The following is a 57,671-nucleotide window of genomic DNA, read 5'->3' as shown; positions in this document are numbered from 1 at the left end:
AGTTGGAGAAGTGACAAATACAAATGAAGTAACAATTCATAATGAAGAAAATGAAGTATTACTTACAGCAAATGTAGATGAAATGAGAAAGGCTTGGAAAGGGGCAATCCCATGCTTGCTGAAATAAAGGGGTTAAATGAAGAATGTGGCGTTTTCGGAATTTGGGGGCATGAAAATGCAGCACAAGTTTCGTACTACGGATTGCATAGTTTACAGCACCGTGGACAAGAAGGCGCAGGCATCGTCGTAAATAATGGTGAGAAAATCGTCGGTCACAAGGGGTTAGGTTTAATATCGGAAGTATTTTCAAGAGGTGAGCTAGAAGGCTTAAACGGAAAATCAGCAATTGGACACGTACGATATGCGACAGCTGGCGGAAGTGAAGTTGCTAACGTTCAACCATTATTATTCCGTTTTTCTGATCATAGTATGGCATTAGCTCATAACGGAAATTTAATTAACGCAAAGATGCTTCGTCGTGAATTAGAGGCAGAGGGAAGTATTTTCCAAACAAGTTCAGATACAGAGGTACTTTTACATCTCATTAAACGTAGTACGAAAGATTCTTTAATTGAAAGTGTAAAAGAGGCTCTAAATAAAGTGAAAGGTGCATTTGCATATCTTTTACTAACTGGAAATGAAATGATCGTTGCGCTAGACCCGAATGGATTCCGTCCTCTTTCAATTGGAAAGATGGGAGATGCTTACGTTGTAGCATCAGAAACATGTGCTTTCGATGTAGTAGGTGCAACATACATTCGTGATGTAGAACCAGGTGAATTACTTATCATCAATGATGAAGGAATTCATGTAGATCGTTTTACAAATGAAGTAGATCATGCAATTTGTAGTATGGAGTACATTTACTTTGCACGTCCGGATTCTAATATTGCAGGTATTAATGTCCATGCAGCACGTAAAAACATGGGAAAACGTTTGGCGGCAGAAGCTCCTATTGAAGCTGATGTTGTTACTGGTGTACCAGACTCTAGTATTTCAGCGGCAATTGGTTATGCGGAGGCGACAGGAATTCCATATGAGTTAGGATTAATTAAAAATCGTTACGTTGGACGTACGTTTATTCAACCTTCTCAAGAACTGCGTGAGCAAGGGGTTAAGATGAAGCTTTCAGCAGTAAGAGGCGTAGTTGAAGGAAAACGAGTTGTGATGATTGACGATTCTATCGTAAGAGGAACGACGAGTAAACGAATTGTTCGTATGCTTCGCGAGGCTGGAGCGACAGAAGTCCATGTAAGAATTGCTTCACCACCTCTTAAGTATCCATGTTTCTATGGCATTGATATTCAAACAAGAAAAGAATTAATCGCAGCAAATAATTCAATAGAAGAAATCCGTCAAATCATCGGAGCAGATTCTTTAACGTTTTTAAGTGAAGATGGATTAGTAGATGCAATTGGACGTCCATATGAAGGGAAATACGGCGGTCTATGTATGGCGTACTTCAATGGAGATTATCCAACAGCTCTTTATGATTATGAGCAAGAGCTTTTAGAAAGTATGAAATAAGAAGAAAAAAGCTTCTACTTCTTTTGATGTAGAAGCTAGCTTCTTTCTTAAAATGGCCCGCCCTGAATAGGGAGAAATTAAAAGACGAGGTGTAGATAACGATGGCGAATGCATATAAGCAAGCAGGAGTAGATATTGAAGCTGGATATGAAGCGGTATCTCGCATGAAAAAACACGTACAAACAACAATGAGAAAAGAAGTACTAGGCGGTCTAGGCGGTTTTGGAGGTATGTTTGATTTATCAAAATTTGCATTAGAAGAACCTGTATTAGTATCTGGAACAGATGGCGTGGGAACAAAATTGATGCTCGCTTTTATGGCAGATAAACATGACACAATTGGTATTGATGCAGTAGCAATGTGTGTAAATGATATTGTTGTCCAAGGAGCAGAGCCGCTTTTCTTCCTTGATTATATTGCTTGTGGTAAAGCTGAACCTAGTAAAATTGAAAACATCGTCAAAGGTATATCAGAGGGCTGTCGCCAAGCTGGTTGTGCATTAATTGGTGGAGAAACAGCTGAAATGCCAGGAATGTATTCTACGGAAGAATACGATTTAGCTGGTTTTACAGTTGGAATTGTTGATAAAAAGAAAATTGTAACAGGTGAAAAAATTGAAGCTGGTCAAGTATTAATTGGCTTAGCATCTAGCGGTATTCATAGTAATGGTTATTCTTTAGTACGAAAAGTATTACTAGAAGATGGAGAACTATCTTTAGATCGCATTTACGGACGCTTAGAACTACCTCTTGGTGAAGAATTATTAAAACCAACGAAAATTTATGTCAAACCTATTTTAGAACTATTGAAGAAATATGAAGTATACGGTATGGCGCATATTACAGGTGGCGGATTCATTGAAAATATTCCACGTATGTTACCAGAAGGAATCGGTGCAGAAATTGAATTAGGATCTTGGAAAATTCAACCGATCTTCAGTTTACTTCAAGAAGTGGGAAAACTAGAAGAGAAAGAAATGTTCAATATTTTTAACATGGGTATTGGTATGGTAGTAGCGGTGAAGGAAGAAGAGGCAAAAGATATCGTTCGTCTTCTTGAAGAGCAAGGAGAAACAGCTCGTATTATTGGACGTACTGTACAAGGAACTGGCGTTACCTTCAATGGGGGCACGGCACTATGAGTAGATTAGCAGTTTTTGCTTCTGGAAGCGGCTCTAACTTTCAATCTCTCGTTAATGCGGTAGAAGAAAAAAGATTGGATGCAGAAATTAGTTTATTAGTATGTGATAAACCAGAAGCACGTGCTGTTGGACGGGCACATTATCATCATATTCCGTGTTTCGCCTTTTCAGCGAAAGCATATGAGTCAAAAGAAGCATTTGAAAAAGAAATATTAAAGAAGCTAGAAGAGTATGAGATTGATTATGTTATTTTAGCTGGATATATGCGTTTAATTGGGCCGACTTTATTAGGAGCGTACGGTGGGAAGATTATTAATATTCATCCGTCACTATTACCGAGTTTTCCTGGTAAAGATGCTGTCGGTCAAGCGTTAGAAGCAGGTGTGAAAGTAACTGGAGTAACAATTCATTATGTAGATGCAGGTATGGATACAGGTCCAATTATTGCGCAAGAAGCAGTAGTTGTTTCTGAAGGGGATACGAGAGAAAGCTTACAAAAGAAAATTCAACAAGTTGAACATAAATTATACGTAAATACAGTGAATCAAATTGTTCAGTCTGCGAAAGAAACAACTGTTAACTAACATACAACCAGGGGTGAAGGATAAATGAAAAAGCGTGCATTAGTAAGTGTTTCAGATAAAACAGGAGTAGTAGAATTTGTTAAAGGTTTACTAGAACAAGGGATTGAAGTTATTTCAACAGGTGGTACGAAAAAATTACTAGAAGAAAACGGCTTACAAGTAATCGGTATTTCTGAAGTAACTGGTTTCCCGGAAATTATGGATGGACGTGTAAAAACATTACACCCAAATATTCATGGTGGTCTATTAGCGGTTCGTGATAATGAAACGCATGTAGCGCAAATGAATGAGTTAGGTATGCAGCCAATTGATTTTGTTGTTGTTAACTTATACCCATTTAAAGAAACAATCGCTAAGCCTGATGTAACATTTGCTGATGCAATTGAAAATATTGATATCGGTGGTCCAACAATGATTCGCTCTGCTGCGAAAAATCATAAATTTGTATCGGTAATTGTAGATCCAGTAGATTACGATGTTGTATTAGCAGAACTGAAAGAGAACGGTGAAGTAAAAGAAGAAACAAAACGTAAATTAGCAGCGAAAGTATTCCGTCATACAGCGGCATATGATGCGTTAATCTCTAACTACTTAACAGAGCAAATGGGTGAAGAAAGCCCAGAAACATTAACAGTGACATTTGAGAAAAAACAAGATTTACGCTATGGAGAAAATCCACATCAAAAAGCAACCTTCTATAAAGCACCATTCGCTGTAACTTCTTCTGTTGCATACGCAGAACAATTACACGGTAAAGAATTATCTTACAACAATATTAATGATGCAGATGCAGCACTTAGTATTGTAAAAGAATTTACAGAGCCAGCAGTAGTAGCAGTAAAACATATGAATCCATGTGGTGTTGGAGTGGGTACTGATATTCATGAAGCATACACACGCGCTTATGAAGCAGATCCAGTATCAATCTTTGGTGGAATTATTGCAGCAAATCGTGAAATTGATAAAGCTACAGCAGAAAAGTTACACGAAATTTTCTTAGAAATCATTATTGCACCTTCTTTCTCAAAAGAAGCTTTAGAAGTATTGCAAAGTAAGAAAAACTTACGTCTACTAACTGTAAATATTGAAAAAGCGACAAGTGCAAGCAAAAAACTAACTTCTGTACAAGGTGGTCTTCTCGTTCAAGAGGAAGATACGTTATCATTAGATGAAAGTACAATTTCAATTCCGACAAAACGTGAACCATCAGAGCAAGAGTGGAAAGATTTAAAACTAGCTTGGAAAGTTGTAAAACATGTGAAATCAAACGCAATTGTTTTAGCGAATGATAACATGACAGTTGGTGTAGGCGCGGGACAGATGAACCGTGTAGGTTCTGCAAAAATCGCAATTACACAAGCTGGCGAAAAAGCACAAGGTAGCGCACTTGCATCTGATGCTTTCTTCCCAATGCCAGATACAGTAGAAGAAGCAGCAAAAGCAGGGATTACAGCAATCATTCAACCAGGCGGATCAATCCGTGACGAAGATTCTATCAAAGTTGCGGATAAGTATGGGATTACGATGGTGTTCACTGGCGTACGTCATTTCAAACACTAATAGAGGATATTTAAAAGGTCCGGTCAAGATAACTGTCGCATGTCGTCGTTGCTCTTGATCCTCCCTTTTAAACTTTTATTGATATGAAAACAAACTAGGAGCAGAGCTTCTAGTTTGTACTTATTTAAGTATTGGGGGATGAAATATGAATGTTTTAGTAATTGGCCGAGGTGGGCGTGAGCATGCTTTAGCTTGGAAGTTTGCGCAATCTGAAAAGGTGGAAAAGGTATATGTAGCACCTGGTAATGAAGGTATGCGCGATGTTGCAACACCAGTTGATATTGATGAAAATGATTTTGATGCATTAGTTTTATTTGCTAAAGAGAATAAGGTTGAATTAACTTTCGTTGGACCAGAAATTCCGCTTATGAATGGAATTGTTGATCGATTTAACGAAGAGGGACTTCGTGTGTTTGGCCCAAATAAGGCGGCTGCTGTTATTGAAGGTAGTAAGGCTTTTACGAAAGAATTGATGAAAAAATATGATATTCCAACTGCGGCATATGAAACTTTTACAAACTATGAAGAAGCAGTACAGTATATTCAAAAAGTTGGTGCGCCAATCGTTATTAAAGCTGACGGCCTAGCTGCTGGTAAAGGTGTAACGGTAGCAATGACGCTTGAAGAAGCATTACAAGCTGTGAAAGAGATGCTACAAGATGTGAAGTTCGGCGAAGCGAGCAAGAAGGTCGTTATTGAAGAGTTTTTAGATGGACAAGAATTTTCATTAATGGCATTTGTAAATGGAACAACTGTGCATCCGATGGTAATTGCGCAAGATCATAAACGAGCTTTTGATGGTGATAAAGGTCCAAATACAGGCGGAATGGGTGCGTATTCTCCAGTACCACAAATTTCGGAATCAGCAGTTCAAGAGGCGATAAAAACAGTATTACATCCAACTGCTAAAGCGATGATTGCAGAAAATCGATCGTTTACAGGGATTTTATATGCGGGACTTATTTTAACAAATGATGGCCCAAAGGTAATTGAATTTAATGCACGCTTTGGTGACCCTGAAACGGAAGTAGTATTACCTCGCTTAGAAAATGATTTAGTTGATGTATGTAACGCTGTATTAAATGAAAGTGAATTAACGTTACAGTGGTCAGAGGAAGCGGTAATTGGTGTTGTACTTGCTTCGAAAGGGTATCCGGAAGCATATAAAAAAGGTGACATTATTAAAGGATTAGATGCACTGAACGATGTAATTGTTTTCCATTCAGGTACAGCGATGAAGCATGGTGACTTTGTAACAAATGGTGGCCGTGTACTATTTGTTGCTTGTAAGGCGGACAGTTTACAAGCGGCGAAAGATAAGGTGTATAAAGAAATCGGTAAAATTGAGAGTGATGGTCTATTTTACCGAAGTGATATAGGATATCGTGCAATTGGTCATGAGATGACGAGAAGCTAGTAATATTAAATGTTTTAGCGGTAAGAAAAGCGGAGAATGAGGTAGTTCATTCTCCGCTTTTCTTATTATTTTATTTAGGAACTTTTATAAGATCAATAATGTCAGGGCATTGTAATTGATAAGTTATTGCTGTTGATGAAACTTTCTTTGAAATTTTTCGGCAACTACTATTGGAATATTTAATTTTTTTGTTTTCTGTATTTCGGTCGCTTGTTTTTGAGTAATCAACATCATAATACAAAGATGTTGTCTCTCTTCCTTTTTTTACTGTTAAATCTATGATGAGAGGCTCATCTTTTTCGTTAAATCGAGTGATGCGAATGGAGTGACTCTTATTTGAATTATATTTTTTAATGAAGATATCTAATTTTTCGATATTGTAAACTGTGTCATTCTTTTGAATGACATCACCATATTTTTCGGCGGTTTCAAAACTATATTCTTTATTGGATGTATCAATTGTTGGTCGTTTATTTGAGCAAGCGACAAGATTGAATGAGAGTAGTGCAATAAATAATAAACTCTTTTTTTTATAGTAATGTTTTATAGGCAAAGCGAACCACCTCTATTAATAATGTTATATTTGTATTTTAAAATATAATTACAAAGAAAACATCATCATTGTATTAAAAAATCCCACTGATTTCTCAGCGGGATTTTTTATGCATCTTTATCTTTTTTCAATTTTCCTTTTTGCTTTGCCATTTCTCGAAGTAAATACTCGATGTGTGCATTGACGCTACGAAACTCATCATTCGCCCATTTTTCGATGACTGCATGTAATTCAGGATCAATACGTAATGGAAAGCTTTTCTTTTTAGCCATAATGATTTACAACCCTTTAGTATAGGCTTCCTGTATTAATAACTGGTTGCGCACCTTTATCTGAAACGATGGCAACTAATAAGTTGTTCACCATATTTGCTTTACGCTCGTCATCTAATTCAAGTACGCCTTCCTCATCTAACATATGGATTGAATCTTTCGCCATCTTCACAGCACCTTCAACAATCTCTTTTCTAGCAGCTAATACTGCTTTTGCTTGTTGACGTTGTAGCATTGCATGGGCAATTTCTGTTGCGTAAGCTAAATGTGTTAAACGAGTTTCTAATACTTCTACGCCAGCGATTTCAAGGCGCGCTTCTAACTCACGTTTTAATTCTTCAGAGATTTCTTCAGTATTTCCGCGTAACGTGATGCAAGTTTCATCTTGGAAATTGTCATAAGGATATTTTGTTGCGACGTGGCGGATTGCTGTTTCACTTTGAATTTCTACAAATCGATCGTAATGTTCAACACCGAACATTGCTTTTGCAGAATCAACTACTTTATATACGATAACGGCTGCAATTTCAATTGGATTTCCCTCAATATCGTTTACTTTTAACTTCTTACTATTAAAGTTTTCAACACGTAACGATACAGTTTGACGGAATGCGAATGGAATTGTTAAAAATAAACCGTTTTGACGAATTGTTCCTAAATAATTACCGAAAAACGTAATAACTTTTGCTTGGTTTGGTTGAACAATACCAATACCTGTAGCAAGAACGGCGGCTAAAATAATAGTTAATGCCGCTCCTATGAAAATTTCTTGTACAAGGAAAAATACACCGATAGCGGCTAAAATTAAAATCCCGATAATACCGAGAAAACCATTTACATAAAAAACTTGTTTTTCTTTCATATGATCGCCTCCTGATATAAAAATGATATCACTTTTATATCATTTTATGCAAGGGCTTTACACCTAATTTTCTGAAATTATTGATTAGGTATTTCTTATGTATATTTTGAGGTTTGAAATGAGAATGTATGTTCTATTTTGTGGTAAAATAAAGAAGACTTAACCGCCCACTGCAGCAGCTAAGTCCCTTTGAGAGCATCTTGCATCGTGACAAATGATTCAAAGCGGTTTTGCCAGGATTATATCTTCAATCGCTGACTCAATCTCTTTGTCAGAAGTGTCATAACTTCCATTTGACTTTGGTTTGTCGTGATTGGAAGTTTGGTTCACTTCTTCTTTAGCATGTCCCTTTTCGGTAAAATTCATGCTAGGCATTTTAAATGCCCCCATATTCATGTATTTTCCGAATTTCCACATTTCAACAACGGGGCAGAAACGAACAATTCCCTCTGCGATTTTCATTGCACCAATCCATAGCAAGACGTTAGACCAAGTGCACCACGGCTTGCGTACAAGTTTAGCACTACTACAGCCGAAGAGGATAAGTCCGAGTGTAATTCGAATTAGGGCATTTATTGTACCGATGTTTTGCTTCATTAGAAAAACACTCCTTTTTATGAAAGTTGAAATAGATAATACTATTTCTCTTATTAGTATCCCGTGTGATTTTGGGGATATGTAATCCAACATTTGACGTTGAAAAAGATGTTGGAATGTGCGTGTGTGTAAGTAGCTTTTTTTGTTATAATGAAAGAATGCACAAAAGGAAGTTCAAAGTTAAATCCTCTCGTTTGAAAAACTATGGAAGAGGGAATTCCAAACTTAATTCTCCGTTTTAAACAAATATTTAAGATGAAGTTAAAAAAATCCTGATGAAAATAAACTGTTATTTTGAACAGAAATATATATAACTAGAGAAAAGAAAGGGTGTTTTCATGTACGATATTTCCGGGTGGAAACATGTATTTAAGCTTGATCCAAATAAGGAGTTAAGTGACGAACATTTAGAAATGATTTGTGAGTCTGGAACAGATGCTGTTATTGTAGGCGGAAGTGATGGAGTTACAATTGATAATGTATTACACATGCTAGTTAGCATTCGCAGATATGCAGTTCCTTGTGTGTTAGAGGTTTCTGATGTGGAAGCAATTACACCAGGATTTGATTTTTATTATATCCCAAGCGTTTTAAATAGCCGAAAGGTAGAATGGGTAACAGGTGTTCATCACGAGGCTTTGAAAGAATTTGGGGATATTATGGACTGGGACGAAATTTTCATGGAAGGGTATTGTGTTTTAAATCCGGAAGCGAAAGTAGCTCAGCTTACAGATGCGAAATGTGATGTAACAGAAGATGATGTAATTGCATACGCGCGTTTAGCAGACAAGCTATTACGTTTACCGATATTTTATTTAGAATATAGCGGTACGTATGGAGACGTTGAACTTGTTAAAAATGTAAAAGCAGAATTAAAACAAGCGAAGTTATATTATGGCGGCGGTATTTCTAATGCTGAACAAGCGAAGGAAATGGCACAATACGCTGATACAGTAGTGGTTGGGAATATTATTTATGATGATATAAAATCCGCGTTAAAAACAGTTAAAGCAGTAAAAGGAGAGTAGGTGCAGGCGTATATGAGTAAGACAGATAAGTTATTAAATGGTTTAAATCCGCAGCAACAAAAAGCAGTACAAACAACGAACGGACCACTTCTATTAATGGCAGGTGCAGGTAGTGGTAAAACACGTGTGTTAACACATCGTATTGCGTATTTACTTGGTGAAAAAGGTGTAGCGCCATGGAATGTACTAGCTATTACCTTTACAAATAAAGCGGCGCGTGAAATGCGCGAGCGTATTGATACACTTGTCGGACCAGAAGCAGAAGATATTTGGATTTCTACGTTCCACTCTATGTGTGTACGTATTTTACGACGTGATATCGATCGTATTGGTATTAATCGTAACTTTACAATCTTAGATTCAGGCGATCAGTTAACTGTAGTCAAAAAAATTATGAAAGAGCGCAATATTGATCCGAAGAAATTTGAGCCGCGCTCTATTTTAGCTGGTATTAGTAATGCGAAAAATGAATTGTTATCTGCAGATAAATATGCGAAAAAAATTACAATCGCTGATCCATATGAAAAATTAACGAGCGATGTATATACAGAATATCAAAAACGTCTTCTGAAAAATAACTCATTAGACTTTGATGATTTAATTATGACAACGATTCAGCTATTTGAACGTGTTCCAGAAGTACTAGAGTTTTATCAGCGTAAGTTCCAATATATTCACGTGGATGAGTATCAAGATACGAACAAAGCGCAGTACCTTCTTGTAAAACATTTAGCAGCACGTTTTAAAAATTTATGTGTTGTAGGTGACTCAGATCAGTCTATTTACCGCTGGCGCGGGGCTGACATTTCTAACATTTTGTCATTCGAAAAAGACTATGAGAATGCGCAAGTTATTCTGTTAGAACAAAACTATCGTTCGTCACAAAATATTTTAAATGCAGCGAATGCTGTTATTGAAAAAAATTCAAACCGTAAACCGAAAAAATTATGGACAGACAATCAAGTTGGAAGCAAAATCTCATATTACCGTGCTGCGACGGAAAAAGACGAAGCATATTTTGTTGCGAAAAAAATTCGTGACGATATTCAAATGGGAAAACGAAAATATACGGACTTTGCAGTATTATATCGTACAAATGCCCAGTCTCGTATGGTCGAGGAGATTTTCCTGAAATCTAATATTCCTTACAAAATTGTCGGCGGTACGAAGTTCTACGATCGTAAAGAGATTAAAGATATTTTGGCGTATTTACGTTTAATTGGGAATCCAGATGATGAGATTAGTTTCGCACGTATTATTAACATGCCAAAGCGCGGAATTGGTGCGACTTCTATCGATAAAATTATTAATTACGGTGTACAAAATGGAATTTCATTAACTGCTGTATTCGATGAGATTGAGCATGTTGGTGTAAGTGCAAAAATAACAAAGGCAGTAAAAGAATTCGCAGGTCTATTACACAACTGGGTAAATATGCAAGAGTATTTATCTGTTACAGAATTGGTAGAAGAAGTTATTGAAAAAACAGGCTATCGCGATATGTTGAAAAACGAGCGTACTTTAGAAGCAGAAGGTCGTTTAGAGAACTTAGATGAGTTTTTATCTGTTACGCAAACATTTGAATCTCAAAGCGAAGATAAGAGCCTTGTTGCATTCTTAACAGACTTAGCGCTTGTTGCTGATATTGATCGTGTCGATGAAGATCCAACTGCTGGTGAGGAAGTTATTTTAATGACGATGCACTCAGCGAAAGGATTAGAATTCCCAGTTGTCTTTATTGTTGGTTTAGAGGAAGGAATATTCCCGCATACTCGTTCTCTAATGGAAGAAGATGAAATGCAGGAAGAGCGTCGCCTTGCTTATGTAGGTATTACTCGTGCAGAAGAAGAGTTATATTTATCCAATGCACAAATGCGTACTTTATTTGGTAGAACAAGTATGAACGCTGCTTCTCGATTTATTACAGAAATCCCGGCAGAGCTAGTAGAATCGTTAAATGAAACAGCGCCAAAGCGTGAAACATCGTTTGGTGCAAAAGGCAGAACGACAAGTACAAGTAGAATGACAACTACAACCACAACACGCTCTCGTTCAGCTTTCGCGCGTCCTGCAGCTAAGACAACAGGCGGCGAGCAAATTGGCTGGGCAGTAGGCGATAAAGCTTCCCACCAAAAATGGGGAGTCGGTACAGTTGTCAGTGTAAAAGGTGAAGGTGATGCAAAAGAATTAGATATTGCGTTCCCAAGCCCAATTGGTGTTAAACGTTTGTTAGCAAAATTTGCACCTGTGACGAAACAATAGGAAAGGAATGAGGATATGTCAAAAGAGATAGCAAAACAACGTATAGAAGAACTGCGTGATTTGTTAAATACATTTAACTATCAGTATCACGTATTAGACAATCCTTCTGTTTCTGATGCGGAGTATGACCGTAATATGCAGGAGCTTATAAAATTAGAAGCAGAGAATCCAGAGTTTATGAGTGAAGACTCTCCCTCCATTCGCGTTGGGGGAACTGTTCTTGATATATTTGAAAAAGTAACACATAAGTCACCGATGTTAAGTTTAGGAAATGCATTTAACGAAGGAGATTTACGTGATTTTGATCGACGAGTACGCCAAGGAATTGATGATGCGAATGTAAGATATATATGCGAATTAAAAATTGACGGACTTGCTGTTTCACTTCATTATGAAAAAGGACGCTTCATTCAAGGGGCAACACGTGGTGATGGTGTAACAGGTGAAGATATTACCCAAAATTTAAAAACGATTAAAGCGATCCCGCTCCGTCTAAATGAAGAAGTAACATTAGAAGCACGAGGCGAAGCTTATATGCCGAAGCGTTCATTCGTTAAGTTAAATGAAGAAAAAGAACAAAATGGTGAAGATGTATTTGCGAATCCGCGTAATGCGGCAGCAGGTTCAATACGCCAACTTGATCCAAAAATTGCAGCGAAGCGTAACTTATCTATGTTTGTGTACGGTCTTGCGAATGTAGAAGAAAAAACAATTCCATCACATAGTGAATCGCTTGATTTCTTAGGTGAACTTGGATTCAAAACAAATCCAAATCGACGTACATGTGAGACAATTGAAGAAGTTATAGCTTATGTAGAAGAATGGCAAGAAAAACGTCCGCATCTTGATTATGAGATTGATGGAATCGTTATAAAAGTAGATGATGTTGCTCTTCAAGAAAGTTTAGGAACTACAGCAAAGAGTCCAAGATGGGCGATTGCTTATAAATTCCCGGCTGAAGAAGTTGTAACAAGATTAACAGGCATTGAATTAAGTGTTGGTCGCACAGGGGTTGTAACACCGACTGCAGAGCTAGAGCCAGTGCGAGTGGCTGGTACTATCGTTCGTCGTGCTTCTTTACATAACGAAGATTTAATTCGTGAAAAGGACATTCGAATTGGTGACTATGTTGTAGTGAAGAAGGCTGGAGATATTATTCCTGAAGTTGTGAACGTTATTTTCGATAAGCGTACTGGTGAGGAAGAAGAATATCATATGCCAACGCATTGCCCAGCATGTGAGAGTGAACTAGTTCGTTTAGAAGAAGAAGTAGCACTTCGTTGTATAAATCCAACTTGTCCAGCTCAAATTCGAGAAGGATTAATTCATTTCGTTTCAAGAAATGCAATGAATATTGATGGACTTGGAGAACGTGTCATTACACAACTCTTTGATGCGGATTATATTCGTACATTTGCTGATTTATATTCGTTGACGAAAGAGCAATTATTGCAGCTAGAACGATTCGGTGAAAAATCAGCAACGAATTTAGTGCAAGCAATTGAGAATTCTAAAGACAACTCATTAGAGCGATTATTATTTGGCCTTGGTATTCGCCATGTCGGAGCAAAAGCAGCACGTACATTTGCAGAGCATTTCGAAACGATGGATGCACTTGTGAAAGCAACGGAAGAAGAACTAAAAGCAATTAATGAGATTGGTGAAAAAATGGCTCAATCCGTCGTGACGTATTTTGATAATGAAGACGTATTAGAGTTATTACAACAATTTAAAGAGTATGGCGTGAATATGGCATACAAAGGTATAAAAATTGCTGATTTACAAAATGTTGAGTCGTACTTCACAGGAAAAACTGTCGTTTTAACAGGTAAATTAGAAGTTATGGGACGTAGTGAAGCGAAGAAGAAGATTGAGGCATTAGGTGGAAAAGTCACAGGAAGTGTTAGTAAAAGTACGGATTTAGTTGTTGCAGGTGAAGCAGCAGGTTCGAAATTAGCACAAGCAGAGAAGCATAATGTTGAGGTTTGGAATGAAGAGAGGTTCTTACGAGAGCTAAATAAGTAAGAGGTGCAAACTTACCATGAAAAAAATAGCATTAGCGGTATTAAGCCTTGGCCTACTCGTAAGTGGGTGTAGTGCAGGTGCCGATAAAGATGAAAAAGTGGTTGAGAAATCGGGGAAAGCAAAAGAGCAAGCAATCGTTCCGAAGTACGCTATTTCGGATGAATACTATAAGGCGACTATTCCATTTCAAGCAGGAGCTGCACGTGGTTTAGTTGTACAAGGAGTAAGTAATCGTCTTGATATAGATGAATTTGAAACAGGATTAATGCGTATTGCGAAAGAATCCTTTAGTACGAAAGATCATTTCTTTAAAGGTGGAAGTACTCTAGATACTCAAAATGTGCAGATGCTTGTTAAAAGAAAGCGTACAGATGCTGAACAAAAGGAACTAGAGGACAAATTAAAAAAAGATGCAGTTAAATTTCCAAACATTGGGTTAAACCCAGCGTTAGGTGGAGGATCTGAATCATTAGAGGAAAAGAATAAAAAAAATCCAATATATATTTCAAATATTTTAGAGCATGATTATTATGTGAAAAAAGGCGAATCAGATGAGCGCCAAGGCATTGTAATTGGTTTAGCGATGAACTCGGTTCATTATTACGAGGAAGAGCATGGTTATCCGCGTGAGGCTAAAATTGAGCAAGAAAAAATGGTAGCTGAAGGGAAAAAAATGGCGCAAGAAGTCTTGAAATTTATGCATCAAAAACAGCCTGAAACAAAAAACCTTCCGATAACATTTGCAATTTATCGTCAGGCTCCAAAGGCTTCACTCGTGCCAGGTAACTTTGTTTCTTATGCGAATGTTGAAAAAGGCAGTGAAACGGTTGAGGATTGGAAACAAATTAATGAGAAATATTATTTGTTCCCATCTGAACAAGCGAAAACAGATAATAAACGTGAAGATCTGGCGAGAGTATCGAACTTTAAATCAAAACTAAGCGATTATTTCCAAGGCGACTACACAGCTGTTATCGGTACTGGTATGTATAGAGATGATGAATTAAGAGAAATAAAGCTTGATATTCCTGTCCAGTTTAATGGGAAAGCAGAAATAATTGGTTTTACACAATATGTAGCTGGGCTTGTTATGGAATACTTCCCGAATTATATGAAAGTACAAGTAACGATTAAATCTGTAGAACGTCCAGAAGCGATTATTATACGTGAAGCGAAGCAAGATGAACCATTTGTGAAAATTTTAGATTAAATAGGAGGGCTGTTCCTTTATGGAACGGCTTTTTTTCTTGAGGAATTTTGTTATAATTTAAAATGTTATAAATAATGGGGGTAAGGGGTAAAGCACATGGACGAATTAAGTTTTCAAGTCATTATTTTATTAATTGCATTCGGCTTTTTAGCAGCTTTTATTGATTCAGTTGTTGGCGGTGGAGGATTAATTTCGCTTCCAGCACTTATGTTTGTTGGTTTACCACCAGCTTCGGCAATTGCAACGAATAAATTAGCTGCAACGATGGGGACGTTTACGAGTGCAGTTTATTTTATTCGATCAGGAAAGGTCGATTTTAAAATTGTAGGAAAGTTAATCCCGTTAACTGTTATAGGAGCGGTCGCAGGCGCTTTAGTAGTAAAGTTTATTCCGCCGGATATTTTACGTCCGTTAGTGCTTGTGATGTTGGTGTTTATTGCCATTTATATTATTGCAAAAAAGGATTGGGGAAGTGTATCTACCTATAAGAAGATGACGAAAAGAAAAACATTAATATTTTTCTTTGTTATTTTAATGATAGGGTTTTACGATGGATTTTTTGGACCAGGGACAGGATCCTTTTTAATTTTTGCATTTTTATTAGTTGGTTTGGATTTTATTCAAGCGGCAGCATCTGGAAAACTTTTGAACTTTGTTAGTAATATCGTATCTTTAATTACTTTTTTATTTTTAGACGTAATTCATTTTGAATACGGTATTATTATGGGATTGTCGATGATTTTTGGCGCTTATTTTGGATCGAAGTTTGCAGTTCAAAAAGGTGTTGGATATGTAAGAACTTTATTTTTGTTAGTAACTATTTTATTGATTGGAAAAAACATTTTGGAATATACTCATATTTTGTAGAGTTATACGTATGTATAACTCTATTTTTTTATTATATTTTAAAAATTAATTAATTTTTAAAATATAAGTCTAGGAATATTTGAATAAATCTAAATTATCGTGTAGAATAATGTTGTAAAATGTAAACGTTTTTCTAAGGGGAGGCTAAAAAGAATGGTAGTAGCATACAAACATGAGCCATTTACAGATTTTTCAGTGGAGGCTAACAAATTAGCGTTTGAAGAAGGTTTAAAGAAAGTAGAATCTTATCTTGGACAAGACTATCCATTAATTATTGGGGGAGAAAAAATCACTACAGAAGACAAAATTGTTTCTGTAAACCCTGCAAATAAAGAGGAACTTGTTGGTCGCGTTTCAAAAGCAAGCCGTGAGTTAGCTGAAAAAGCAATGCAAGTAGCGGATGAAACATTCCAAACTTGGAGAAAATCAAAGCCAGAAATGCGTGCAGACATTTTATTCCGTGCTGCAGCAATCGTTCGTCGCAGAAAGCATGAATTCTCTGCTATTCTTGTAAAAGAAGCAGGTAAACCGTGGAATGAGGCAGATGCTGATACAGCAGAAGCAATCGATTTTATGGAATATTATGGTCGTCAAATGTTAAAATTAAAAGACGGAATTCCAGTAGAAAGCCGTCCAATTGAATATAATCGTTTCTCTTACATTCCATTAGGAGTAGGTGTTATCATTTCTCCTTGGAACTTCCCATTCGCAATTATGGCAGGTATGACAACAGCTGCTTTAGTTTCTGGTAACACAGTATTACTAAAACCAGCTAGTACAACTCCTGTAGTAGCAGCGAAATTCATGGAAGTATTAGAAGAAGCTGGCTTACCAGCTGGCGTAGTAAACTTCGTTCCAGGTAATGGTTCTGAAGTTGGTGACTACTTAGTAGATCACCCTCGTACACGTTTCGTGAGCTTCACTGGATCTCGTGATGTAGGTATCCGTATTTATGAGCGTGCAGCGAAAGTAAACCCAGGCCAAATTTGGTTAAAACGCGTTATCGCTGAAATGGGTGGTAAAGATACAATCGTTGTTGATAAAGAAGCAGATCTTGAATTAGCAGCTAAATCTATCGTAGCATCAGCATTCGGATTCTCAGGACAAAAATGTTCTGCATGTTCTCGTGCAGTAATCCATGAAGATGTATACGATTACGTATTAAATCGTGCTGTTGAATTAACGAAAGAATTAACAGTTGCTAATCCAGCTGTTTTAGGTACAAACATGGGTCCTGTTAATGACCAAGCTGCATTTGATAAAGTGATGAGCTATGTTGCAATTGGTAAAGAAGAAGGTAGAATCTTAACAGGTGGCGAAGGAGACGATTCTAAAGGCTGGTTCATCCAACCAACAATCGTTGCTGACGTTGCAGAAGATGCTCGCTTAATGAAAGAAGAAATCTTCGGACCAGTAGTAGCATTCTGTAAAGCAAAAGACTTTGATCATGCACTTGCAATTGCAAACAATACAGAATACGGTTTAACAGGTGCTGTTGTTACTAATAACCGTGACCATATTGAAAAAGCACGTGAAGAATTCCATGTGGGTAACTTATACTTCAACCGTGGATGTACTGGTGCAATCGTAGGTTACCAACCATTCGGTGGCTTTAACATGTCTGGTACAGACTCTAAAGCTGGTGGCCCTGACTACTTAGCACTTCACATGCAAGCAAAAACTACTTCTGAAACTTTATAAGAAATAGTAGAAGAGATCTTCGCAGTCTGCGAAGATCTCTTTTTTTTTTTTTTTTTTTGAAAAAATTTCTATATGTGGATTAAGATAGATATAAGTAGAAAAACTAATAAAGTAATAAGGTTTACTTCAGTAAATAAGGTATATTATATTTGTTGAATAGATTCTCTTTAAAGACAAGAAAAGTAGGTGAACAAAGTGGGAAAATATCAATTGGATTACAAAAGTCAGGTATCTGTGGCAAAGTTTCATGAAAAACAGACGCCTGCCAAATTTGATAAAAAGCAGCAAATTGAAAAATTGCGTGCGGAGTATTTGAAAAAGAAGCAAAAACAAACAGATAAATAATATGTTACGTTTTTGATAGGAGAAACTAGTTCTAATTACCATATACTACCATTTGGTAATTAGAACTAGCTAAATCCTATTAATATCGGGATAAACATGTAAATAGAAACAAAACAACGAGAAAAGTTGACTTATTAGTCATATTTTTTAGTATTCATTTTAAGGATTTCCTGTATAATACAATTTGAAAGAAAATCTATGGTTTGACAAGAAACACTCTTTTCGGTTTTGCTCACTGAAGGGAGTGTTTTTTTGTAGCCACAAACTCCTCTGTACTCATTACAGTTGCATATACTCCATTTAAACTAGCCAAAATTGTGTTATGAATATAAACGGCTGGTATAGTAGCATTCTTAAAAGAAAGATCTTTTGTAGCACAAGCATCATGTATAACGGTACATGGAAAGCCGAAATCAAAAGCAGCCCTTACGGTAGCATCAATACACATATGAGTCATCATCCCGCATATGACGACGTGCTCAATGTCTAAACGTTGTAATTGTTCTAGAAGATCAGTTTCGCGAAAACTATTTGGATAATGTTTGAGTATAACGGTTTCTTCTCTAAGTGGACGTACGCTTTCATGAATATGTACACCCTCTGTATTGGGCAGGAAAAAAGTAGCGTCATCTTTTATTGCTACATGTTGGATATGAAAAATAGGTTCGTTTTTCGTTCTAAAGAGTTGTAGCAGCTGACGAGCATATTTGCTTGCTTCTATTGGATTACGCAATTCCATCTTTCCGTGTTGAAAATAATCATTTTGAATATCAACGAGTAAAAGAGCTGTTTTCATATATTTATCTTCCTCCGGTTTCATATTCAAATAATGGTATTCAATTTATAGAGGTGATTCTCCTTTTAAAAAAATATGAAGGAGAAGAATTTTACATAACTTTAAAAAGCAATATTATATTGTGATTTTTTATTTGAAAATTTTAATAGAGAAATAATTAATATTTTTCTAAAAAATGTATTGACTCTTATTATTCTGAGTTCTATAATGAGAATTAATTAAACGACAATTAAATCGATACATTCTTATCCAGAGAGGTGGAGGGACTGGCCCTACGATACCTCAGCAACGGGTTTTTTAATACCGTGCTAACTCCAGCAAGCCTTATAAAAGGCTTGGAAGATGAGAAGATGTGACCGAGTACATATAAGTGCTCTCCTTCTTATCTTTACGGTTGATAAGAAGGAGAGCACTTTTTATTTTACCTCGAAAGCTCTACTTCAAGTTTTTACAGCATATAGGAGGCGAAAAAATGATTTCTTTTAACAACGTAAGTAAAGTATATGAATCAGGTGGGCAATCTGTTCATGCGGTGGAGGATGTAACATTATCAGTTGAGAAGGGCGAAATTTTTGGCATTATCGGTTTTAGTGGCGCTGGAAAGAGTACGTTATTACGCCTAGTAAATATGTTAGAGAGACCAACGGCGGGAACGATTTCAATAGATGATAAAGATATTACATCACTATCGACGAAAGAATTACGGAAGCTAAGACAAAGAATCGGGATGATTTTTCAAAGTTTTAATTTATTTAATTCAAGAACAGTGTTTGGGAATATTGCTTATCCATTAAGGTTAGCGAAAGTACCAAAAAATGAGATAAAAGAAAGAGTAAATGAACTGCTAAAGTTTGTAGGATTAGAAGATAAAGCAAACTATTATCCAGAGCAACTATCAGGCGGACAAAAGCAGCGTGTTGGCATTGCAAGAGCACTTGCAACATCGCCAGACATTCTTATATGTGATGAGGCAACATCAGCTTTAGATCCAGAAACAACGACAGAAATTTTGAACTTATTAAAGAAAGTAAATCGAGAATACAATGTAACAATTCTTCTTATTACACATGAAATGCATGTTGTGAAAGAAATTTGTCACCGTGTAGCTGTAATGGAGAAGGGAAAAGTTATTGAAGAAGGAAAACTATTTGACGTTTTCACACAACCGAAAACAAAGACAACTCAAAACTTTGTACGCTCCATTATTAATGATCATTTACCGGAAAGTGTTCTAGGGAAAATTCAAAATGGTGGACAGATTTATCGCTTAACATTTACTGGGGAAGAGACAGGGCAGCCGGTACTATCATATATCGCGAAAAATTATAACGTCGATGTAAACGTACTGTATGGAAATATTATTGAACTCCAAAATGTGCTATTTGGAAATCTTCTTGTAGAATTGCAAGGTGAACAGAAGGAAATTCAAAAAGCATTACAACATCTAAGACTGCAAGTGCAGCTGAAGGAGGTAGAAGCTCATGCGAGTTGATTGGAGTATATTTTGGCCTCGCATAGTAGATGCGACGGGGGATACCCTCTTAATGGTAATCGTAACCCTTATATTTGCTACAATTCTTGGTATACCCCTAGGTTTACTGTTATATGTAACGAGGAAAGGAAACTTTTTAGAAAATAAATGGGTCTTTTCTATTCTTAATATCATTATTAATACAATTCGTCCGGTTCCATTCATCATCTTCTTAGTAGCTTTAAGCCCACTAACAAGAAGTGTTATCGGAACGACGATTGGAACAGCAGCAGCAATCTTTCCAATGACGTTAGTTGCGTCAATTGGTATTGCTAGAATGGTTGAAACAAATCTTGTTTCAGTTCCAAAGGGAGTCATTGAAGCAGCTCAAGCGATGGGTGCTTCACCATTTAGAATTGTTTTTGAAATTCTTGTACCAGAAGCGTTAGCGCCATTGATTTTAGGTGTTACGTTTATGACAGTTGGTTTAATTGAATTTTCTGCAGTTGCTGGGCTTGTCGGTGGTGGCGGTCTTGGTGACTTAGCGATGACATATGGTTATCAACGTTTTGATACATCAGTTATGTTCGTAACGGTCGTTTTACTTATTATTCTCGTACAGGTAGCTCAAAATTTAGGAAACTACTTTGCGAAAGTCTTTTTACGTAGATCATAAAAAGGAAGAGGGGAAAAGAAAATGAAGAAAATTTTAGCATTTGCATTATCAGCGATTGTAGGAATTTCAGCGTTAAGCGGCTGCTCAAGTGGAGACACGGGGGCAGGAGCAAAAGAGAAAGTAGTTCGCGTTGGCGTAACCGGAACAGATGGAGACGCTTGGGAAATTTTAAAGAAAAAAGCTGAAAAAGAGGGAATTAAAATTAAACTGGTTGAGTTCTCTGATTACACAACGCCAAATAAAGCGTTAGCTGATGGAGATATTGAACTAAACTCATTCCAGCACGTTGCTTTCTTAGAGCAATTTAAAAAAGAGCATAAGTTAGATATTACAGCTGTCGGTACAACGCAAATTGCACCAATGGGCTTATACTCTGAAAAATATAAGAAGGCAAATGAAATTCCAGATGGTTCAGAAATTGCGATTCCAAATGATCCAACGAACCAAGCTCGTGCATTAAAACTTCTTGATGCAGCTGGATTATTAAAGCTTAAGAAAGACTTTGGCTTATTCGGAGATCCAAGTGGCATTGCTGAAAATCCGAAGAAGTTAAAAATTACACCGGTTATCGCACAGCAAACACCTCGTGTATTAAAAGATGTTGCAGCTTCAGTTATTAATAACGGTGTTGCTGGTCAAGCTGGATTAGATCCAGCGAAGGATCCAATTTTCTTAGAAGATCCAAAGAATGAAAATGCGAAGCCATATATTAATATTTTCGCAGCTCGTACAAAAGATAAAGATGATCCAACACTGAAAAAAGTAATTGAACTTTATCATTCAAAAGAAGTAACAGATGCAATTAAGAAAGAAACAAATGATGGTTCCATTTCAGTAGATCTTTCACTTGAGGAGCTTGAAAAAATCGTAAAATAATTATCGGGTTTAACGATTAACAGTAGGAACCCCTCCGCTGTTAGCTCGTTCAACATATAATCTACTTAACAAACAAAACCCTAATTCTGTACCTTCCAATTCTGTATAACGTAGAATCCAATGTTTGTTAAGTAGAGTGATGGACCAGGAGTTTTCCTGGTCTTTTTTTATGAATGAAAGTAGCTAGCGAATAGTAAGGTAATCCAAATTATAAAAGGGTAAGCAAATAAGCTAAAAATGAGTGTAATTATGAATTGTTTTTTATGAATGAGGTGTTTTTCGAATGAAAAAAAGAAAATAGAAAAAATCATAATGAAAACGGCTGATATTACGCCAGGATTATATGAACGATAAATGAAAAACAAAATAATATGTTGAACAGAGTTGAAGAATATCGCCCCCTGTATAAAAATAATCCAGTATATAGAAGACAAGAAGTTTAGTTGATATAGAAAGACGATAAGTAAGACAAAGATTGTTAATACGAAAATCGCAATGAAAAATTGTCGGCTTGTTATAAAATGAATTGAAAATTGATTAGCAAGATATTGTGGCATTTGAAAAGATTCTTCAAGGTTATGAACGAAAAATAATAAAGGAATGATCCAGGGTATAATAGTTGAATGTTTTTTCATCAACTTACATCACTCCAATAAAATATAGAAAGCCTAAAAAAGGCCCTCTATACAGGGATAGTTATTCAATTATGATACTTTTTAAATTATCCTCATGATGCTCTTGTTTTTTCGGATAAGTAGCTAGTTCCTCTTGCAAAATGTTTAGTGCTTGCTTAGCTGATTGCTGGATTGGGGCAGGTAACTCTTCTAATATATTCATACCGACTTTTATTTTTGTACGAATTACCTTCCTTAGTAGTTCCTCACGCATGCACTACACCTCCAAATCGAATGTTTAGTACATCATCTTCGAATTTTGCTCCTTGAATAGAAAGGTGTGTTAACGTTTTTGGTAATGTGATGTTCCGTTTCACAGAACCTGAACGAATGATAAGTTCATCACCTTTTTGATTTAATGAAAGTTCACTTTTGTTTGAGAAGGGAATGGAGAGAACGAAAATATACTCATCGCCATCTTTTTTTACATATTGAGTGCGACCGTTAAATTTCACTTCCGTAGGAGAAGAATCTGATTTAAATAAAGCATCTCCTACACGCTCTAACATAGACAAACCGACAACCTCTTGTTCAAACATAGGAGCTTCGTAAATAGGAAGCGGCTGAAAACTATCTTGAATCAATGTTTTATATTTCTTTTGAGTATCTTTCCATGCTTGAAAATAAGGATCGGTGACAGTGTTAGGGATGACGCGATTAATCATAATGGCATCCACGTTATAATCGTATAAGTTTAAATACGTAAAGCTGCGCTGAGCTTCTTTAATGACCATCTTTTCAGGATTTACAACGATGCGGATACTTGTTATGTCTCGGTTTGATAAAATATCTCTCATTTCTCCAAGTTGTTCAAGTGTATTCGTTAATTCGTCCATAATATCATCGGTTGGAAGGGGGACACCAAGAAGTGGTTGAGCTACAGGACGAACAACTTTTAAAACTTTTCTTTTAATAGGAAAGAGTTTTTCCATCCACCAGCCGAGCATGTCTGGAAAGCTGAGCATTGCTAATGTTTCTCCTGTTGGAGCACAATCAATGATAATAACATCATATGTGTTTTGTTTATAATAATCGAGTACGCGAAGTAAGCTAATTAAATCTTCCATACCAGGAAACATCGTTAATTCTTCTGTTGTAATATCATCAGCTGCTTTGGAGGTGAAGAGTAGCGTAATATATTTCTGTAATTTCCCCCAGCCTTTTTCCATCTCATAAATCGTATTAATTTCTTGTGCCCACAAATTTTCACGAATTGCTAATGGCTCAGAAGATAGCTTTATACCAAATGAATCTCCTAAACTATGAGCAGGATCTGTACTCATTACTAATGTTTTTAATCCTTGTTTTGCGCTTTGAAGTGCTGTTGCTGCTGAAATGCTAGTTTTTCCTACGCCGCCTTTACCTGTATACAAAATAATTCTCATTATTCTATCCCCTTTGTTTCGAGTATCGAATATTACGAGTTCCGAAATAAAATGTTGAATAAAAACCCAACTAGGGTTTTATTCAATCGGAATGTTTTTCATTTTAGGTGTAGAAACCTTTTCTTCTGTTTTTTGCTGTGACGTAGCAATGTGATTCATGATCTTTTGGAAGATTTGTAGTAAGAATGCTTTTTCTTCTTCTGATAATGCTTCTGTCACTAGGTTAAAGTAATGGGCTGCATTTTGTTTTACTTCTTGAACGAGCATTACGCCGTTTTCTGTTAAACGAATTAATACAATGCGTCGGTCGTTTTCATCACGGTACCTTTCAATATATCCCTTTTTTACGAGGCGATTTACAACACCTGTCGTTGTACTCATCGGTATATCAAGAAGGTCAGCGATTTTTGTCATTGTAATATCTGTATTTCGCTCCATCCAAAGTAAACAAAATACTTCTGTTTTAGAAAGTGTTAAATCTAGGCTTACCCATTCTTCAGGATAAAAAAGTTTCTTGGCGTTATCTAGCAGTAAGTCTAAAAAATGTTCGTATTGCAACAATTATTTCCACTCCCGTATATTTCGAGGTTCGTAATATTTGTTTTTATTTTATGCAGAATTGAAATAAATGTCAATAGTTTTAACTGTTTTTTCAGATTAGACAGAAAACTAACTTTAAAATAGTATTCTTTTATGATAGATTTATAAATATAAAACTAGAATTTACATAAAAATCCATCATAGTAAATATACTTATCTATAATGGATGTACAGCTAACGAGGGGGAGAACAATGAGAAGACGTAATACGCAAGCGTTCACGTTTTTAGCATGGACTTCATTTGTTTGTGCACTTTCAGGTATGCTAATTGGAATTTATACGTTAGATGAAACGCTTAGTGTAAAAGGATATTATTTAATTGGAACATTATTTTTAACGATGTCTTGTTTTGTATTACAAAAAACAATTCGTGATAATGAAGAAGATAACGAGAGATTTCCGAAAAATAAACCGTTAGATAAAGAGTAAATCGTAAAGAAAGGCATTTGCCTTTCTTTTTTTATGTAAAAATGCAGTAAGTGCCGTGTGTTGACTTGCTTGAAGTACTGAAAATTTGGTATCATCAATAGTATTGTAGATTGAACGATATATTATGGAGGTGGCCTAGCCGTGTCAAGAATTTCCGTTGAGAATGTAAAGCACGTAGCACATTTAGCACGTCTTGCAATTACTGATCAAGAAGCTAAAAAATTTCAAAAACAACTAGATGCAATTGTTACATTTGCAGAACAGTTAAATGAATTAGATACAACTGATGTAAAACCAACAACTCATGTATTAACTATGAAAAATGTTATGCGTGAAGATGTACCAGAAAAAGGTTTACCAGTCGAAGAAGTATTAAAAAATGCACCGGATCACAAAGATAATCAAATCCGTGTTCCAGCAGTATTAGAATAGAGGAGGGGAATTTCGATGTCATTATTTGATCATTCCGTATCAGAGTTACATAAGAAGTTAAACAACAAAGAAATTTCCGTTACGGATTTAGTAGAAGAATCTTACAAACGTATTGCGGATGTTGAAGATAACGTAAAAGCTTTTCTTACATTAGATGAAGAAAACGCACGCGCGAAAGCGAAAGAATTAGACGCGAAAATTGGTGCTGAAGATAATGGTTTATTATTCGGTATGCCAATTGGTGTAAAAGATAACATTGTAACTAACGGTCTTCGTACAACTTGTGCGAGCAAAATGTTAGCAAACTTTGATCCAATTTATGATGCAACAGTTGTGCAAAAGCTAAAAGCTGCTGACACAGTTACAATCGGTAAGTTAAATATGGACGAGTTCGCAATGGGTTCTTCAAATGAAAACTCAGGTTTCTACGCTACGAAAAATCCATGGAACTTAGATTACGTTCCAGGCGGATCTAGTGGTGGTTCTGCAGCAGCTGTAGCAGCAGGAGAAGTATTATTCTCTCTAGGTTCTGATACGGGTGGTTCTATCCGTCAGCCAGCTGCATATTGCGGCGTTGTAGGTTTAAAACCAACGTACGGACGCGTATCTCGTTACGGATTAGTAGCATTCGCATCTTCACTTGACCAAATCGGACCGATTACACGTACAGTAGAAGATAATGCATACTTATTACAAGCTATTTCAGGTATTGACCGTATGGATGCAACTTCTGCTAACGTTGAAGTAGGAAACTACTTAGCTGGTTTAACAGGCGACGTTAAAGGTTTACGCATTGCTGTACCGAAAGAATACTTAGGAGAAGGTGTTGGCGAAGAAGCTCGTGAGTCAGTACTAGCTGCTTTAAAAGTATTAGAAGGTATGGGCGCAACTTGGGAGGAAGTATCTCTTCCACACTCTAAATACGCTCTAGCAACGTATTACTTATTATCTTCTTCTGAAGCATCTGCTAATCTTTCACGCTTTGATGGCGTACGTTACGGTGTTCGTTCTGATAATGTAAATAATTTATTAGACCTTTACAAAAACACACGTAGCGAAGGTTTTGGTGATGAAGTAAAACGTCGTATTATGCTTGGTACATTTGCACTTAGCTCTGGTTACTATGATGCATACTACAAGAAAGCACAACAAGTACGTACATTAATTAAAAACGACTTTGAAAATGTATTTGCTAACTACGATGTTATTATTGGACCAACAACGCCAACTCCGGCATTTAAAGTGGGCGAAAAAGTTGATGATCCAATGACAATGTATGCAAATGACATTTTAACAATCCCAGTAAACTTAGCGGGTGTTCCAGCGATTTCTGTTCCATGTGGATTCGGTGCTAACAACATGCCACTTGGTCTACAAATCATTGGTAAACACTTCGATGAAGCGACAATTTACCGCGTTGCACATGCGTTTGAGCAAGCAACAGACTATCATACAAAAAAAGCAAGTCTGTAAGGAGGCGAGCATAGATGAATTTAGAAACAATTATTGGTTTAGAGGTTCACGTTGAGTTAAAAACAAATTCGAAAATTTTCTCTGCGAGTCCAACAGAATTCGGAGCGGAGCCAAATACACAAACAAGTGTAATTGACTTAGGATACCCAGGGGTACTTCCTACTTTAAATAAAGAAGCAGTTAACTTTGCAATGAAAGCTGCAATGGCATTAAACTGTGAAATCGCAACGGAAACGAAGTTCGACCGTAAAAACTATTTCTACCCAGATAATCCGAAAGCTTACCAAATTTCTCAATTCGATAAGCCAATTGGTGAAAATGGTTGGATTGAAATTGAAGTAGACGGTAAAAAGAAACGTATCGGTATTACACGTCTTCATTTAGAAGAAGATGCTGGTAAATCAACGCATACAGCTGATGGTTCATTAGTAGATTACAATCGTCAAGGTATGCCTTTAATCGAGATCGTATCTGAGCCAGATATGCGTACGCCAGAAGAAGCATATGCATACTTAGAGAAGTTAAAATCAATCATTCAATACACTGGCGTATCTGATTGTAAGATGGAAGAAGGTTCCTTGCGTTGTGATGCGAACATTTCCCTTCGTCCAGTTGGACAAGAGAAGTTCGGTACAAAAGCGGAACTGAAAAACTTAAACTCATTCACTTACGTACAAAAAGGTCTTGAGCACGAGCAAGTGCGCCAAGAGAAAGAATTGTTATCTGGTGGTATCATCCAACAAGAAACACGTCGTTATGATGAAGCAACGAAGAAAACAATCTTAATGCGTGTGAAAGAGGGATCTGACGATTACCGTTACTTCCCAGAGCCAGACTTAGTTGAACTTTACATCGATGATGAGTGGAAAGAAGAAATTCGTGCTTCGATTCCAGAACTTCCAGATGCACGTAAAGCTCGCTACGTTGCAGAAATTGGCTTACCAGCTTATGATGCACACGTATTAACATTAACGAAAGAGATGTCTGATTTCTTTGAAGCAGCAATTGAAGATGGAGCAGATGCGAAACTAACATCAAACTGGTTAATGGGTGAAGTGCTTGCATACTTAAACAAACAACAAAAAGAATTAAAAGACGTTGCATTAACGCCTGCTGGTTTATCTAAAATGGTTCAATTAATTGAAAAAGGTACAATTTCTTCTAAAATCGCGAAGAAAGTATTTAACGAGTTAATTGAAAAAGGTGGAGACCCAGAGGAAATCGTTAAAGCAAAAGGTCTTGTTCAAATTTCTGACGAGGGTACACTTCGTAAAGTTGTAACAGAAATTCTTGATAATAATGAGCAATCTATCGAAGACTTTAAAAACGGTAAAGACCGTGCAATTGGCTTCTTAGTTGGTCAAATTATGAAAGCTACAAAAGGACAAGCAAATCCGCCGCTTGTTAACAAAATCTTACTTGAAGAGATTAATAAGCGATAATAATAGTAACTTGTAAAGATTAAGCAGAAAAACACCCGTACATGGGTGTTTTTCTAGGTTAATCAAACGTTTGTTTAAATGAGAGAAGATCGTTTAAACAAACGTTTGATTAACTGTCAAAAGTGTAAAAATGTTTGTATAGCAACTATGGTATGATAGTTGCAAAAAGGTGGGAATAATGATAAATCTAGACATAGAGGTTTTTTTCATCTCATGAAATAATAGATAATTATTATTCGTTATATGTAAATTGTTGTGAGGAAATAGATGGACATAAATTTTTTGTCAAATAAAACAAAACCATTGAAATGAATATTTACTTTTGATGGACTACACGAATCGGGTTCTTACTGCCTGTTTGAGCGAGATAAAAGAAGGATAGGAAGATGAGAGGAGGTAGGCATGGGAATACTGAATAGAAGTTCGGTATGTTCTTTTTCAATATATAAAGAAATTTCCTGTGCTAATAAATGATGAAGCGAGCAAGAATTATTTATAATCCTACTTCTGGGCGCGAGCTATTTAAGAAGAGCTTACCGGAAGTATTACAAAAATTAGAACAAGCTGGATATGAAGCGTCTTGTCATGCGACAACTGGTCCTGGGGATGCGACTGTGGCAGCGAGGCAAGCTGCGGATCGTAAGTTTGATGTTGTTATCGCAGCTGGTGGTGATGGTACATTAAATGAAGTGGTGAACGGCTTAGTAGGACATGAACATCGTCCAAAGTTTGGAATTATTCCAGTTGGAACGACAAATGATTTTGCGCGTGCGATCGGTGTACCTCGTGCTATTGAAGAGGCTGCGGATATTATTTGTGAAGGGAAAACAGTTCCGTTAGATCTTGGTAGAGCGAATGATACATATTTCATTAATATCGCTGGTGGCGGCCGTATTACAGAATTAACATATGAAGTGCCAAGCAAGCTAAAGACGGTATTAGGCCAACTTGCTTACTATTTAAAAGGAATCGAAATGTTACCGTCATTACATCCAACATATGTTGAAATTGAGTATGATGGGAAATTACTACAAGAAGAAATTACGATGTTTTTAATTACGAATACTCGTTCAGTGGGCGGCTTTGAAAAGGTAGCACCATATGCATCGATTAACGATGGATTATTTGATTTATTAGTACTGAAAAAAGGTTCTATTGCTGACTTAATTAAAGCAGCAACACAAGCGCAGCGTGGTGAACATATTAATAACCCAAAAGTGCTATACACACAAGCAAATCGAATTAAAGTGCATTCACCAGATAAACTAATGATTAACTTAGACGGTGAATACGGTGGAGATGCACCGATGGAATTCGAAAATATATATCATTGTCTTGAACTATTTGTTCCTGAACAACAAGAGGATGCCCTGTAAAGGCATCCTTTTTATTATATAGAGGAATTGTAAATTGGAAGTTAGTTTGATTTTTATGGTATTTTTACAATTCGTTTATTTTATATCCATACTTTATTGATACACTGGAGGAGATAAGAAACGAGAGGTAGGATGCTATGGAGAAGGTAAAGGCAATACTATTTGATAAAGATGGGACATTAATGGATTTTCATTCAATTTGGATAAAAGTGGCTGAAGAGCTTGTCGCTGAATGTATAAAATTATATCAACTCCCACAGTCAATGCAGCAGGCTTTATTAAAAGAAATCGGTGTGGATGGGGCATTTGTTCATCCTCGTAGTGCAATAGCTGCTGGAACAAGCCTCGATGTAGCAAAGGGGCTTTGTAAGTATATTACGTCATCTAAGGAAGAGGAAATGCATGAGTGGGTAAGTGAAAAATTATTTTCTCTTATGTATGAACACCGCTCCTATATGAAAATGACGGCGGATTTACCGAGGATTTTACAAGGTTTAAAGGATAGAGGATTTATTTTAGGTGTTGTGACAGCTGATGATTTTGCACCAACAGAATTATTTTTGAAACAATATCAATTAGAGTCCTTTTTTGATTATGTTGTAGCTTCAGATACATTTCCGGCACAAAAACCAGATAAAAGAATTGTAGAATCTTTTTGTGAGAAGTTTCATTTAGAAGCATGTGAAGTAGCCATCGTTGGAGATACACCAACTGATTTATATTTAGCGAGAAATGGTGGCAATTGCTATGCAATTGGAGTACTGTCTGGTACAGGAGATCGTCAAACGTTAGAACCACTTGCAGATTTAGTAGTACAATCTGTTGGGGAGTTTATTTCTCATTCGGGTGAGTTGATTTGGGAACAAGGAAAGTCTAATGTGTAAGAAAAATAAGTCTATAAGGACTCTTAATGAGTCTTTATAGACTTATTTTTTATGTTGACATAGAAGGTATGCAGGATGAATGCTGGGAAAGAACGTTGGCATACATTTTGCAATGAAAAGAGAAAACAATGTAAAGAAAAGGATGGGGTACGTAATGAACACAAAAAAATTTGCTAAAGTAAATGAACAAATTCCTGGACCGAAAGCAGCGTCTTTATTAGAACGCCGCCAAAATATAGTACCAAAAGGAGTAAGTAACGGCATCCCAACGTTTGTACAATCTGCAAATGGTTCTCTTGTAACAGATGTTGATGGCAATCAGTACATTGATTTCGCGGGAGCAATCGGAACAATTAACGTAGGGCATTGTCATCCAGCTGTTAAAGAGGCGCTCCATAAACAAGTAGATCAATACATTCATACTGGATTTAATGTCATGATGTATGAGCCATATATTGAATTAGCAGAAAAACTTGCGGCATTAGCGCCGGGAAGTTTTGATAAGCAAGTACTATTTTTAAATAGTGGTGCAGAAGCGGTTGAGAACGCTGTGAAAATCGCTCGTAAATATACAAAAAGACCTGGTATTATCGCATTTTCTAAAGGATTCCATGGGCGTACATTAATGACAATGACGATGACAAGTAAAGTAAAACCATATAAATTTGGATTTGGTCCATTTGCGCCTGAAGTCTATAAAGCACCATTCCCGTACGAATATCGCCGCCCAGAAGGATTAACGGAAGAGCAGTACGATGACTTTATTATTGAAGAGTTTAAGAATTTCTTCATATCAGAAGTAGCACCAGAAACAATTGCAGCCGTTGTAATGGAACCTGTTCAAGGGGAAGGCGGATTTATCGTTCCAAGTAAGAAGTTTGTGCAAGAAGTACGCAATATTTGTTCAGAACACGGCATCTTATTTGTAGCGGATGAAATTCAAACAGGATTTAGTCGTACAGGAAAATATTTTGCCATTGATCATTATGATGTCGTTCCAGATTTAATTACGGTATCTAAATCATTAGGCGCTGGTGTACCGATTAGTGGTGTTATTGGGCGCAAGGAAATTATGAATGAGTCTGCGCCGGGAGAGCTTGGTGGAACGTATGCAGGAAGCCCACTAGGATGTGCAGCAGCATTGGCAGTACTTGATGTAATAGAAAAAGAGAATTTAAATGATAGAGCGATAGAATTAGGAAAAGTCGTAATGAACCGATTCGAAGAGATGAAAAATAAATATAATTGCATTGGTGATGTGCGTGGTTTAGGAGCAATGTGTGCATTCGAGCTCGTTCAAGATCGTAAGACGAAAGCACCTGATAAAACGTTAACAGCTAATTTGTGCGCAGAGGCAAATAAACGCGGATTACTTCTACTATCAGCAGGGACATACGGTAATGTTATTCGTGTGTTAATGCCATTAGTTATTACAGATGAGCAACTTGAAGAAGGATTAACTATAATTGAAGAATCATTGCAAGTCTGTTATGAGAAAGCGAATACTGCTCGTGTTTAAAAGTTAAATAATAAATCGCAAACATTCTAGCTGACTCTATATAAAATACAGAAAATTCACTTTATAATAAAGGTAGTGAAGTGAATCGATGGATTGGAAGTTAGGGGTGGCTAGGATGGTTGGAGAAAAGGAACGAGTGTTAATGGATTTACAAGATGTATTTGAATATGCGTTTGACGAAATTTTTGTGACTGACGAAAAGGGAATCGTTGTGCGTGTAAATAGTACATGTGAAAGGCACTATCAACTAGCTGCTAAAGAGTTGGTAGGTAAGCATGTGAAAGAATTGCAGAAGGATGGTATCTTTTATCCATCGGCAACGTTAGAAGTAATTGAAAAAAAGAGACCGATTGAACTCGTTCAAACGACAAAATCAGGAGAGTATTTACACGTTCGTACAAGGCCTGTTTTTGATAATGAGGGAAATTTAAGAAGAGTAATTAGTTATTCACGTGATCTGACAGAGCTCTACCAATTACGTCAAAAGGTAGAGGAAATGGATAATCAGTTAAAAACATATAAAAAAGAATTAAGAGAAACATATGAACATGAAGGACTTATTTTTAAAAGTATCGCTATGCAAAAAATAGTCGAGACAATCAAGAAAGTATCCGTGGTAGATAGTACAGTTCTCGTTTTAGGTGAGACAGGAGTAGGGAAGAGTCGATTAGTACGTCATTTACATGAAGTGAGTAACAGGAAGAATGAAAGTTTCTATGAAATTAATTGTGCGGCATTGCCAACGAATTTAATTGAATCAGAGCTTTTTGGATACTCAGGTGGATCTTTTACAGGTGCGAATCGTGAAGGGAAAAAGGGATTATTAGAATCGGCTCATAAAGGAACCCTTTTCTTAGATGAAATTGGCGAAATGCCACTTGAAATTCAAGCGAAACTTTTGCAAGTGTTGCAAGAAAAAACGTTTCGTCCTATTGGCGGAAGAGAATTAAAAAAGGTGGACGTTAGAATTGTAGCGGCTACAAATAGAGATTTAAATATGATGGTGAAACAAGGAACATTCCGGAAAGATTTATATTATCGTCTAAATGTCATTCCAATTGTAATTCCACCACTCAGAGAAAGAACTGAAGACATTTTGCCACTCATTTATCATTATTTACAGCACTTTAACGAGAAATATGGTCGGAATGTAAAATTAGCGCCTAGCACATTGCAAATGTTTGTTGGTTACCGGTGGGAAGGAAATAATAGAGAAATTGAAAATGTGATTGAGCGAATTGTTATAACTGCTGATGATATCGTTACGATAGAAGATTTGCCAATAGCGATGCAAGAATCAACGGTTGAACAGTCCGGCCAAAGTCTCTATAAAATGTTAGAAGAAGTAGAACGGAATATTATTTTGAAAGCATATAAAACATATGGATCGAGTTATAAAGTAGCGGAGTTTTTAAAAATAAGTCAATCTGCTGCCACTAGGAAGATAAAGAAACTTATAGAGGAGGAAGAAAACATTGGATAAAAAAGCGACGTTTGTAAATGTAGAGAAAAAGGCGATGTATATAAATGGTGAGTGGATTACATTGCAAGAACAAATCGAAGTAAATAATCCAGCAACGAAGGAAATATTTGCGACGGTACCAAAGGGCGGGGTAACAGAGGCAAAGCAAGCTGTTGATGCTGCTCATGAAGCTTTTAAATCATGGTCTAAGTTAACAGCAGCAGACCGTGCAGTGAAGTTAAAAAAATGGTTCACACTTATCGATGAAAATAAAGAAGAGATTGCAGCGATTATGACGAGAGAACAAGGAAAGCCGTTTGTAGAAGCACTTGGTGAAGTGAATTATGCCAATAGCTTTGTTGAATGGTATGCAGAAGAAGGTAAACGCGTATATGGCGAAATGATTCCTGCTTCTCATCCGAATAAACGTATTTTAGTTATGAAACAACCGGTTGGAGTTATGGCCGCTATTACACCTTGGAACTTCCCGGCTGCTATGATTACGAGAAAGGTAGCCCCGGCGCTTGCAGCGGGATGTACGGCAGTTGTAAAACCGGCAAGCCAAACGCCGTTAACTGCTTTGAAATTAGCTGAATTAGCCCATGAAGCGGACATTCCAAAAGGCGTAATAAATATTGTAACAGGTAGTGCGAAAGCAATTGCTGATACGTGGATGGAAGATGGGCGTGTTCGAAAAGTTTCCTTTACAGGATCAACTGAGATTGGGAAAGAATTAATGGCTAGTGCTGCACAAACGATGAAAAAGGTTTCACTTGAGTTAGGTGGTCACGCGCCGTTTATTGTTATGAATGATGCGGACTTAGATAAAGCGGTAGAGGCGGTAATCGGTTCGAAATTCCGTAACGCAGGACAAACGTGTATATGTACAAACCGAGTATTTGTTCAGGAAGAAGTGTATGAAGTATTTGCAGAGAAGTTTCAAAAGGCAGTAGGGCAGTTAAAAGTAGGAGACGGTTTCGGTGATGGAACGACTGTAGGACCACTTATTGACGAGAATGCAGTTTCGAAAGTACAGGAACATATCGAAGATGCTATTCAAAAGGGTGGAACAGTTTTATTTGGTGGTCAAAAGGTTGCAGAGCTAGATGGACACTTTATGCAACCAACTGTAATTGGATTGGCGAACGATACGATGCTTTGTATGAATGAAGAAACATTCGGACCAGTAGCACCAGTTGCGAAATTTAAAACGGTTGAAGAAGTAATCGAACGTGCAAATAATACACCATATGGCTTAGCTGCTTATATTTTCACAAAAGATATTAGTCAAGCATTCCAAGTTAGCGAAGCATTAGAGTACGGTATTATCGGATTAAATGATGGACTTCCATCAGTTGCACAAGCACCATTCGGTGGCTTTAAAGAAAGTGGTATTGGCCGTGAAGGAGGCCATTTCGGTATCGAGGAATATTTAGAAATTAAATATATTTCATTAGGACTATAAGTAGTATACTAGAATCTCTATAAGGTAACAGAGAAGGAGATTCTAGTATGGTATATTGGCTATTATTACTTGTTACAATTATTTTTGAAGTAGCTGGAACAATTGCGATGAAACTATCAAATGGTTTAACAAAGCTCGTTCCCAGTGTACTTATTTTCGTATTTTATGGAATTTGTTTCAGCGTATTTGCTATCGTTGTCAAAAAAATTCATTTAAGTATTGCTTATGCGATTTGGTCTGGTGTAGGAACATTACTTATTACAATTATTAGCGTGTATTTCTTCAAAGAGCACATTAACTTATTCCAAGCATTTTGTATTCTTTTTATTGTTTTAGGAGTAATTGGACTTAAGGTTTCATCGGCATCATAAAAGGCTATCTTCCGGTGTGGAAGATAGCCTTTTGTTTTTATTAAAATGCCCAGTTACCTTTACGGAAGATTGGTTCATGTCTTCCGTCATCTGTAATACCATCGATATCAAGCTCAGCTGATCCAATCATGAAGTCGTTGTGTGTAATACTATTGTTTGCTCCGTTTTCAGCAAGTTCTTCTTTAGACATTGTTTTTCCGCCAACTAAGTTGAAAGCATAAGCACTTCCGATTGCAAGGTGGCAAGATGCGTTTTCGTCAAATAGTGTATTGTAGAATAAAATATTTGTATTTGAAATTGGTGAATCATGAGGTACTAAAGCAACCTCGCCTAAGAAGTGAGAGCCTTCATCTGTTTCTACTAAATGTTTTAAAGCCTCTTCACCAGTTTCAGCTTTATAGTCTACGATACGTCCGTTTTCAAATGTTAACGTGAAGTTATCGATAATGTTACCTGCAAATGCTAACGGTTTTGTGCTAGATACTTGGCCGTTTACACCTGTTTTAAGTGGCATTGTAAATACTTCTTCAGTTGGAATGTTCGCCATAAATGGTACGTTCTTTTCATTTAAGCTACCAGCACCAGCCCATACATGCTTTTCTGGAAGTTCGATCGTTAAATCTGTTCCAGGAGCTGTATAGTGAAGGGCTTTATAATGCTTTTCGTTTAAGTAATCAACTTTTGTATGTAACGTTTCATCGTGTTCTTTCCATGCTTCCACAGGGTTTTCTAAATCCGCACGAGTAGCTTTGAAAATAGCATCCCATAGTTTTGCTTCTTGTTCTTCTGGTGCAACGTCAGGGAATACTTTCGCAGCCCATTCTTTCGTAGGAACAGAAATGACACACCAGCTTACTTTATCAGCTTGTACGTAATCACGGTATACTTTCATTGCTTCACCAGCTACTTTATGAGCTGTTGCGATACGCGTTGCTTCTACGCCTTTTAATAAATCCGGGTTTTCTGCATAAATAGACATAAATGCAGCGCCTTCTTTTGCTAATTCTTCACGAGCGTGTGCTTTCCAAGATGGGAACTCAGCGAATGCTTCTTCAGGAGCTAGGTCGAACTTTAAGCGTGTTAACGTCTCATCATTCCAGTCCACATATACGTGTTTTGCACCAGATTTATATGCTTTTTCTGTAACGAGGCGCACAAATTGTACAGCTTCAAGAGGTGCACTAATTGATAGTGTTTGTCCTGGTTGAATATTAACACCAACATTGACTGCAAGAGCAGCATATTTCTCTAACGTTTGTTCAAATGACATATGTATAATCTCCTTTAATTTGAAAGATTTCTTACTATATATAATACAAGAAAATTCAAAAAATATATATAAATATAGCGTAAAAAGAGAGCTCAAAATATATTGAGCTCTCATCGTTATTTAATCGAAGAAGCAAATTGTTCTACAGTCGTCGAATTGTGTATGCGAACACGCTTCATTTTTAATAATTCATCGGGTTCACCTTTCGTAATGAACTTTCCGGGTTTTGTTGTCGTCGCAAATTGATAATATTTCTTCGTTTCTGCAACAACTTTATCATCCACATGACCGAATGGATAAGCAACTGCAATAACAGGCTTACCTGTTATTTTCTCTAGCTTTTCCTTTGATTCTTTTAATTCTTCTTCATAGTTTGTAATTTTCGGCAAGTCTGCATGTGTTGCAGTATGAGATTGCATAGAGAAAATGCCGGAATCAACCATTTCTTTTATGTCAGATGTAGAAAGTGATCCTTCAGCATCGACATTATTAACAATCATATATTCTGTTGCTGTTGGTTTAAACGTATCATCTTTTAGCTTTTGTAAAATATGAAATGCATTTATATTATTTTTCATACCGTCATCAAATGTAACAAAGATAGGTTTATTTACTTTATTAATATCGCCCCAACGTTCAAAAGTTAGTAATGTATAGCCGTTGTCTTTTAAATATTTCATTTGGGCTTCAAAATTAGCAGGTGATACGAATAAATCTTTAATGCCTTGTCCGTGATAATCATCGATTGCATGGTACATAAGAACGGGAACCTTTTGCTCGAAAGTAATAGTAGATTTTGTGAGTGGAATGTTTTTCCCATCTTCTTTCATTCCTATTGCTTCAATTTGAAACTCACCGCGTTTTCCTTCAAATTCTTTTATGTCAAAAGGAAGTGTAAATTGTTTCTCCTTTTCTTTAGAAGAAAAAGATTTAGCACTTTCCTTCCCATCAGCTGTGCGCCAAATTTTATATTGTACCTCACTTAAAGTATCCTTTATATCTGTCATATGAATAGTAGTGTTTGTAGATTCGTGTGTAATCGGATGATAAGAAATTTTACCTTGTTCTTGTACAACCTCTTCTTGTTTCTTAACTTCTTGAACCTTTTTCTCTTTTTTAGGTTCCTGGTTTACATTGCTACTGTTACAGCCAGCTAAAATGGCAGACGTACATAAAGCGATTGCTGCGTATTTTCTCATAAAATCACCTTCTATTGTGTATTATGTTGCATACGTATTTAAAATCCCCACCGCTGTAAGAGAGGTGGGGACATACCCTTGTTCATCATATCATTTTAGTAATGAGATAGGTTAGTGACTTTTAATAGAACTATTTCTATCATCTTTTAGTAAAGTTTACTTTATCCCGCTATTTGTGGGCAGTAAGACCCCACCTTAGAATTCAGCAAAAGCAAAGAGGTTAGGTGGGGGGATCAACTGCCCGTAAAAGCCCGATTGGTGAGGGCTAATAATCAGTGGGGGTGAACAAAACCCCTACTGATTAAAGTTTTACTTTATAAGAGATATGAATTTTTCCATTGATGTATTAGGCCCTATAAAGTGGCGTTTAATTAAGTACTGTTCGTTTGGCATCCCTTTTGTAATGTGATTACCGTGATCAGTAGTTACTGCGAACTCATAATGTTTTTTTGTTTCTTCAACAGCTGGGTCATTATAAGAACCTACTGGATAGGCGAGAGCGATGACCTTTTTACCAGTAAGGGCTTCGATTTTTTCTTTCGAACTACGTAATTCCTCATCATAATTGCTTGAATGAGCCATCATCGTATGATTAGCAGTATGTGATTGAATAGAAAAAATGCCTGAATCCATCATTTGTTTTATCTCATCTGTTGATAGACGATTTGGTTTGTCTATCTCATTTGCAGTAAGGAATTCAGTAGCCGTAGGTTGAAATCTATCATCCTTTAATTTTTGTAAAATATGAAGAGCGTTCATATTATTTTTTCGACCATCATCCATCGTTACAAAAACAGGTTTATTTACACGATTTATATCATTCCAACGTTCAAATGTAAGCATCGTATAACCGTTATCTTTTAAATATTGCATATGTTTTTCGAATTGCTCAGGTGGTACGTATAAGCCGTAATCCCCATCACTTGGTCCAGGGTATTTTTCAATCGCATGGTACATTAATACGGGTACATGTTGCTGGAATGTAATTTTAGATGTTACTAGATTTGTTTCAGTATGATCTTCTTTGATTCCTACTGTTTCAATTTGAAATTCGCCACGTTTTAAATGAAATGATTTTAAATGTAGTGGGAGGGCAAAGTCACGTTCTTTTTCTTGTGAAGTAAAAGTTTGTTTGTTTTCAGGACCATCAGCAGTACGCCAAATATTGTAACGTACTTGTGTGAATGAATCTCTTAAATCCTTTGTATAAAGCGTGGTGTTTTGTGCGTTATATTCATACGGATCCCATGTAATAATCCCTTGTGTTAAAGGCAGTTCAACCGCTTTCGCTTTTTTTTGTTCAACTGTTTGTTTCGCCGTTGCTTCTTTTATTTGTTTATCACTAGTGCTACTAGTGTTACAACCTACGAGAATAGCAGAAGAAAGTAAAGCGATATATGTATATTTTTTCATTCTATCATCCTTCTATTGTGTTTTAATTATCATCACTTATGTCTTGAAATTATCATTCGTATAAGTGACAATAATTCAAATTTTCGATTTTAAAAATTTGAATTATACCCTTGTACATCATATCACTATAGAATATAGAGGGGAATACATTTTTGGAATAATTCGGAAAAAAACCTTATATTTTTCTGGTGGAGTTTACATAAAAATACATATAGAAGAAAGTAAAAAAACTCCACCTAAATTTCCTTTTGAAAAAGGAGAAGTAAGGTGGAGTTTTTTTATTATATAAACAATCCAGCGATTGTTGCAGATAAGATAGAAGCAAGTGTTGATGCAAATAACATTTTCCAACCGAATCTAGATACGACACTTCCCTGTTTTTCAGAAAGAGCACGGATTGTCCCAACGATCGCACCAATTTGGCTAATACTTGCGAAGCTAATTAAGAATACTGTAACGATTCCGACTGTACGTGGAGATAATGTTGATGCAACACCTTTTAAATCAAGGATTGCTACAAACTCGTTTAATACAATCTTCGTACCCATAATTCCACCAGCTGGGATAATATCTTGAGTTGGAATACCCATTAAGAATGCGAATGGAGCAAGTATATAACCGAAGATTTGTTGTAAAGTAACAGCATATCCCATTGCACCTGAAGCTGCGCTAATTACGTAGTTTACAACTTCCATCACACCGATGAAGGCAATCATTAATGCGGCAACGATACCAGCTACTTTTAAACCATCAAGCGCACCGTTAATCATTGCGCCGATAAAGCTGTCTCCGAATAAAGTTCTATCAAATTTTTGAATCACTTCATCTTCTTTTTTCGTATCAACTGGTGTTAATAGCGAACAAACGATTAAGCTTGAGAATAAGTTTAGTGGAAGAGCTGCTAGTACGTATTTCGCATCTAACATCATTACATATGATGCTGTAACAGAAGCAGAAACGGAACTCATTGCAGAACAACAAATGATAAACATACGGTTTTTGTTAAAATGCTGTAAATCGTTTTTAATAACGATTAATGCTTCACTTGAACCGAAGAATACAGAGTTTACTGCGTGGAATGACTCGACGCGTGGTAAACCAGTAATTTTTGAAATTGCACCACCGACAACGCGAACGATGAATGGTAAAACACCTAAATAACTAAAGATAGAAAGTAGTGCTGAGAAAAATACGATAATTAATAATACATTTAAGAAAAAGACAAAATCTCTTTGAATTCCATTAAAGAGAAAATCGACACCTGTCGTACCAAGTTTAATTAGTTTGTTGAAAACTTTACTAATGAAGATAATAATTTGTTGACCAATTTTTGTGCCAAACATAAACCAACCGATTAAAATTTGGAAACCAATCATAATAGCAATTGCACGGAAGTTGATTTTACTTCTATTGTTTGACAAAGCAAAGCATAAACCTAAAACGACAAGAATACCGATAATGCTCATTACATATTGCATGTAGTTGCCCCTTTCAGAAGTTCGTATAAAGTTTGTACATAAAACGCTCGTTATATTACTAAAAATAAAACAAAGAGGTTTTATGTCATACGTAAGATGTCTGACCTTTTAGAAAAATAAAAATAAAAAAAGACCCATATGGATTCACTTTCATCTATGAGAGAAAGCTAATCAATATGAGTCCTTTTTTTGCACATAGGCTAATATTCATTAGTTTTCCCCATAGTCCAGCAATTTAAGGTTGCCGGGTAGAAACTCTCGATCCATATTATCGAATATATATGAGGTAACATCGTCCGTATTAAATTAGTAGTAGCGTAACATTAACAGAGAACTATCGTCAATAGCTTTTTTTCTTCCGATAGAAATAGACCATATAAGTATGATAAAATGTAACGCAGTGTTATGAAAAAGAGAGGTCGGAAAATGAGTACAAAAATGACGCCACCAGTTGAAAAAAATGATTTTATAGATGTAGTATTTGAAGATTTAACCCATGATGGTGCCGGTGTTGCGAAAGTAAAGGGCTATCCTATTTTCGTTAAAAACGGATTACCAGGTGAAGAAGCACAAATTAAAATTATTAAAGTGAAGAAAAACTTCGCATTCGGTCGTTTAATGAAGCTTCATACAGAGAGCCCATATCGTAAAGATGCAGAATGCCCAGTGTACAATCAGTGCGGCGGTTGTCAGCTTCAGCACTTAACATATGAAGGACAATTACAAGCGAAAGAAAAACAAGTACGTGACGTTATGCAGCGCATTGGCGGATTAAGCGATGTTCCTGTGCACCCTGTACTTGGTATGAAGAACCCATGGGTATACCGTAACAAAGCACAAGTACCAATTGGAGAACGTGAAGGTGGACTTGTCGCTGGTTTTTATCGCCAAGGAACACATGACATTATTAATATGGAATCATGTTTAATTCAGGCAGAAGAAAACGATACATTAATCCAGGAAGTAAAACGTATTTGTGAAAAACACGGTATTTCGGCATACAACGAAGAGCGTAACAAAGGAACACTTCGCCACGTAATGGCTCGTTACGGACAAGTAACAGGGGAAATTATGCTTGTCTTCATTACTCGTACAGCAGAATTACCAAACAAAAAAGCAATCATTGAAGAAATTGCTGCGAAATTCCCAGAAGTAAAATCAATTGTTCAAAACGTAAACACGAAACGTACAAACGTAATCTTTGGAGACACAACGACAGTACTGTACGGGTCGGAATACATTTATGACTTTATCGGTGACATTAAATTTGCAATTTCAGCACGTTCATTCTATCAAGTAAACCCAGAACAAACGAAAGTGTTATACGATAAAACGTTAGAATATGCAAAACTAGATGGTAACGAAACAGTAATTGATGCCTATTGTGGAATTGGATCAATCTCCTTATTCCTAGCGCAAAAAGCGAAAAAAGTGTACGGCGTTGAAATCGTCCCAGAAGCAATCGAAGACGCAAACCGAAACGCAGCACTAAACAACATGACAAACGCTGAGTTTGGCGTAGGAGAAGCAGAAGTAGTTATTCCAAAATGGTACAAAGAAGGCATAATCGCCGACACAATGGTCGTAGATCCACCGCGTAAAGGTTGTGATGATGCACTACTAAACACAATCATCGACATGAAACCAAAACGCGTCGTATACGTATCATGTAACCCAGCAACATTAGCACGTGACTTAAAAGTACTAGAAGAAGGCGGATATAAAACGCAGGAAGTACAACCTGTTGATATGTTCCCGCATACGACTCATGTGGAGTGTGTGGCTTGGCTTAAGTTGGTATAATAGGAAAGCAGTTGATATAGGAGAATCTATACCATCTGCTTTTTGGTTTATCCCGCTTTAATGGGCAGTAAGACCCCCACCTCAAAATTCAGCGAAAGCAAAGAAGTTAGGTGGGGGATCAACTGCCCATTAAAGTCCGATTGGTTCAACTAATAATCAGTGGGGGATGAAGAAACCCCCCACTGATTAAAGTTTCACTTTATTGAGAGTTTGAAATTGCATTCATAGTGAGAGGATTTGAATTTGAAATGATAGATAATTTTTGGCGTGATTTACCACGACCATTTTTCGTACTTGCACCAATGGAAGATGTGACAGACGTTGTGTTCCGTCACGTAGTAAGTGAAGCTGGTCGCCCAGACGTATTCTTCACAGAGTTCACAAACTCGGATAGCTATTGTCATCCAGAAGGTATGAAAAGTGTACGTGGCCGTTTAATTTTTACAGAAGATGAACAACCGATTGTGGCGCATATTTGGGGAGATAATCCTGAATATTTCCGCCAAATGAGTATTGGTATGGCAGAGTTAGGATTTAAAGGCATCGATATTAACATGGGTTGTCCTGTACCGAACGTAGCATCAAGAGGAAAAGGTAGTGGCCTTATTCTACGTCCAGACGTTGCGGCAGAACTTATTCAAGCAGCAAAAGCGGGCGGACTACCTGTCAGCGTAAAAACGCGACTGGGCTTTAAAGAGTTAAGCGAATGGGAAGATTGGTTAACGCATATTTTCAAACAAGATATCGCAAACCTTTCTATTCACTTACGTACAAGAGAAGAAATGAGCCAAGTGGATGCGCATTGGGAACTAATTCCGGAAATTAAAAAATTACGTGACCGTATCGCACCAAATACGCTAATAACAATCAACGGAGACATTCCTGACCGTAAAGTCGGACTGGAACTTGCTGAAAAATACGGCATTGATGGTGTTATGATTGGACGAGGTATCTTTAAAAATCCGTTTGCTTTCGAAAAAGAGCCAAGAGAGCATAGCAGTAAAGAACATCTAGATCTTTTAAGACTACAACTTGATCTTCAAGATCAATATGCAGAAGTATTACCACGCTCCATCACAGGACTACATCGCTTCTTCAAAATTTATGTAAAAGGCTTCCCTGGAGCTGCTGAACTAAGAAATCAATTGATGAGCACAAAATCAACTGATGAAGTACGCGCATTACTTGATAAGTTTGAGGCGAGTGTGAATGTGGTAGAAGGTAGTGAAACAGTGTAACTTTTGAAAGTTACACTGTTTCATTTTAATTAAGGTGAACCGTATCATAAGTAAGTGAGGTATTCTATGTAAAAAGGGGTAAGAAAAGAATACAGGAGAAAAGTGAAAATGGTAGGTTGGTCTTGATTTTCAATGATAGTATCATGTTTATTTTATTATGCCTATAATTGGAGGCCATGTGAATGTTAAGTGATCAGGCGAGATATTCTAGGCTCGCGAATATAACAAAAATAATAAATACAAAATTAGAACTACGTGAAGTATTGCAGCGTGTAACAATGGCGATATCAGAGGAGATTGTTAAGTGCAACGCTGTTGGAATCTATTTACCCCAGGAAGATGGAACATTTAGAGGGTTTGCAGGAAAACCAGAGACAATAAATGGCGTAACGCTCGATACTCAGGTAATTGATCCTGAAATAGACTTACTGGCAAAAGAAGTTATTGAAACCCAAAAAACCATTTATATTCCTGATACATCAAAGGATCATCGGCCGGATCCGAGACCAGTTGCTGCGTTCAAAATTAAGTCCTTATTAGCTCTACCTATCTCATTTGGGCAAGAGTTATTTGGTCTGGTTTTTTTATTTGATTATGGAATTCCAATGAACTTAACAAATTCAGAAATTCAAAGTGTTGAAGCTTATGTAAATATGGCTGCGGTTGCAATTCAAAACGCAAATAATTTAACGCAAAAGGAAAACCTTATTGCCGAGAAGCAGCTGTTACTAAATGTTACCCGTGATTTATCAATGTGTTCCTCGATACAGGAGAGTTTTGATAAATGTTTTTTTTACTTAGGACAGATTTTAGAGAGTAACAGCATGGCAGCCCACCTTTTAGACCCCCTAGACAAAACAACGATTAAAACAACGAAGTTAAGCAAGGACTGTGATTGGACAGAAGTGGATTGGATGGAGAAAAGCTATGAAGCTAAGATCCAAGAGGTTATTCAAACAAAAAATATAGATAGTAAGGGTCTACTGATGATTCCATTGGTTTCAATGGGAGAAGTATTAGGGGTAATCGTCGTTGACAAAGAGGGAAAAGCTCATAATTATGATAATTCCCAGATGCAACTGGCAAAATCTATCGTTGATGCCACAGCGCCTACGTTTTCAAACTTGTTATATATGGATCGACTTGAAAGCATGGTGGAAGAGCGAACGAAAGAACTAGCTGTTGCTAATGAAAAAATTACAAGTGTGATTGAAAGTATTACAGATGGATTTTTTACTTTGAATAATACATGGGAATTTACGTATGTAAATAAGCATCAATATTTTCCACAAAGAAAAACAGCAAAAGATGTATTAGGCAAGAATATATGGGAGATTTTCCCGAATAGCATTGACGAAGTCATGTATAAGGAACTTCATCGTGTAATGTCAGAGCGAACTACAGTGTATTTTGAATTTTTTTCTGCCCCTGATGAATATTGGTACGAAGTTATTGCATACCCGTATGATGATGGTATTTCTTGTATTTTTAAAAACATAACGGAAAAAAAGCAATATGAGCAGGAATTGAAAAGGTTATCGAACATAGATTTAATAGGGAAAATGGCAGCAGGTATCAGCCATGAGATTAGAAATCCAATGACAACAGTACGAGGATTTTTGCAGTTATTAAAAGAAGAGCCCACCTATGAGAAACATAATAAGCACTTTAATTTAATGATTGAAGAACTTGACCGTGCCAATTCTATTATTACTGAATTTCTCTCAATGGGTAATACAAGGAAATCGGATTTGCAGATGTTAGATTTAAATTCAATTATCCGCGATATTATTCCTTTAATAAAGATTGATACGCATAATCAAAATAAATATATTCAAGTCGATACAAATGACATTCCGGAATTACTTTTAAATCGTAATGAGGTACGGCAATTATTAATAAACTTATACCGTAATGGCTTAGAAGCGATGGACAAAGAGAAAGTTCTAACCATTAGCACCTATAAAGAAGGTCGAGATTGTGTGGTGCTTGCAGTGCGGGACCAAGGAACAGGTATCACGCCTGAAGTATTAGAGAAACTAGGTACTCCATTTTACACGACCAAAAATAATGGAACTGGATTGGGGTTAGGTGTATGTTATGCCATTGCTGCCCGTCATAATGCAAAAATAGAAATTCAAACAGGATCGGAGGGCACTACATTTTTTGTTAAATTTAATTATAAAAATAATGAACAATAACCTCATTTAGATTAGTTACGGTGAACCGTACCACAAATGAAAAGTAAAACCTAAGTAAACATAATCAATCTATTTCACCTGAATTTTGCGTAACATTCACGTTTGAGTTGCCTACTAAATTAGAGTTGCATAAAAAGAAATGGACTAACCTATATTAGGTTAGTCCATTTTTAAGTGTGTTAATTAATAGTAAATCCCCATCCCTTTTTACTTTATTAATATCATCCTTAAATGAAGGAGCTATCCCACTACCAACTAAAATACTTTTTACAGTATTTGAAGGCGTTTCTATCGATAGGATCTTTCTTAATTTCTAATACAATAAATTCGTTATTAGAAGTATCTTAATAATAAATAAAATCATCCCCACAACCATTAATCCACCTAAGGCTACAAAACCTCCCCCTAAAATGTTAAAGTAGTAACTTAACGACTTCATTTACACATGCTAAAAGCATTACTATAATCAACATTTCAGGAGGCAAAACAATGGCAATGAGCAACAACGATATATTAAAAAGAGTAAGGTACGCTTTAGATATAAGAGATATAGATATGGTAGAAATCTTTAAACTTGGTGGTATGGAAGTAACGAAAGAAGATGTAGTTGATATGCTTACAAAAATAAAGAGAGCACCTCAGCATGAAGCTGAAAATGATGATGTGGTCGAAGATGAGTACGTAAAAACATGCGATATGATGATGTTAGAGGCATTTTTCAATGGATTTATTACTTTAAAAAGAGGGAAGCAAGATCCGAAACCAGGACAACCGGCACCTGTACAAAGCAAAGAGAGTGCGAATAACCTTCTGCTAAAGAAAATGAAAATTGCACTATCTTTAACGAGTGAGGATGTACTTGATATATTAGATAGCGTAGGCGTTACGGTAACAAAGGGAGAACTAGGAGCCCTATTAAGAAAGAAAGGCCATAAAAATTATAAAGAGTGCGGCGATAGATACGCAAGGAATTTCATTAAGGGATTAGGTGTAAAGTATAGAGGGTAATGAGTCGGTTAACGCGGTAAATGATATAATAGGTAGAGTAGGGCGTTCGTATCCTACTCTTTTTTATTTGTAAAAATAATAAGCTAGGTGATGAAATGGTACATACATATTTAGGTGAGACAATTAATTTTCATATAAATTATAAAAAGAAAAAGTCCGTGCGTCTTTTTGTAGATTCGTATGGAAATGTGGAAGTGCAGGCTCCGAAAGGGACACCTGTTGAATACTTAGTCCAGCTGCTGGAGGAGAAGTGGGATTGGATTCAGAAAACACGTAAGGAAATGCAGGAGCGAGCGCTTGGACCACAGGAAAAGGATTATGATCAAGGAGAGGGTTTTCTGTATTTAGGAAGTACGTATCCGATACAGATCTCCCAAGATACAAGTATTACGCAAGACAATGCAGTGTTTGAAGGAGATAAGTTACACATTTATGTGAAAGAGCTTAAGGATGAGAAAATCCAGCAGGCTTTAAAACGATTTTACTATAAGCAGTGTAAGTCATTAGTAGAGAAGAGTATTAAAGTGCATCAAAGTAACTTCAAAACAAAACCACGTTCTATTCGTATTACAGATAGTAGTCGCACGTGGGGAACTTGTGATTCAAATTTACAGCTAACATTTAATTGGAAGTTAGCGATGGCACCACAGCAAGTAATTGATTATGTAGTTGTTCATGAAATGTGCCATATGGTTCATTTGAATCATGATCGCTCTTTTTGGCGTCTTGTCGGGAAAATAATGCCTGATTATAAGGAAATGGAGAATTGGTTAGCGTTATCTAGTTGGAAGATGACGGTTTAGTGGTGAACTTTATATAGGTTACGGTTATTGTCAATACTTGTCGGTAAGTCGATATATTTCAAAAATCGCTGATATATTTGGAGTTGCAATCGATATGTTCAATGAAGAGAAAGTAAAAGGAGATGTCACAGCAGACATCTCCTTTTTTTCAGGTATATAAATCATCGTCCAAACTTCACAACAAAATCTCCGTCTACTTTCTCCATTCCATACCCATGATAACCGTTCGAAAGTAAAGCTTGCTGTCCAACAGCATCACTCATCGGAACACTCTTAACATCCGTCCAATTTCTTTCCTTGCCTCCACGCAATTCCTTCACAAAAACATACCGCATACTCCCGCCATATTTTGCCTTCAATGCAGCAATCTCCATCCCTTGCGCAAACTTATCTTTTAAACTTGGAATGTTAAAAGGAGCAACGGTGCAGCAAACATAGTCGTACTGGCCATCTTCTTTTTGTAATTCGTCCATGATGACTGTCGCTAATATTTTTTGGATCCCATTTCCTCGGCTGTTCGGGTGAACATTTGAAATTTCTTGATAGATGACGCGATGTAGTTCGCTTTCTGCTATGCCAATATCAAGTCCTAAATGTTCGTCGTCGATAGGAGGAACGAGTAGGGCACGAAATGCGATGAGTTCGTTTTCGATAAAAGCACCGATCATCATGCCGTTTCCTTCTAGAATGTATTGAAATTCTTCTAGCGAGAGTGGCTGTAAGCGACTTTTATCCTCTAGCGCCTCAACTACAACGTTTTGTAGTGATAAGGTTTGTTCAATGTTCTCTAGTGTTAGTAATGTAACGTGAAATGGTTCGTTATTTTGTTTTAATGATCCTTTGTATAGAACTGTCATGCGTTAGTCCTCCTTTAGCGTACAACGTCTTGAAAGACGGTTAGTTCTTGTAATGTATTTTGGTTTATTTCAATGCCAAGTCCTGGCTTTTCGTTTAAGCGAATAAATGGTACGTCGTAATGTAAGTTTCCGATGTCTTTCGTGAACTTTAATGGACCTGTTAGCTCGACGCTCGTAATAATTTTTTTCGAGAAAGCGACATGGAATCCTGCGGAAGAGGCAACGGATGATTCGACCATGGATCCAACTTGGCATTCAATGCCTGCCATTTCTGCTTGATGAGCGAGTTTTACAGCGGGATATATGCCGCCGCATTTCATTAGTTTTATATTTACTTTATCAGCCGCGTCTAATTTAATGATTTGGCGCATTTCACGAGAACCTTTTAATCCTTCATCAATCATAAGCGGAAGGTCTGTTTTAGAACGAATGTGAGCCATTGCGTCAATATCGTCTGCGAAAACAGGCTGTTCAATCCAGTCGATGCTTAAATGACCTAATGAACGAAGTGCCGCTAATGTGTTGGCGCTATTTTTCCATCCTTGGTTTACATCAACGCGAATCGCAATATCATTTCCTACACGTTCACGTACAGCTTCAATTCTTTTTACATCCTCTTTTACATTCGTACCGACTTTCATTTTGAAAGATTGGTAACCTTTTTGAATCATGGAAGCAGCTTCTTCAGCCATGTCTTCAGGTTCGGCGATACTTAAGACGTGAGTGACAGGGAAGTCTTCATGGTAGCGTCCGCCAATTAATTGATATACAGGTTGATTTAGTTTTTTGCCCATTATATCAAAACAAGCAATATCTATTGCGGCTTTTGCAGTAGGAACACCGTAAATGGTATTGTTCATCATATCGTGTATTTTCTCGATATTCATTGGATTTTGCCCGATGAGCGCAGGAGCAAGTGTATGTTTTAAAGTATGGAAAGTACTTTCCCATGATTCGCCTGTAACGTGATCATCAGCAACGCCCTCACCGTAACCGATAATGCCTTCATCTGTTTCCATTTTGAGGATAATAGAACGCATGTCAGAATAAGAACCATAACTAATAACAAACGGATCGCGAAGTGGTAAACGAATTGCGTAAAGATGAATAGCTGTAATTTTCATTAGGTAGAGACCCCTTCCTGTTTACAATAGTTTTGTACATTTGATATAGTTGACGTTAAATAGTCGTTAATTAATGATAAGGAGTTAAAGAAATGATGATAAAAATTGCAGTTGTCGGTTCAAAAGAGTTTATGGAGAATCTTTTACCTATTGCTCATAAACTAGAAGAAATAGAGATTGATCCATATATTTACCTTCATCCGGCGGAATCTTCTGAACTTTTAAAGCGTTTAAAGCCTTGTGATTTCATCTTTTTCTCAGGTGCTTTACCTTATTATATGGCAAAAGAAATAAGAGAACAATTACGAATTCCAAGTACGTACTTACAGCAAGACGAGACAACTGTCGCATCTTCCATTCTTTCTGTCATGTATCACCAACGTATTCAACCACATAAAATTTCAATTGATTTAGTAGACCGCTCATTCATTACAAATGTGTTCCATGATATCGGTATAAAAGAAAATCCACAAGTGTTAGATTATGAAAATATGCTGTGGAGTAAAGATGAAATAAATAGAGTTATTGATTTTCATGTAGCTAAATATCAATCTGGAGATGCTCATTTAGCTTTAACTAGTATTCACGCTGTCTATGATGAACTTCAAAAAATAGGTATTCCTTCAGAGCGTATGATAGATCCGAAGCAATCCATTATACATGGGTTAAAAGATGCGAAAATAAAAGCTGAGTTAGCAAAAAGCCATTCAGCTACTGTTGGTGCTTGTATGATTTCTTCTTTAGAATTACGAGAAGGTTTGCTTGAGCAATTAGATGCTATTTCAAAAGAACTACGGGGTTCATTTAAAAAAGTTGATGAAATGACGTTCATTTTGTATACGACTCGTGGTGATATTGAATCGATTATAAAAACAAATATGATAAATAATTTATTTGCGAGTATAGAAGGAACAATAGCTATTGGATTTGGTTACGGAAAAACTGTGAAAGAAGCGGAGCAAAATGCTAAAATTGCTCAAAGTTTCGGGAAGAATAATCCAATAGACCACTGTTTTTATATACTAACAAGTGATAAAGAACTATTTGGTCCGTTCCCGAAAGAACAGAGAGTACAAAGTTTGAAGAATGACAACCCAGAACTCATGAAAATAGCGAAGGAAACGAAACTTAGTCCAGCCAACTTGTCAAAAATTATTCAATTTAGTCAATCACATCCATCATTGAAGTTTACAGCAGCGGATCTTTCTGAATACTTACAAGTGACTCGCCGATCAACAGAAAGGTTATTAAAGAAACTAGTTGATTATGGGTATGCTCATATTTGCGGCGAGGAAATGCCCTATCAACAAGGGCGCCCTCGCGCAATATATGAAATGAATTTACCGGTATCTCTAAGCTTCTAGTTGAGCCTTTTGTTTTTTTAGTAGTTCCGCTTTTTCAATGTCTGATAGTTTCGTAATTGTGAGACCAGTTATGCCGTAAATGATTGAAATAATAGGTACGATGAAATTCAATATAGCATAAGGAGCATATTCGAATGCGCCAACTCCAAGTGTTGCGAGTATAAATACACCACATGTATTCCAAGGTACGAAAACAGAAGTTAATGTTCCGCCATCTTCTAATGCTCTGGATAAATTTTTAGAATGCAGTCCTTTTTCTGTGTATGCATTTGCGTACATTCTTGAAGGAACAACAATCGAAATATATTGTTCAGAGCAAGTAAGGTTGGTTGCAAAGCAAGATGCGATAGTAGAAGCGATAAGTCCTTTTGCTGATGTCGCTAATTTTAAAATTTGATTTACAATTGCGCGAAGAATACCAGTATGTTCTAATACTCCTCCAAAGGTCATAGCGACAATTGTCATCGAAACTGTATTCATCATCGAATTTAAGCCACCGCGGTTAAAGAGTTCGTCTACTAGCTTGTTGCCAGTGTCTATGACAAATCCATTTTGGAGTGCACCGACAGACGCGGAGACAGAACCACCTTGAATAAAGACTTGTGATAAAAATCCTAAAATTATACCTACGAGAATAGCTGGTATAGCAGGAACTTTTTTAGCGACCAATACCATAACGACTACAGGTATGATTAGTAGGAAAGGGGAGATAACAAAGTTTTGTTGCAATACTTGTAACGTTTGATCGATACCTTTTGCATCAATATTGTTAGCGCCAAAATTTCTTCCTAAGAATGCATAAACGATAAGAGTAATAATTAAACCTGGAATTGTAGTAAATAACATATGACGAATATGTGTGAATAAATCTGTATTTGTTAATCCTGCGGCTAAGTTTGTTGTGTCTGAAAGCGGTGACATTTTATCGCCGAAGTAAGAACCGGAAATGATAGCACCGGCAACCATTGGAGCTGGGATTCCCATACTTAGGCCAATTCCCATTCCTGCAACACCAATTGTTCCCATTGTAGACCAAGAGCTACCGATAGCTAATGCAACAATAGAACAAATAATTGTAATTGAAACTAAAAATAGTGATGGAGTTAAAAGATTTAAACCGTAATAAATCATTGTTGCGACGATTCCGCCGCCAATCCAAGCACCAATCGTTAAACCTACTAGAATAATGATAACGATAGCGGGTAATGCGAGGCGAATTCCTTTATACATTGCTTCTTCAATATCGTGCCATTTGTAACCGTAACGCCAAGCGACGATAGAAGCAACGGTTGTACCGATAATAAGTGGGACGTGAGGGCTTTGTTTTAATACAACAATTGTAACCATCATAACTGCAACTGTAATGATAATAGGGATTATTGCTACGCCAAAAGGTATTTCTTTTTTCATAAATTGCCTCCTCATTATGTATGTTTGTATTTTTAGAATTGTCGCAAAATAGACGTTATTAAATTATAATAACTAAAAATTGATATGAGCGTCAATAAAAAACAGAAAATAAGGAATGTTCTATCGTTATAAAGTGAGTGGAAATAAGTTGTCGATCGTATTTAAAAATAAATAATTGACTTTTTTCTTAAAATTCAATATGTTCATAAAAACATCTGTTTTTCATAAGTATAATTAACCTGAATGGTTTTGGAATTTGGGAAGGAGAATGTAGCTTTGAAAACATTAGAACTACAAGAGCGGTTAACTGAAATTTTTCAGCATTTACATGAAAACCCTGAAGTGAGTTGGAAAGAGTATGAAACGACAGCGTATATTACTAACTTTTTAAAAGAAGAAGGAATTTCATATAAAATATTTGATGATTGCCCAGGCGTGATTGCTGAAATTGGAAGCGGAAATCCAGTTATTGCAATTCGTGCCGATATGGATGCACTTTGGCAAGAAGTGGACGGAGAGTTTAAAGCGAATCATTCATGTGGTCACGATGCTCATATGACAATTGTGATGGGGCTTATTTTACAATTGAAAAATATGAGATGGGATAGTGGAACGGTTAGATTTATTTTTCAGCCGGCAGAGGAAAAAGGAAATGGTTCTTTAAAGATGGTAGAGAAGGGTGCCGTGGATGATGCTGACTTCTTATTTGGTGTTCATCTAAGACCGATTGAAGAACTACCTTTGAAACAAGCTGCCCCATCTATTCGTCACGGAGCAGCAGGATTTTTAGAAGGAACGATTCATGGAGATGATGCACATGGGGCACGCCCACATCAAGGGATAAATGCAATTGATGTCATTTCTATGATCAATATCGGTTTGAAAAATATATGGCTACCACCGCAAAGCTCATATTCAGTGAAGATGACAAGGTGCCAGGCTGGCGGGGATAATTTGAATATTATTCCGGGTAACGGCCATTTTAGCTTAGATGTTAGGGCAGAGAGTAATACATTATTAGAAGAATTGAAGAAAAAAATAGAACATGTAATAGAATCGGCCGCATCTATGGGATCGAAAACTTCATACAAATGGATCGACCTTGCACCAGGAGCTGAAGTGTCAGAAGAAGCTGAGCGCTTTATGCGAAAAGGCATTCTTGAAGTGTACGGGGAAGAGGGATGCACTGGACCACTGTATACGACAGGAAGCGATGATTTCCATTACTACACAGTGAAGAGACCACATTTAAAAGCTGTCATGCTTGGACTAGGTGCCAACCTACAACCTGGATTACACCATCCGTATATGAAGTTCGATCATAGTTGTATTATGGATGGAGTAGAAATATTGAAACAAACTGTATTGAAAGTATTAGAGGACAGGGGCTAGATAGCTCCTGTTTTTTTGTAGGAATGTGTCGTTAAGTCGATATATTGAAAAAATCGTTGATATATTCTAAGTTACGATAGATATATTCAGAAAATCATTCATATAATTTCACGTATCAGTTAACTTGATGCAAAATGAGTCTTCAGTACATGGTGTATAATAATAAGTACCATTTTCTAATAGGAGAAGACGAATGAACGAACAATATTACGATGCAGTATTACATATAAAAACTGTCGGTGAGCAAAAGGGTTTTAACAAGTCTATGCATTATCACCGTTATGAACCGACGCCATATAGCGGATTAGATGAGTTATTGAATCAATATGAAATAAGAAGTAGCGACCGGGTTGTAGATTTTGGATGCGGAAAAGGACGATTAAATTTTTACATGCACCATAAGTGTGGTGCTTCAGCAGTTGGAATTGAAATGAATGAAGAGTTTTATAAAGAAGCAATGGATAATTTTGAGCGCTATGCACGAAAGGTAAGAAACAGTAAAGATAAAATTGGGTTTGAATGCTGTTTAGCGCAAGAATATGAGATTGATCCACGTGATAATCGGTTTTATTTTTTTAATCCATTTTCTGTACAAGTGTTTATGAACGTAGTAAATAACATTTTGCTTTCGGTAGAGGAAACAGAGAGAGAAGTAGATATTATTTTATACTATCCTTCTGAAGATTATATTTTCTTCTTAGAGAACCAGACTACGTTTGAGCTGAAGAGAGAAGTAAGGTTGCCAGGTGCTTATGAGAAGAATGGGAATGAGAGGTTTTTAGTTTATACATTAAGATTATAAAAAAAGCAGGTGCCAAGGCACCTGCTTTTTTTACTCACGTCTATATAATTAGTTACGGATTAAGTAATCAAATGCACCTAAAGCTGCGTTTGCACCTGAACCCATAGAGATGATGATTTGTTTGTACGGATTATTTGTACAGTCACCTGCAGCAAACACTCCTGGTACGTTTGTAGCGCCGTGCTTGTCTGTTACGATTTCACCGCGAGCGCGTTCAACTGTTTCGCCTAACCAGTCTGTGTTTGGCACAAGACCGATTTGTACGAATACACCTTGTAATTCAACGTGATGAACTTCTTCAGTTTCACGATCGATGTAAGAAATACCGTTTACTTTATCAGTACCAGTGATTTCTTTCGTTTGAACGTTTTTCAGAACAGTTACGTTTGGTAAGCTGTTAAGACGCTCTTGTAATACAGCATCAGCTTTTAATTCTGGCATGAATTCAAGAACAGTTACGTGCTTAACGATACCTGCTAAGTCGATAGCTGCTTCAATACCAGAGTTACCTCCGCCGATAACTGCTACGTCTTTTCCGATGAATAATGGACCGTCACAGTGTGGGCAGTATGCTACACCTTTATTTTTGAACTCAGCTTCACCTGGTACGCCAACGTTACGCCAGCGAGCACCTGTTGAAACGATTACGCTTTTACTTTTCAGAATAGCGCCGTTTTCAAGTTCCACTTCAATAAGTTCTTTTTTCTCTAAACGTTTTGCACGTTGTAGATTCATTACATCGATGTCGTATTCTTTTACGTGCTCTTCAAGGCTTGCTACTAGCTTAGGACCTTCAGTGCGTTTTACGCTGATGAAGTTCTCAATGCCCATAGTATCCATTACTTGACCACCGAAGCGCTCAGCAACGATACCAGTGCGGATGCCTTTACGTGCTGCATAAATTGCTGCACTTGCACCAGCAGGGCCGCCACCAACAACAAGAACATCGTATGGATCTTTATCAGAAAGCTCTGATGCATCTGGACCGTTACCCATTTTAGCTAAAATTTCTTCAAGTGTCATACGACCGCTTCCGAAAGATTCGCCGTTTAGGAAAACTGTTGGTACTGCCATGATGTCTTTGCTTTCTACTTCCTCTTTGAATGCAGCGCCATCAATCATAGTATGTGTAATACCAGAGTTTAGAACGCTCATTACGTTAAGAGCTTGTACAACATCAGGACAGTTATGACAACTTAGGCTGATATAAGATTCAAAATGATATTCGCCTTGAATGTTTTTAATTTGATCGATTAATTTTTGTTCAACTTTTGGAGCGCGTCCACTTACTTGTAGTAAAGCTAACACTAATGAAGTAAATTCGTGTCCTAATGGAATACCAGCGAATACGACACCAGTGTCTTCACCAGGGCGATTTACGCTAAAGCTTGGTGTTCTCTCTAATTCAACTTTTTCTACTGTAATCTTAGATGACATAGTAGCTAATTCGTCTACTAGAGCTAACATATCTTTAGATACGTCGTCGTCTCCAGCGCTTACTTTAAGTAAAATATCGTTCTCCATTAACTGAAGGTATTGGGATAGTTGTGTTTTTATATCTGCATCTAGTATCATTTTGATCGAACTCCTTAGATTTTGCCTACAAGGTCAAGGCTTGGTTTAAGTGTTGCAGAACCCTCTTGCCATTTAGCTGGGCAAACTTCACCTGGGTTGTTACGTACGTATTGAGCTGCTTTAATTTTGTTAACAAGAATGCTTGCGTCACGGCCGATACCGTCAGCATTGATTTCCATAGATTGGATAACGCCGTCTGGATCGATGATGAATGTACCACGAGCAGCAAGACCTTCTTCTTCCATTAAAACGTTGAAGTTTGTAGTGATTGTGCGAGTTGGGTCACCAATCATAATGTATTCGATTTTGCCGATAGTTTCTGAGCTATCATGCCATGCTTTGTGAGTGAAGTGAGTGTCTGTAGATACAGAGTATACTTCAACGCCTAAGTCTTTAAGAGTTGCATATTGGTTTTGTAAGTCTTCAAGTTCAGTTGGGCAAACGAATGTGAAGTCAGCTGGGTAGAAACAAACTACACTCCATTTTCCTTTTAAACTTTCGTCAGTAACTTGGATAAATTCTCCATTATGGTAAGCATTAGCTTTAAACGGTTTTACTTCTGTGCCGATTAATAACATATTAAAATTCCTCCTAAATGTTGGTTTTGAGCATCAAAAAATAGTGTGCTCATAAAATATATTTTTTAATTAACTATAATAATTCTAATTCGATATTAATTATCATATAGAAGTGGTTATTTTGTCAAGAGAATAAACCAACTTTATATCAATTTAATTAATATTTATTCTCAATTAAGGTTGTTAGAGAATTAAAAGGTAGTTTTCATGTAATCGATTTTCAACGAGTATGTAAAAGAGTAGTGCGTATGTTAGAGACATGGTGTAAGTATAAATTGTTAGGAAGGGAATATTTCTTAGAAGTTGTGGATTTGAAAAGGGATTGCTTATTTCTATTTTACAAAGAATTGTGCGATAAATAAAATAAAATGAATTAGAATCTTTTTGAACATTTTTTGTCATCTAAAATATATAATTAGGAAGCATATTGCAGTGATATAGAAACATTGACTCAAGATGTTAACAAGATATAATAAAATCTAGATATACCTTTCAAAAAGAAGAAGATATAATATAGGATAAAAATTTTTCAACCTATTATTTTTTATAGCTTTTAGAAAACGCTTACAATTAGTGTGGAGGGGAAACCATGTCTAAGTTCACAAAGTATTTTTTAATGGAAGCTAACGATGTGATTGTATATGTGAAAGAGAAATTATGTGAGTTTGAGGATGCAAAGGGGTTACAGTGTAAAGAAATAGGCGATGGTAATTTAAATTATGTATTCCGCGTTTGGGATGAGCAGAAGAATATTTCTGTCATTGTAAAGCAAGCTGGGGATACAGCAAGGATTTCAGATGAGTTTAAGTTGTCGACGAATCGTATTCGTATAGAATCAGATGTTTTGCAGTTAGAGGAGGAGTTAGCACCTGG

The 57,671-nt window shown here is 36.7% G+C and carries 53 protein-coding genes and 2 riboswitches (2 of these 55 cut by a window edge); of the genes, 35 read left to right on the top strand and 18 right to left on the bottom strand.

The genetic code is table 11. The features are described 5' to 3' along the window. The 6 genes from purL to purD form a co-directional block, all read left to right on the top strand. Positions 1–127, top strand: the final stretch of a protein-coding gene (gene purL, locus CER22_RS17535; RefSeq protein ID WP_046958904.1) for a phosphoribosylformylglycinamidine synthase II. It extends 2,093 nt beyond the left edge of the window; only the last 127 of its 2,220 coding nucleotides appear in the window; its start codon lies beyond the left edge, outside the window; its stop codon occupies positions 125–127. Further along, positions 112–1,527, top strand: a complete 1,416-nt coding sequence (gene purF / locus CER22_RS17530) for an amidophosphoribosyltransferase (protein WP_000879030.1) — start codon at positions 112–114, stop codon at positions 1,525–1,527. Before purL ends, purF begins: the two co-directional genes overlap by 16 nt. 101 nt (positions 1,528–1,628) lie before the next feature. Continuing rightward, positions 1,629–2,669, top strand: coding sequence for a phosphoribosylformylglycinamidine cyclo-ligase (gene purM, locus CER22_RS17525; RefSeq protein WP_001262447.1), 1,041 nt, complete (start codon positions 1,629–1,631; stop codon positions 2,667–2,669). Further along, positions 2,666–3,253, top strand: coding sequence for a phosphoribosylglycinamide formyltransferase (gene purN, locus CER22_RS17520; RefSeq protein WP_000088583.1), 588 nt, complete (start codon positions 2,666–2,668; stop codon positions 3,251–3,253). Before purM ends, purN begins: the two co-directional genes overlap by 4 nt. 24 nt (positions 3,254–3,277) lie before the next feature. Further along, the gene (gene purH / locus CER22_RS17515; protein ID WP_000745429.1) at positions 3,278–4,813 is read left to right on the top strand and encodes a bifunctional phosphoribosylaminoimidazolecarboxamide formyltransferase/IMP cyclohydrolase; all 1,536 of its coding nucleotides are present in this window, start codon (positions 3,278–3,280) and stop codon (positions 4,811–4,813) included. Between the two features lie 145 nt (positions 4,814–4,958). Further along, the gene (purD, locus tag CER22_RS17510; RefSeq protein ID WP_088609271.1) at positions 4,959–6,230 is read left to right on the top strand and encodes a phosphoribosylamine--glycine ligase; all 1,272 of its coding nucleotides are present in this window, start codon (positions 4,959–4,961) and stop codon (positions 6,228–6,230) included. 70 nt (positions 6,231–6,300) lie between these two features. Here purD and CER22_RS17505 read toward each other — a convergent pair whose 3' ends face one another. The 4 genes from CER22_RS17505 to CER22_RS17490 all read right to left on the bottom strand — a co-directional run bounded on the left by CER22_RS17505 (position 6,301) and on the right by CER22_RS17490 (position 8,514). Then, positions 6,301–6,783 carry a DUF4362 domain-containing protein gene (locus tag CER22_RS17505; RefSeq protein WP_088609270.1) on the bottom strand — a complete coding sequence of 161 codons (483 nt, stop codon included), beginning with the start codon at positions 6,781–6,783 and terminating at the stop codon, positions 6,301–6,303. 107 nt (positions 6,784–6,890) lie between these two features. Next, positions 6,891–7,055: a toxin-antitoxin system HicB family antitoxin gene (locus CER22_RS17500; protein ID WP_001085171.1), complete on the bottom strand. Its 165-nt coding sequence runs from the start codon at positions 7,053–7,055 to the stop codon at positions 6,891–6,893. Between the two features lie 16 nt (positions 7,056–7,071). Next, positions 7,072–7,917 (bottom strand): SPFH domain-containing protein, encoded by an 846-nt coding sequence (locus tag CER22_RS17495; protein ID WP_000660682.1) that lies wholly within the window; start codon positions 7,915–7,917, stop codon positions 7,072–7,074. Positions 7,918–8,136: 219 nt separating this feature from the next. After that, positions 8,137–8,514 (bottom strand): YgaP family membrane protein, encoded by a 378-nt coding sequence (locus CER22_RS17490; protein ID WP_088609269.1) that lies wholly within the window; start codon positions 8,512–8,514, stop codon positions 8,137–8,139. Positions 8,515–8,852: 338 nt separating this feature from the next. Here CER22_RS17490 and CER22_RS17485 point away from each other — a divergent pair, with 338 nt between their 5' ends. From CER22_RS17485 to CER22_RS33100, 7 genes are all read left to right on the top strand, one after another. Further along, positions 8,853–9,542: a heptaprenylglyceryl phosphate synthase gene (locus CER22_RS17485; RefSeq protein ID WP_000272092.1), complete on the top strand. Its 690-nt coding sequence runs from the start codon at positions 8,853–8,855 to the stop codon at positions 9,540–9,542. Between the two features lie 12 nt (positions 9,543–9,554). Beyond that, positions 9,555–11,804: a DNA helicase PcrA gene (pcrA, locus tag CER22_RS17480; protein ID WP_002108861.1), complete on the top strand. Its 2,250-nt coding sequence runs from the start codon at positions 9,555–9,557 to the stop codon at positions 11,802–11,804. A 15-nt stretch (positions 11,805–11,819) separates the two neighbouring features. Further along, positions 11,820–13,829, top strand: coding sequence for an NAD-dependent DNA ligase LigA (gene ligA / locus CER22_RS17475; protein WP_088609268.1), 2,010 nt, complete (start codon positions 11,820–11,822; stop codon positions 13,827–13,829). A 16-nt stretch (positions 13,830–13,845) separates the two neighbouring features. Beyond that, on the top strand, positions 13,846–15,039 hold the full coding sequence (locus CER22_RS17470; RefSeq protein WP_048542055.1) for a CamS family sex pheromone protein: 1,194 nt from the start codon (positions 13,846–13,848) through the stop codon (positions 15,037–15,039). A gap of 96 nt (positions 15,040–15,135) precedes the next feature. Then, positions 15,136–15,906, top strand: coding sequence for a TSUP family transporter (locus CER22_RS17465; protein WP_048567196.1), 771 nt, complete (start codon positions 15,136–15,138; stop codon positions 15,904–15,906). A 153-nt stretch (positions 15,907–16,059) separates the two neighbouring features. Further along, positions 16,060–17,607, top strand: coding sequence for an L-glutamate gamma-semialdehyde dehydrogenase (pruA, locus tag CER22_RS17460; protein WP_087982225.1), 1,548 nt, complete (start codon positions 16,060–16,062; stop codon positions 17,605–17,607). Positions 17,608–17,802: 195 nt separating this feature from the next. Further along, entirely contained in the window at positions 17,803–17,952 is a 150-nt protein-coding gene (locus CER22_RS33100; protein ID WP_000521654.1) for a hypothetical protein, read from the top strand. A 232-nt stretch (positions 17,953–18,184) separates the two neighbouring features. On the opposite strand, the gene CER22_RS17450 is transcribed toward CER22_RS33100, so the two are convergent. After that, a complete protein-coding gene (locus CER22_RS17450; RefSeq protein ID WP_088061531.1) occupies positions 18,185–18,748 on the bottom strand; it encodes a cysteine hydrolase family protein in 564 nt (187 codons plus the stop codon). A gap of 242 nt (positions 18,749–18,990) precedes the next feature. After that, positions 18,991–19,097, top strand: a riboswitch (SAM riboswitch). Positions 19,098–19,220: 123 nt separating this feature from the next. On the opposite strand from CER22_RS17450, the gene CER22_RS17440 reads away from it, so the two are divergent. Genes CER22_RS17440 through CER22_RS17430 form a run of 3 tightly spaced genes read left to right on the top strand, consistent with a single transcriptional unit; the run spans position 19,221 to position 21,771 of the window. Then, on the top strand, positions 19,221–20,240 hold the full coding sequence (locus tag CER22_RS17440; protein ID WP_046953719.1) for a methionine ABC transporter ATP-binding protein: 1,020 nt from the start codon (positions 19,221–19,223) through the stop codon (positions 20,238–20,240). Continuing rightward, positions 20,230–20,895: a methionine ABC transporter permease gene (locus tag CER22_RS17435; RefSeq protein WP_001261880.1), complete on the top strand. Its 666-nt coding sequence runs from the start codon at positions 20,230–20,232 to the stop codon at positions 20,893–20,895. The genes CER22_RS17440 and CER22_RS17435 overlap by 11 nt, the downstream gene beginning before the upstream one ends. 21 nt (positions 20,896–20,916) lie before the next feature. Further along, positions 20,917–21,771 (top strand): MetQ/NlpA family ABC transporter substrate-binding protein, encoded by an 855-nt coding sequence (locus CER22_RS17430; protein WP_000721587.1) that lies wholly within the window; start codon positions 20,917–20,919, stop codon positions 21,769–21,771. Between the two features lie 167 nt (positions 21,772–21,938). Here the strand turns inward: CER22_RS17430 and CER22_RS17425 are convergent, their stop codons facing one another. The 4 genes from CER22_RS17425 to CER22_RS17410 all read right to left on the bottom strand — a co-directional run bounded on the left by CER22_RS17425 (position 21,939) and on the right by CER22_RS17410 (position 24,391). Continuing rightward, positions 21,939–22,406 carry an HXXEE domain-containing protein gene (locus CER22_RS17425; protein WP_046958899.1) on the bottom strand — a complete coding sequence of 156 codons (468 nt, stop codon included), beginning with the start codon at positions 22,404–22,406 and terminating at the stop codon, positions 21,939–21,941. A 61-nt stretch (positions 22,407–22,467) separates the two neighbouring features. Next, positions 22,468–22,659: a DUF3926 domain-containing protein gene (locus CER22_RS17420; protein WP_087982231.1), complete on the bottom strand. Its 192-nt coding sequence runs from the start codon at positions 22,657–22,659 to the stop codon at positions 22,468–22,470. Further along, positions 22,652–23,833 carry an ArsA family ATPase gene (locus CER22_RS17415; protein WP_088061535.1) on the bottom strand — a complete coding sequence of 394 codons (1,182 nt, stop codon included), beginning with the start codon at positions 23,831–23,833 and terminating at the stop codon, positions 22,652–22,654. The genes CER22_RS17420 and CER22_RS17415 overlap by 8 nt, the downstream gene beginning before the upstream one ends. A 75-nt stretch (positions 23,834–23,908) precedes the next feature. Further along, a complete protein-coding gene (locus CER22_RS17410) occupies positions 23,909–24,391 on the bottom strand; it encodes a MarR family winged helix-turn-helix transcriptional regulator (protein WP_000942477.1) in 483 nt (160 codons plus the stop codon). 231 nt (positions 24,392–24,622) lie between these two features. Between CER22_RS17410 and CER22_RS17405 the strand changes: the two genes are divergently transcribed. From CER22_RS17405 to CER22_RS17360, 10 genes are all read left to right on the top strand, one after another. Then, positions 24,623–24,859 (top strand): YiaA/YiaB family inner membrane protein, encoded by a 237-nt coding sequence (locus CER22_RS17405; RefSeq protein WP_001254393.1) that lies wholly within the window; start codon positions 24,623–24,625, stop codon positions 24,857–24,859. Between the two features lie 141 nt (positions 24,860–25,000). Further along, a complete protein-coding gene (gene gatC / locus CER22_RS17400; RefSeq protein WP_088061537.1) occupies positions 25,001–25,291 on the top strand; it encodes an Asp-tRNA(Asn)/Glu-tRNA(Gln) amidotransferase subunit GatC in 291 nt (96 codons plus the stop codon). A 15-nt stretch (positions 25,292–25,306) separates the two neighbouring features. Next, a complete protein-coding gene (gatA, locus tag CER22_RS17395) occupies positions 25,307–26,764 on the top strand; it encodes an Asp-tRNA(Asn)/Glu-tRNA(Gln) amidotransferase subunit GatA (RefSeq protein WP_000051449.1) in 1,458 nt (485 codons plus the stop codon). A 14-nt stretch (positions 26,765–26,778) separates the two neighbouring features. Then, the gene (gene gatB, locus CER22_RS17390; protein WP_001047688.1) at positions 26,779–28,206 is read left to right on the top strand and encodes an Asp-tRNA(Asn)/Glu-tRNA(Gln) amidotransferase subunit GatB; all 1,428 of its coding nucleotides are present in this window, start codon (positions 26,779–26,781) and stop codon (positions 28,204–28,206) included. Between the two features lie 470 nt (positions 28,207–28,676). After that, positions 28,677–29,582: a diacylglycerol kinase gene (locus CER22_RS17385; RefSeq protein WP_000977669.1), complete on the top strand. Its 906-nt coding sequence runs from the start codon at positions 28,677–28,679 to the stop codon at positions 29,580–29,582. 137 nt (positions 29,583–29,719) lie between these two features. Next, positions 29,720–30,466, top strand: coding sequence for an HAD family hydrolase (locus CER22_RS17380; protein ID WP_088061539.1), 747 nt, complete (start codon positions 29,720–29,722; stop codon positions 30,464–30,466). A gap of 154 nt (positions 30,467–30,620) precedes the next feature. Next, the gene (gene gabT, locus CER22_RS17375) at positions 30,621–31,985 is read left to right on the top strand and encodes a 4-aminobutyrate--2-oxoglutarate transaminase (RefSeq protein WP_088061541.1); all 1,365 of its coding nucleotides are present in this window, start codon (positions 30,621–30,623) and stop codon (positions 31,983–31,985) included. 115 nt (positions 31,986–32,100) lie between these two features. After that, positions 32,101–33,468: a sigma-54 interaction domain-containing protein gene (locus CER22_RS17370; RefSeq protein ID WP_088061543.1), complete on the top strand. Its 1,368-nt coding sequence runs from the start codon at positions 32,101–32,103 to the stop codon at positions 33,466–33,468. Next, positions 33,461–34,912, top strand: a complete 1,452-nt coding sequence (gene gabD, locus CER22_RS17365; RefSeq protein WP_087982241.1) for an NADP-dependent succinate-semialdehyde dehydrogenase — start codon at positions 33,461–33,463, stop codon at positions 34,910–34,912. Before CER22_RS17370 ends, gabD begins: the two co-directional genes overlap by 8 nt. A gap of 47 nt (positions 34,913–34,959) precedes the next feature. After that, the gene (locus CER22_RS17360; protein ID WP_000263259.1) at positions 34,960–35,283 is read left to right on the top strand and encodes a DMT family transporter; all 324 of its coding nucleotides are present in this window, start codon (positions 34,960–34,962) and stop codon (positions 35,281–35,283) included. A 40-nt stretch (positions 35,284–35,323) separates the two neighbouring features. Here the strand turns inward: CER22_RS17360 and CER22_RS17355 are convergent, their stop codons facing one another. The 4 genes from CER22_RS17355 to CER22_RS17335 all read right to left on the bottom strand — a co-directional run bounded on the left by CER22_RS17355 (position 35,324) and on the right by CER22_RS17335 (position 40,643). Next, entirely contained in the window at positions 35,324–36,553 is a 1,230-nt protein-coding gene (locus CER22_RS17355; protein ID WP_088609267.1) for an aminopeptidase, read from the bottom strand. Positions 36,554–36,669: 116 nt separating this feature from the next. Continuing rightward, positions 36,670–37,752, bottom strand: a complete 1,083-nt coding sequence (locus CER22_RS17350; RefSeq protein ID WP_088609266.1) for a polysaccharide deacetylase family protein — start codon at positions 37,750–37,752, stop codon at positions 36,670–36,672. Between the two features lie 309 nt (positions 37,753–38,061). Then, on the bottom strand, positions 38,062–39,165 hold the full coding sequence (locus CER22_RS17345) for a polysaccharide deacetylase family protein (protein WP_088609265.1): 1,104 nt from the start codon (positions 39,163–39,165) through the stop codon (positions 38,062–38,064). 281 nt (positions 39,166–39,446) lie between these two features. After that, on the bottom strand, positions 39,447–40,643 hold the full coding sequence (locus CER22_RS17335) for a NupC/NupG family nucleoside CNT transporter (protein WP_001200511.1): 1,197 nt from the start codon (positions 40,641–40,643) through the stop codon (positions 39,447–39,449). Positions 40,644–40,846: 203 nt separating this feature from the next. Further along, positions 40,847–40,948: riboswitch (purine riboswitch) on the bottom strand. Positions 40,949–41,069: 121 nt separating this feature from the next. Between CER22_RS17335 and rlmD the strand changes: the two genes are divergently transcribed. From rlmD to CER22_RS17305, 5 genes are all read left to right on the top strand, one after another. Then, positions 41,070–42,446, top strand: a complete 1,377-nt coding sequence (rlmD, locus tag CER22_RS17330) for a 23S rRNA (uracil(1939)-C(5))-methyltransferase RlmD (RefSeq protein WP_016133496.1) — start codon at positions 41,070–41,072, stop codon at positions 42,444–42,446. Between the two features lie 248 nt (positions 42,447–42,694). After that, positions 42,695–43,684, top strand: a complete 990-nt coding sequence (locus CER22_RS17325; protein ID WP_088609263.1) for a tRNA dihydrouridine synthase — start codon at positions 42,695–42,697, stop codon at positions 43,682–43,684. 182 nt (positions 43,685–43,866) lie between these two features. Continuing rightward, positions 43,867–45,885, top strand: a complete 2,019-nt coding sequence (locus CER22_RS17320) for a GAF domain-containing sensor histidine kinase (protein ID WP_088609262.1) — start codon at positions 43,867–43,869, stop codon at positions 45,883–45,885. Between the two features lie 489 nt (positions 45,886–46,374). After that, on the top strand, positions 46,375–46,893 hold the full coding sequence (locus tag CER22_RS17310) for a DUF1456 family protein (RefSeq protein ID WP_088609261.1): 519 nt from the start codon (positions 46,375–46,377) through the stop codon (positions 46,891–46,893). A 95-nt stretch (positions 46,894–46,988) separates the two neighbouring features. Next, a complete protein-coding gene (locus CER22_RS17305; protein ID WP_088609260.1) occupies positions 46,989–47,696 on the top strand; it encodes a M48 family metallopeptidase in 708 nt (235 codons plus the stop codon). Between the two features lie 161 nt (positions 47,697–47,857). Here the strand turns inward: CER22_RS17305 and CER22_RS17300 are convergent, their stop codons facing one another. Further along, complete coding sequence (locus CER22_RS17300; RefSeq protein WP_088609259.1) at positions 47,858–48,553, bottom strand: GNAT family N-acetyltransferase; 696 nt, start codon at positions 48,551–48,553, stop codon at positions 47,858–47,860. A gap of 14 nt (positions 48,554–48,567) precedes the next feature. After that, positions 48,568–49,677 carry a mandelate racemase/muconate lactonizing enzyme family protein gene (locus CER22_RS17295; RefSeq protein WP_088609258.1) on the bottom strand — a complete coding sequence of 370 codons (1,110 nt, stop codon included), beginning with the start codon at positions 49,675–49,677 and terminating at the stop codon, positions 48,568–48,570. 92 nt (positions 49,678–49,769) lie between these two features. On the opposite strand from CER22_RS17295, the gene CER22_RS17290 reads away from it, so the two are divergent. Next, entirely contained in the window at positions 49,770–51,041 is a 1,272-nt protein-coding gene (locus tag CER22_RS17290; RefSeq protein WP_088609257.1) for a transcriptional regulator, read from the top strand. Here CER22_RS17290 and nhaC read toward each other — a convergent pair. Next, positions 51,030–52,451, bottom strand: a complete 1,422-nt coding sequence (gene nhaC, locus CER22_RS17285; protein WP_088061563.1) for a Na+/H+ antiporter NhaC — start codon at positions 52,449–52,451, stop codon at positions 51,030–51,032. The two genes, CER22_RS17290 and nhaC, sit on opposite strands and share 12 nt — an antisense overlap. A gap of 276 nt (positions 52,452–52,727) precedes the next feature. Here nhaC and CER22_RS17280 point away from each other — a divergent pair, with 276 nt between their 5' ends. Both CER22_RS17280 and CER22_RS17275 read left to right on the top strand, forming a co-directional pair. Further along, positions 52,728–53,843, top strand: coding sequence for a M20 peptidase aminoacylase family protein (locus tag CER22_RS17280; protein ID WP_088061565.1), 1,116 nt, complete (start codon positions 52,728–52,730; stop codon positions 53,841–53,843). A 193-nt stretch (positions 53,844–54,036) separates the two neighbouring features. After that, positions 54,037–54,645 carry an SAM-dependent methyltransferase gene (locus CER22_RS17275; protein ID WP_088061567.1) on the top strand — a complete coding sequence of 203 codons (609 nt, stop codon included), beginning with the start codon at positions 54,037–54,039 and terminating at the stop codon, positions 54,643–54,645. A 48-nt stretch (positions 54,646–54,693) separates the two neighbouring features. On the opposite strand, the gene ahpF is transcribed toward CER22_RS17275, so the two are convergent. Further along, on the bottom strand, positions 54,694–56,220 hold the full coding sequence (ahpF, locus tag CER22_RS17270) for an alkyl hydroperoxide reductase subunit F (protein WP_000599491.1): 1,527 nt from the start codon (positions 56,218–56,220) through the stop codon (positions 54,694–54,696). Positions 56,221–56,234: 14 nt separating this feature from the next. Further along, complete coding sequence (ahpC, locus tag CER22_RS17265) at positions 56,235–56,798, bottom strand: alkyl hydroperoxide reductase subunit C (protein ID WP_000924420.1); 564 nt, start codon at positions 56,796–56,798, stop codon at positions 56,235–56,237. Between the two features lie 589 nt (positions 56,799–57,387). On the opposite strand from ahpC, the gene mtnK reads away from it, so the two are divergent. Further along, positions 57,388–57,671: the 5' end (the start) of an S-methyl-5-thioribose kinase gene (mtnK, locus tag CER22_RS17260; RefSeq protein WP_088061569.1), read on the top strand. Its footprint extends 946 nt past the window's final position; the window shows 284 of its 1,230 coding nt (coding positions 1–284); its start codon is at positions 57,388–57,390; its stop codon lies beyond the right edge, outside the window.

This window comes from Bacillus sp. K2I17 (assembly GCF_002209985.1).
Taxonomy (GTDB): Bacteria; Bacillota; Bacilli; order Bacillales; family Bacillaceae_G; genus Bacillus_A; species Bacillus_A wiedmannii.
This window is presented reverse-complemented; position numbering and strand designations above follow the sequence as displayed.

Bases quoted from the DNA above. Each gene is read 5' to 3' on its own strand.
- purF (WP_000879030.1), top strand. From the start codon at position 112: ATGCTTGCTGAAATAAAGGGGTTAAATGAAGAATGTGGCGTTTTCGGA.
- purM (WP_001262447.1), top strand. From the start codon at position 1,629: ATGGCGAATGCATATAAGCAAGCAGGAGTAGATATTGAAGCTGGATAT.
- purN (WP_000088583.1), top strand. From the start codon at position 2,666: ATGAGTAGATTAGCAGTTTTTGCTTCTGGAAGCGGCTCTAACTTTCAA.
- purH (WP_000745429.1), top strand. From the start codon at position 3,278: ATGAAAAAGCGTGCATTAGTAAGTGTTTCAGATAAAACAGGAGTAGTA.
- purD (WP_088609271.1), top strand. From the start codon at position 4,959: ATGAATGTTTTAGTAATTGGCCGAGGTGGGCGTGAGCATGCTTTAGCT.
- CER22_RS17500 (WP_001085171.1), bottom strand. From the start codon at position 7,055: ATGGCTAAAAAGAAAAGCTTTCCATTACGTATTGATCCTGAATTACAT.
- CER22_RS17495 (WP_000660682.1), bottom strand. From the start codon at position 7,917: ATGAAAGAAAAACAAGTTTTTTATGTAAATGGTTTTCTCGGTATTATC.
- CER22_RS17490 (WP_088609269.1), bottom strand. From the start codon at position 8,514: ATGAAGCAAAACATCGGTACAATAAATGCCCTAATTCGAATTACACTC.
- CER22_RS17485 (WP_000272092.1), top strand. From the start codon at position 8,853: ATGTACGATATTTCCGGGTGGAAACATGTATTTAAGCTTGATCCAAAT.
- pcrA (WP_002108861.1), top strand. From the start codon at position 9,555: ATGAGTAAGACAGATAAGTTATTAAATGGTTTAAATCCGCAGCAACAA.
- ligA (WP_088609268.1), top strand. From the start codon at position 11,820: ATGTCAAAAGAGATAGCAAAACAACGTATAGAAGAACTGCGTGATTTG.
- CER22_RS17470 (WP_048542055.1), top strand. From the start codon at position 13,846: ATGAAAAAAATAGCATTAGCGGTATTAAGCCTTGGCCTACTCGTAAGT.
- CER22_RS17465 (WP_048567196.1), top strand. From the start codon at position 15,136: ATGGACGAATTAAGTTTTCAAGTCATTATTTTATTAATTGCATTCGGC.
- pruA (WP_087982225.1), top strand. From the start codon at position 16,060: ATGGTAGTAGCATACAAACATGAGCCATTTACAGATTTTTCAGTGGAG.
- CER22_RS17450 (WP_088061531.1), bottom strand. From the start codon at position 18,748: ATGAAAACAGCTCTTTTACTCGTTGATATTCAAAATGATTATTTTCAA.
- CER22_RS17440 (WP_046953719.1), top strand. From the start codon at position 19,221: ATGATTTCTTTTAACAACGTAAGTAAAGTATATGAATCAGGTGGGCAA.
- CER22_RS17435 (WP_001261880.1), top strand. From the start codon at position 20,230: ATGCGAGTTGATTGGAGTATATTTTGGCCTCGCATAGTAGATGCGACG.
- CER22_RS17430 (WP_000721587.1), top strand. From the start codon at position 20,917: ATGAAGAAAATTTTAGCATTTGCATTATCAGCGATTGTAGGAATTTCA.
- CER22_RS17425 (WP_046958899.1), bottom strand. From the start codon at position 22,406: ATGAAAAAACATTCAACTATTATACCCTGGATCATTCCTTTATTATTT.
- CER22_RS17420 (WP_087982231.1), bottom strand. From the start codon at position 22,659: ATGCGTGAGGAACTACTAAGGAAGGTAATTCGTACAAAAATAAAAGTC.
- CER22_RS17405 (WP_001254393.1), top strand. From the start codon at position 24,623: ATGAGAAGACGTAATACGCAAGCGTTCACGTTTTTAGCATGGACTTCA.
- gatA (WP_000051449.1), top strand. From the start codon at position 25,307: ATGTCATTATTTGATCATTCCGTATCAGAGTTACATAAGAAGTTAAAC.
- gatB (WP_001047688.1), top strand. From the start codon at position 26,779: ATGAATTTAGAAACAATTATTGGTTTAGAGGTTCACGTTGAGTTAAAA.
- CER22_RS17385 (WP_000977669.1), top strand. From the start codon at position 28,677: ATGATGAAGCGAGCAAGAATTATTTATAATCCTACTTCTGGGCGCGAG.
- CER22_RS17380 (WP_088061539.1), top strand. From the start codon at position 29,720: ATGGAGAAGGTAAAGGCAATACTATTTGATAAAGATGGGACATTAATG.
- gabT (WP_088061541.1), top strand. From the start codon at position 30,621: ATGAACACAAAAAAATTTGCTAAAGTAAATGAACAAATTCCTGGACCG.
- CER22_RS17370 (WP_088061543.1), top strand. From the start codon at position 32,101: ATGGTTGGAGAAAAGGAACGAGTGTTAATGGATTTACAAGATGTATTT.
- CER22_RS17360 (WP_000263259.1), top strand. From the start codon at position 34,960: ATGGTATATTGGCTATTATTACTTGTTACAATTATTTTTGAAGTAGCT.
- CER22_RS17355 (WP_088609267.1), bottom strand. From the start codon at position 36,553: ATGTCATTTGAACAAACGTTAGAGAAATATGCTGCTCTTGCAGTCAAT.
- CER22_RS17350 (WP_088609266.1), bottom strand. From the start codon at position 37,752: ATGAGAAAATACGCAGCAATCGCTTTATGTACGTCTGCCATTTTAGCT.
- CER22_RS17345 (WP_088609265.1), bottom strand. From the start codon at position 39,165: ATGAAAAAATATACATATATCGCTTTACTTTCTTCTGCTATTCTCGTA.
- CER22_RS17335 (WP_001200511.1), bottom strand. From the start codon at position 40,643: ATGCAATATGTAATGAGCATTATCGGTATTCTTGTCGTTTTAGGTTTA.
- rlmD (WP_016133496.1), top strand. From the start codon at position 41,070: ATGAGTACAAAAATGACGCCACCAGTTGAAAAAAATGATTTTATAGAT.
- CER22_RS17325 (WP_088609263.1), top strand. From the start codon at position 42,695: ATGATAGATAATTTTTGGCGTGATTTACCACGACCATTTTTCGTACTT.
- CER22_RS17320 (WP_088609262.1), top strand. From the start codon at position 43,867: ATGTTAAGTGATCAGGCGAGATATTCTAGGCTCGCGAATATAACAAAA.
- CER22_RS17310 (WP_088609261.1), top strand. From the start codon at position 46,375: ATGGCAATGAGCAACAACGATATATTAAAAAGAGTAAGGTACGCTTTA.
- CER22_RS17305 (WP_088609260.1), top strand. From the start codon at position 46,989: ATGGTACATACATATTTAGGTGAGACAATTAATTTTCATATAAATTAT.
- CER22_RS17300 (WP_088609259.1), bottom strand. From the start codon at position 48,553: ATGACAGTTCTATACAAAGGATCATTAAAACAAAATAACGAACCATTT.
- CER22_RS17295 (WP_088609258.1), bottom strand. From the start codon at position 49,677: ATGAAAATTACAGCTATTCATCTTTACGCAATTCGTTTACCACTTCGC.
- CER22_RS17290 (WP_088609257.1), top strand. From the start codon at position 49,770: ATGATGATAAAAATTGCAGTTGTCGGTTCAAAAGAGTTTATGGAGAAT.
- nhaC (WP_088061563.1), bottom strand. From the start codon at position 52,451: ATGAAAAAAGAAATACCTTTTGGCGTAGCAATAATCCCTATTATCATT.
- CER22_RS17275 (WP_088061567.1), top strand. From the start codon at position 54,037: ATGAACGAACAATATTACGATGCAGTATTACATATAAAAACTGTCGGT.
- ahpF (WP_000599491.1), bottom strand. From the start codon at position 56,220: ATGATACTAGATGCAGATATAAAAACACAACTATCCCAATACCTTCAG.
- ahpC (WP_000924420.1), bottom strand. From the start codon at position 56,798: ATGTTATTAATCGGCACAGAAGTAAAACCGTTTAAAGCTAATGCTTAC.